We start from the raw sequence: 47,913 nt of genomic DNA, 5'->3' as shown, positions 1-47,913 counted from the left end.
GAAAGCCAACGGCATTAACATAAAAGAGCAATACCTTAAACAACTCGGGAAACCGGTAACTGTTCTCAAAGTATGCCAAACAAGTCTACAACAGCAGCGGAAATTGCTGGAGCGGCCACCGTTTGAGACGTTGGGCAATATTCCAGCGTTGAAAGGGCCGACCACTAGTCTTGCTCAGATTTTACGTGCAATCAAATCAGCCTAAAGCCCATGTGGCGGTTGGCACTCGTAACTCCTTTTCGATTTATTTCCTACAGTGACTTGACGCTATCTTTTTATTTTGATATAATGGGGTGACCAGGGTAAAATGTGACAAATGGAGGGGGTACAAAGCTGTGGAGAATAAGGAAGTTGTGGTACGGGAAGAACAGACCGGATTGGGTTCAATTCGCATTGCCGATGAAGTGGTACGGATTATTGCCGGCCTGGCCGCCACTGAGGTTCCGGGTGTGGCAGGAATGAGCGGTGGGGTGGTTGGCGGTATAGCCGAGATGCTGGGCCGGAAGAACCTGTCCAAAGGCGTCAAGGTGGAAGTGGGCGAAAAGGAAGCGGCGGTGGATCTGTACGTTATTGTCCATTACGGCACCCGCATTCCTGATGTGGCCCTGCAGATTCAGGAGAATGTCAAGAGAGCCATAGAGGCCATGACCGGCTTAACGGTAGTGGAAGTCAATGTCAACGTCCAGGGAGTGGCTTTCAGCCAGGAAGGTAAAGAGGAGGAACACCGGGTACGTTAAATTTCAATGGCTCACATCCACCCGGCTGGTCGGGGGAGGGATGTTTATGAAAGGAAGGCAGCTGGCGTATCCAGGGGTAAGCATCGGGAAGTTACGTTAATTCGGGGTAGCCGGGCAATTAGTTCCGGCAAATGAGGGAAATATAAGCGTGGGAGGTTGCGCCTTTGATGGGGCCCTTTGACCGCGGCCTGCTGGTTATCTATACTTTTGTTATAACAGTTGCCCTGGCCTGGGCTGCCGCTGTCGCAGCCGGTTTTATCCCTCCCTACCGGATCTTGAGCTGGCTGGGCACGGTCGCCGGGCGGCCGGAAGTTGCCTTCACTTTCCTGGGGCTGTCAATTTTAGCCGGTGCCCGTCTTTTCTGGGTGGGGGTGCGCCCGCGCCGCCGCCAGGCGGTGGTTCATGAGGCAGCCCTGGGACAGGTGCGCATTGCGCTGACTGCTATCCAGGACCTGGTGGAAAAGGTGGCCCTGGCACAAAATGGGATACGTGAGGCTACGGCCAGGGTTTACCCGGGTAAAGAGGGCATCCGTATCGGTATCCGGGTGGCGGTTACCCCGGATATAAATATTCCCGCCACTGCCGCCGTGGTGCAGGAAGAGGTAAAGAAACGGGTGCTGGAGGTTACCGGGGTGACGGTGCAGGATGTTGCCTTTACGGTTAAAAGTATATCCGCCCGTAAACCCCGGGTGGAATAAATGGGGTGTTACCAGATGGATGCATATGCCCTTGTGGAACTGTGGAGGAAACATAAAGGTAAGATTACGGGTATCATCCTGGGCCTTGCCTTTGGCTGGTTTGCCATTACCTATGGCCTGTTAAAGGCTGTATTTGTAAGCGCCTGTGTGGTTGCCGGGTACTATATCGGTAAACATCTGGATGAAAGGGTAAACTTTAAAGAGATATTTTCCCGGTTGTTCCAGGAGAGATAAACTTCAAATAACAGGAGGTAGTTTATGGGCAGGAGGCAGGCCAGGGAAGCAGCACTGCAGGTTCTCTACCAGGTGGACGTGGCCCGGATGGACCCTGAAGAAGCCCTTGATTACTTACAAAAGATGGCATTCCCGGTTACTGACGATACGGAGGAAAATAACAAACCGGCTTCCTTGAGCTCAAGGGATATGCTTTTTGCTCGTGAACTGGTTACCGGCACCCTGGCCCACCTGAAAGAGTTCGACCTGATTATTTCCCGTTTGAGTCAGGACTGGCCCCTGTACCGTATGGCGGCGGTGGACCGGAATATTATGCGCCTGGCGCTTTATGAAATATTTTTCCGCGAGGACATACCCGGTAGTGTGGCGGTAAATGAGGCGGTGGAACTGGCCAAAACATTTGGGGGTGCTGATTCCAGTCGTTTTGTTAACGGCATCCTGGGCCGCGTGGTAAAGGATCCGGCGGCTTTTTATCCGGTGCAAGAAGGGGGTTAAATCCCCTTTTAATTATTTTAAGATTTGTTCATAAATAACAGCAGGCAGCAGGAATTTAACGCCCCAGCGAGAATTATTAGATAATTGTTTTATAGCGTTTTTATAAAATATATGAATAGCAGAGGGAGGGGGAGGCTTATTAATGTTCAAGATTTTGGATAAACAGGTCTTTTCTCCTGTGGTCAAGCAGATGGTTATTGAGGCACCCAGAGTGGCCAGGAGATGTCAGCCGGGTCAGTTTGTTATTTTACGCATTCATGAAGAGGGTGAACGTATTCCCCTGACCATTGCGGACTTTGATCGGGAAAAGGGCACCATTACCATTGTATTCCAGGAAGTTGGCAAAACCACCAGGCAATTGGGAACACTGGAAGCGGGAGATTATATCAGGGATTTCGTAGGGCCGCTGGGAACCCCTTCCCACATTGAGAATTTCGGCACGGTCATATGTGTTGGCGGCGGTGTGGGGATAGCCCCGGTATTTCCCATTGCCCGGGCATTGAAAGAAGCGGGTAACCATGTGATCAGCATCATCGGTGCGCGGAGCAAGGATCTCCTTTTCTGGGAGGACCGTATGCGGGAAGTTTCCAGCGAGCTTTTTGTGACCACCGATGACGGTTCCTACGTGCGCAAGGGCTTTGTTACCGATGTTTTGAAAGAGGTAATTGAGGATCGGGGTAGGGATAACATCAGCCTGGTACTGGCCATCGGTCCCCAGCCCATGATGCGGGCCTGCTGCGATGTCACCAGGGACTACGGGATTAAAACCATTGTCAGCCTGAATGCGCTGATGGTGGATGGTACGGGGATGTGTGGTTGTTGCCGGGTAACCGTGGGTGGCCAGACCAGGTTTGTTTGTGTGGATGGCCCGGAATTCGATGGCCATCAGGTGGACTTTGCTGAACTGGCTCGTCGTTCGGCCACCTTCCGGGCAGAAGAACAGCGGGCACTTGAGCGCCATACATGCCAGTGCGGATGTGGAGGTGGCAAATAATGGCCGAGAAGAAGGAAATAATCCCCAAAAAGCACCCCATGCCTTCCCAGGACCCCCGTGAGCGAATCCGGAATTTCAATGAAGTGGCCCTGGGTTATGACGAGGAAACAGCGGTGGCGGAGGCCAAACGCTGCCTGCAATGTAAAAAGGAGCCCTGCCGGCAGGGCTGCCCCGTGGAAGTGGATATTCCTGCTTTTATCAGGCTGGTGGCCCAGCGGGATTTTGCGGGCGCCATTAAAAAGATTAAGGAAAAAAATGCTCTTCCCGCCGTTTGCGGCCGGGTTTGCCCGCAGGAAAACCAGTGCGAAAAATACTGCACCCTGGGCAAGAAGCACGAGCCCGTTGGTATCGGGCGGCTGGAACGTTTCTGTGCCGACTGGGAGCTGGCCCGGGGTGTACAGCCCCAGGAAGTGGCCCTGCCCACTGGTTTTAAGGTGGCGGTGGTTGGTTCCGGCCCGGCCGGCCTTACCTGTGCCGCCGACCTGGCCAAGCTCGGTCACAGGGTAACCATTTTCGAAGCCCTCCACGTTGCCGGTGGGGTGCTCATGTACGGCATTCCCGAGTTCCGTCTGCCCAAGCGGGTGGTGCAGGCGGAAATAGAAAACCTGAAAAAACTGGGGGTAGAAATTGTAACCAATGCGGTGGTGGGCAAGTTTGCCACCGTGGACGATTTGATGGAGGAAGAGGGTTTTGATGCCGTATTCATCGGTACCGGTGCCGGGCTGCCGTATTTCATGAACATTCCCGGGGAAAACTCCTGCGGTGTTTATTCCGCCAATGAATTTCTCACCAGAACAAATTTAATGAAGGCCTATCTCTTCCCCGAGTGGGATACACCCATTAAAGTGGGCAGAAAAGTAGCCGTAATTGGCGGCGGCAATGTGGCCATGGATGCGGCGCGGACCGCCCTGAGGCTGGGAGCGGAGGAATCCTGGATTGTTTACCGGCGCTCGGAAAAGGAGCTTCCCGCCCGTCACGAGGAAGTGGAGCATGCCAAGGAAGAAGGAATCAAGTTTGCCTTTTTAACAAACCCCGTACGCATCCTGGCCGACGAGAACGGGTGGGTGAAGGGCATGGAGTGCCTGCGCTACGAGTTGGGTGAACCCGACGAGTCCGGCCGGCGGCGGCCTGTGCCCATTCCCGGTTCCGAGTTTGTTATGGAAGTGGACACGGTGGTGGTGGCCATCGGCCAGGCGCCCAACCCGCTGGTACCCAGGACCACCCGGGGCCTGGAGCTGGGTAAAAAAGGCAACATTGTGGCCGACCCGCAAACCGGGGCCACTTCCAAGCCCGGCGTGTTTGCCGGCGGCGATGTGGTAACCGGTGCTGCCACCGTCATCCTGGCCATGGGAGCGGGACGAGTTGCAGCCCGTTCCATCCATGATTACCTGATGAAGAAGAAAGCCTGAATATTTGACGATAGCGGCGGGCTATCCGGCAGCCGTTGCTGACTGTGGGGTGGCCGCCGCTGCAAAAAATTAATGAGGAAGCACAGGCTGAATGCTCAGGGTATTCACTGTAAGCGAACTAAATGGTCATATCAAAAACCTCCTTGATAACGATCCGCTCTTGCTGAACCTGTGGGTAAAAGGGGAGATTTCCAACTTTAAACAGGCGGCCAGCGGACACCTGTACTTTACCCTGAAGGATGAATTCAGCACCATTAAAGCGGTGATGTTCCGTTCCCGGGGGCGTCGCCTCCTTTTTACCCCGGAAGACGGGATGTCCGTACGGGTGCGGGGTTATGTTTCCGTATATCCCCGGGACGGTACCTACCAGTTGTATGTGGAAGAAATAGAACCGGAAGGCACGGGTGCCCTTTACCTGGCCTTTGAACAGTTAAAGCACAGGCTGGAAAAGGAAGGCCTTTTTGCCCGGGAGCATAAAAAAAAGCTGCCCCTGTTACCGCGCCGCATTGGTATTATCACCTCTCCCACGGGGGCGGTACTGCGGGATATGGTCAGAATTATCCGGCGACGCTGGCCGGGGTTGCAGATCGTGTTTGTCCCCGTGCAGGTACAGGGGGAAAGCGCTCCCCGGGAGATAGCCCGGGCCCTGTACTGGCTGAACCGTATGGATGCCTGCGATGTAATTATTGTGGGCCGCGGGGGCGGATCCCTGGAAGAGTTATGGGCTTTCAACACCGAAGTGGTGGCCCGGAGCATTTTTGCTTCTACCATACCGGTGGTTTCCGCAGTCGGTCATGAAACCGATTTTACCATTGCCGACTGGGTGGCAGATGTACGGGCTCCCACTCCCTCGGCAGCGGCGGAAATGGTGGTTCCGGTCCGGGAGGAAATGGCCCGCTATCTCGGGGTTCTGGAAGGGCGCCTGCTGCGGGCCGTGCGGGAAAAATTGCAATTCTACCGGGCGAGGCTGGATAGCTGCTGCCGGAGCAGGGTGTTCCGTTTCCCGGTGGATATTCTCTGCGGCTCCCGGGGGCAGGTGGTGGATGATTTGTACCGCCGCTTGACCCGGGCCATGGAGCAGTACCGCCAGCACCAGCAAAGCCGCCTGGCCCTGCTGTCGGGCCGCCTGCAGGCCCTGAGCCCGCTGGCCACCCTTGCCCGGGGGTACAGCATCTGTACCCGGTTGGACACGGGTATGGTGGTGCGGCAGGCCGGGGAGGTTAAACCCGGGGACAGGGTAAAGGTGGAGCTGCACCGCGGCCGGCTGAGCTGTAAGGTTGAGGAAGCTGTTATGGAGCAGGAAACTGATTAAGGAGCCGGTAATTTTTGCGTCCCGGGAAGGCTCCTGAAAACAGGTTGTAAATGGCAGGTAATAACCAGGTTTCCATACCAGGTTATTTTTAACAGAGAAAATGTAAAAGGGGGAGGCCAAATATGGCAGCGACACTTATTGATGGGAAAAAGGTAGCGGCAGAAATCAGGGAAGAAGTGAAGGCTGAAGTGGCCCGGTTGAGGGAGCAGGGTATAGTTCCCAAGCTGGCCGTGGTCCTGGCCGGCGACGATCCGGCATCCGTGGTTTATGCCCGGTCAAAGGAAAAATCCTGTTCCAATGTGGGCATCGATTTCGAGCTTTTCACCCTGCCCGGCAATGTGCCCGAGGAAGAAATCCTGGCCCTCATCGACCGCTTGAACAAGGACGACAGTGTGCACGGGATTATGATTGAACTGCCCCTGCCCAAGCACATAAACAAGCAGCGGGTGCTGGAGGCTGTATCACCGAAAAAGGACGTGGACGGCGTCCATCCTATTAACCGCGGTTACATCTTAAGCGGTGGGGATGGCTTGTTCCCCGCCACCCCCCAGAGCTGCATTGAAATCATGCTCCGCAGCGGCATCGAGATCAAGGGGAAAAATGCTGTCATAGTAGGCCGTGGCGAAACGGTCGGCAAACCTCTCATCTTTATGATGCTCAACCAGAATGCCACCGTAACCGTTTGCCATACCAAAACCGCTGATCTGGCCTACCATACCCGCCAGGCCGATATCCTTATTGCTGCTGTCGGCAAGCCCAGGATGATCAAGGCCGACATGATCAAACCCGGTGCTGTAGTGGTTGACGCGGGTATCAACCAGGTGGAGGGCGGCATTTGCGGTGACGTGGACTTTGAAAACGCCAAGGAAGTAGCCGGGGCCATTACTCCTGTGCCCGGCGGTGTGGGCAGCCTGACCACGGTATTAATTCAAAAGAACGTGTTAAAGGCCATCAGGCTGCAGGGGAAAATTTAAGGAGGTGTACCGGATGAGTGAAATTTTTGATTCCTCTTTCCGCAAGATCCTGGCAGTGGCGGCATCGGATGCCCCCACTCCCGGCGGGGGCAGCGTTTCTGCCATGGTGGGTGCTCTGGGGGTAGCCATGACGGCCATGGTGGGAAACCTTACCGTGGGCAAGCCCAAGTTTGCAGACGTGGAACCCCAGGTCAAGGAAATTACCGGTGCGGCCTACTTTATCATGAATAAGCTGGAAAAACTGGTGGCAGCCGATATCGCCGCCTTCGGCAAGTTCATGGAAGTTTACCGGATGCCCAAAAATACTGAGGAGGAGAAAGCCAGGCGGGACGAACTGATGCAGAAGGCCTTGAAAACGGCCACTGACACTCCTATGGAGGTGGCCCGTACCCTCCTGGAGGCCCTGCAGATTACCGAGCGACTGGCCAGGATTGGTAATAAAATGGCCATCAGTGACGCGGGCGTGGCTGCCTATGTGTGTGAAGCAGCCATCAATGCAGTCCTTTTGAGTGCCGACATCAATATTCCCATGATTAAAGACGGGGATTACGTCAGGAGTATCCTGGAGGAAAAAGAAAGGATTGTTTCCGAGGCCAGACGGTTGAAGGATTCTGCCGTCGCCGTTGTCCAGGAAAGAATGAAATAAAGAACATTCTTCCGCATTTCAGGACAGGCGGGTCCGCCGGTAACAGGCGGGCCCGCTGGCTATTAGATGCTGCTGGATGCTGCCGCTTTCTGTTTTATAATTTTACGACCGCATCTGCCGGGCTAAAAAAACGTCACCTCATTTAGCTTGATCCAGCCCAGCAGGTCCAGCAGATCCGCCAGTTGATCAAATAATTGCTTTTGTTCTTCCAGGGAAAGCTCTTCAATTGCCCGTACCAGTTCCTCTACCCGGGACATATTTTCACCCTCCTTACTCATACGATAACCAGGGGCCGTTTAGCCTGTCAATTGGCCTGCAGGCGCACAGGTCTTTGCGCTGCCGTATGTTTGTGGTAAGATAAGGGCCAGGAGGTATGAACCATGCCCGCAACCCGGCCCCGTTACCGGGTCTATTCGGATTTTTTGAAGGAAAAATTCGGGGGTAAGGTTTACAAATTGCCCATTAACCTCCCCGGGACCTGTCCCAACCGGGACGGCACCATCGGTACCGGCGGCTGCATTTTCTGCGACGAAGAGGGAGCGGGTTTTGAATGCCTGCCCAGCAGCCTTTCGGTGGAAGAACAGCTGGCCGCCAACCGGGATTTTTTCCGCAGGCGCTACAAGGCCGATAAATTCATTGCTTACTTTCAATCTTTTACCAACACTTACCTGCCCTTTGACAATTTCCAGAAATATGTGCTGGCTGCTGCCGCAGGGGAAGATATGGTGGGCATTTCTATTTCCACACGTCCGGACTGTATTACCGACCGGTACCTGGACTTTCTGGATGAGATAGGGCAGGAGAAAAACCTGGTCATGGACATCGAGCTGGGACTGCAAACAGTTAACTACCATTCGCTGTTGCGGGTGAACCGCGGTCATACCCTGGCCGAATTTATCGACGCGGTACAGCGCATCAAGAAGAGGAAGCTGGAAATATGCGTTCACCTGATTCTCAACCTGCCCTGGGATGATATGGTTGATGTGATTGAAAACGCCAAGATTCTTTCCGCCCTGCAGGTCCAGTATGTAAAATTGCATTCCCTCTATGTTGTCCGGGATACGGTACTGGGAGAAATGTACCAGCGCGGGGAGTTTAGCATCATTCCCCTGGAGGAATATGTGGACCGGGTGGTAACGTTTCTGGAATACCTGCACCCCGATATTGTCATTCAGCGCCTGGTGGGCCGCGGACCCTACGACCGGGTGCTCTTCTCCAACTGGGGAGTGAGCTGGTGGCAGGTGAAACAGAGGATCGAGGCCCGGCTGGAGGAACTGGATACCTGGCAGGGGCGGTTATGCGACTATTTGAATGGCCCGGCACTGCGGAAAAGGTTTCCCTGCGAGCCATAGTCCGGCAAAGCGGGAAGTACCGCATGCCGGCTGCAAAAGTGAGGTATGGCCATGAAAAAACTGACCTTTGAAGAAGCGCTGGCCAGGCTGGAAGCAGTGGTGCGGGAGCTGGAAGAAGGACAATTACCCCTGGAAAAATCCCTGGCCCTATTTGGGGAGGGGATTACCCTGACGCGCTTTTGCCATCAGGAGCTGGAGAAAGCGGAGGAACGAATTTCCATCCTTACCGCCGGTGATAAAGGCGAGCCGGTGTTGAGAGATTACGATCCCAGTCTGGTTGATCTGCTAAATTCCGAGAGGAAGGAGTAATATTTTGGATTTTCTAGCCGAACTGAAAGCCAGGGCAGCCCTGGTGGACCGGGCACTGGATGAATTCTTACCTCCGGAGGATGCGTACCCGCCGGTAATTCACCGGGCTATGCGCTACAGCCTTTTTGCCGGGGGTAAACGGCTCAGACCGGTACTGGTCCTGGCGGCGGCTGAAACGGTGGGTGGAGACCCGGTAAAAGTGTTGCCCGCGGCCTGTGCCCTGGAGCTGATCCACACCTATTCTTTAATCCATGATGACCTGCCGGCTATGGACAACGATGATTTCCGGCGGGGAAAGCCCACCTGTCATCGTGTTTTCGGCGAGGCAATAGCCATCCTGGCCGGAGATGCCCTGCTCACCCACGCCTTTGCCCTTCTTGCCCGGAATGCCCGGGAACAGCTGGCCCCGGTGGAGAGGGTGATACAGGTTATCGGGGAAGTAGCGGTAGCCGCCGGCACTCCCGGCCTCATCGGCGGGCAGGTGGTGGATACCCTGGCTACCGATGATACTGTAGATGCCGCCACCCTGGAATACATCCACCGCCATAAAACCGGTGCGCTGTACCGGGTATCCGTACGGGCAGGAGCCATTCTGGCCGGTGCGGGGGAAAAGCAGCTGGAGGCCCTGACTGCTTATGCTGAAAATCTGGGCCTGGCTTTTCAAATCCAGGACGATATCCTGGATGTGGAGGGTGATCCGGCCAGGCTGGGCAAACCCGTGGGCAGCGATAAAAGAAATAAAAAGGCCACCTACCCTGCTTTGTTCGGGCTGGATATGGCCAGGGCCAGGGCGAAGGAAGCGGTGGAGGAAGCCCTTGCCGCCCTTGAGCTGTTTGACGAACGGGCCGGTTTTTTACGGGAGCTGGCCCGGTTTGTAGCTACGCGGGATTTTTAGAGTTTTATGGAGATTTCAAGTGCTTAAGTGACCTTTGGACGTTTTATATGTTGGTGGCAGGCAATTGTTAACCGGGGATCCTCCTGGGGGTTAGCAGTTCCATTTGCTTTCGATTCCGGGCTTATGTTATAATGCAATTCCAGAAACAAAAATGGGATAGGTGACGCAGTATCCTAGTCAGGTATGCCTTTTTTGAAGACGGGCCTAAAAATCCGTCGCGGGCACATCGATGAAGTTCCTGGTGCTGGCTGCTGACGCCCAGTCGGGGGCTGGTACTGGGAGTTAAGGAGTAAGGGCGAGCCGCAAAGGCATGCGGGCGTGGACCCTTACTCCGCGGAGACCCAAGTGCGTGGGAAAGCAGAAATGCCGTACTATGGCTTGGGGTGTGAACCTGCACGTGGTGAAAGCTGCGTGCAGTGTAGCCTGCCTTGAGTGGCAGCGGTGGATGTCACCGGTAGCCGTTACCTTATAACCCCATGGGCCCAGGGAGAGGTAGCGGCGGACTGAAACCGTTGCTGCAAAAGAGGCTAGAAAAAGGCCATCCTGTCGAGGAAAACTCCTAGGCTGTCCGGTGAATACCGGGGCAGTACGGGGATTGCAGTGTGGTCTAAGTGGTAATCCAGCCCCGGTTACGGCAACGTCCCGGAGGCAGCCCGAAGGGGGAACCGCCGGCCTGGCGACAGCCGGTGGCTGCCTGGGAAAACCTGCTGGACCTCAAGCCACAACATTTACCCGTATTGCTGTCACTTGTCCCGGGGTACCTTTTCTCTTCTCCATTACCGTATGAGGTGACTGTATTTGGGAAACAATAAATCTACCGTTTCAGGCCGGTACGTACTGGGTGTAAGTACGGCCTCTTTTTTACTGGCCATATTGTTTTTTTGGCTTTCCGAGTTGTTATCGGGTAAAGTTAAAAGTCTTTTTTTATCTTTTCTATTTTTAGTTATAATTATACTGATCGGTATAATAGCTGATATAGTGGGTACGGCAGTAGCTGCCGCTGAAGAATCCCCTTTCCACGCCCGGGCGGCCAAACGGGTCCGGGGGGCGAGGGAAGGGGTTTACCTGATCCGGAATGCGGACAGGGTGGCCAATATATGCAATGATGTTATAGGTGATATTGCCGGGACGGTAAGCGGTGCCCTGGGCATTGCCCTGGTTCTGCAAATCCTGCTTTACTGGAAGGGTATCAACCAGATCTTGTTGAATATGCTAGTTACCGCCTTTATCGCGGCTTTTACGGTGGGTGGCAAGGCAGCGGGAAAGCGCATAGCCATTTCCCGGGCCAATGATGTAATTTTCCTGGCTGGCAAAGTGCTGGCAGCATTCGAGCAACTGACGAAAATTAGCCTGACCGGAAAAAAGGGGCGTGCAACACGTAAATAGGCCGGTTTGATGAGGAAAGGTGAAAGATGAAAAAGTTGCTTGCCAAAATTAATTCTCCAGCGGATTTGCGTGCACTGGATATTAATGATTTACAGCAGCTTGCTGTTGAAATCCGGCAGGAGATTATTGAAACCGTGGCCAGAAATGGTGGCCACCTGGCTCCCAATCTGGGCGTGGTGGAACTCACCCTGGCTTTACACCGGGTTTTCCAAACCCCCCGGGATAAAATTATCTGGGATGTTGGCCACCAGTCCTATGTGCACAAACTGATTACCGGTCGCCGGCCGGTTTTCCATACCCTGCGCCAGTTTGGAGGTATCAGCGGCTTTCCCAGACCCCAGGAGAGCGAACATGATGCCTTCGGTACCGGGCATAGCAGTACCTCCATTTCCGCAGCTTTAGGCCTGGCGCTGGCCCGGGATCTGAAGGGGGACAATTACTCTGTAGTGGCGGTGATTGGCGACGGGGCAATGACCGGAGGTATGGCTTTTGAAGCCTTAAATCATGCCGGTCACCATAAGACAGGCCTGATCGTGGTGTTAAATGATAACGAGATGTCCATTGCCCCCAACGTGGGAGGGCTGGCCCGGTACTTGAGCCGCCTCCGTACCGATCCCATGTATTCCAGGGGTAAGGAGGAACTGGAACAACTATTAAAACGCATCCCGGCCATCGGGCCGCGGGTAGTTAAAGTGGTAGACAGGATAAAGGATTCCCTGAAATACCTGGTAGTACCGGGCATGTTTTTTGAGGAACTCGGTTTTATCTATCTGGGGCCCATTGATGGTCACGATATTCAGACCATGATCAGTGTCTTCCAGCAGGCTAAAGCCACCCGGGGCCCCGTGCTGGTGCATGTGCTTACCCGCAAAGGGCGGGGATACCGGCCGGCGGAAGAGAATGCCGATAAGTTTCACGGTATTGGTCCCTTTGAAATTAAAACGGGCCGGATAATTAAAAAACCGGGGCAGCCCCCTTCCTACACCGAGGTATTTGGACGCTCACTGGTGGAACTGGCACGGCAGGATGAGCGTATAGTGGCCATTACTGCGGCCATGCCGTCGGGTACCGGCCTGGATCAGTTTGCCGCTGCTTTTCCGGAAAGGTTCTTTGATGTTGGTATTGCCGAGCAGCACGCCGTTACCCTGGGGGCAGGCCTGGCTGCAGGTGGGTTGAAACCCGTGGTGGCTATATATTCCACCTTTTTGCAGAGGGCCTACGACCAGGTACTTCATGATGTTTGCCTGCAAAACCTGCCTGTTACCTTTGCCCTGGACCGGGCAGGCCTGGTCGGCGAGGATGGAGCCACCCACCACGGCGTATTTGATTTTGCTTACCTGCGTTCCATTCCCAACCTGGTGCTTATGGCCCCCGGGGATGAAAACGAGCTTCGCCGCATGTTAAAGACAGCCCTGGAATATCCCGGACCGGCGGCAGTGCGCTACCCGCGGAGTGCCGGTACGGGATGCCCCCTGGACGAAGAAATCCTCCCCCTGCCTGTGGGAAAGGCTCAGGTGCTGCGGGAAGGGGACGACGTAACCCTGCTGGCAGCAGGCAGTATGGTTTCCGTGGCCGGTGAGGCTGCCATGCTTTTAGAACAGCAGGGTATCCAGGCTGCGGTAATTAACGCCCGGTTTATCAAGCCCCTGGATGAAGAGTGTATCAGCCGTTATGCCCTGCGTACCAGGCGGGTGGTGACCATTGAAGAGCACGTTTTGCAGGGCGGGTTTGGCAGCGCTGTACTGGAACTGCTTGGAGACAGGGGATTGCGTAACGTCCAGGTGGTTCGCCTGGGTATACCGGATGAGTTTATCCAGCACGGTAGCCGGGAAATACTGCTGGCCCGCTGCGGCCTGACCGTAGAAGTGCTGGTTAATACCGTTATCAAGATGCTGGGAGCACACAGGAAAAAAACCAGGATTAAAATTGGAGTGCAGTGACCATGACCATTGCCAGGCAGCGCCTGGATATGCTGCTGGTGGAACGGGGGCTTTTCCCCAGCAGGGAAAAGGCCAGGGCAGCCATAATGGCCGGACAGGTGCGGGTTGATGGACAAACGGTGGATAAGCCGGGGCGAATGGTAAATCCTGCGAGCTGGATTGAGGTCACCGGGCGGATGCCTTACGTCAGCCGGGGCGGTTTGAAGTTGGAAAAAGCCATTCACAGTTTTCAGCTTGATTTTACCGGCCGGGTGGTTCTGGATGTGGGGGCTTCCCATGGGGGATTTACCGATTGTGCCCTGCAGCATGGTGCACGCCTGGTTATTGCCGTGGATGTTGGCTACGGCCAGATGGCCTGGAAACTGCGAAATGACCCCAGGGTGGTTCTCTTCGAGCGTACCAACATTCGCCACCTCAAAAAAAGCGACCTGCCCTGCCTGGCGGATATTGCCGTGGTGGACGTTTCTTTTATTTCTTTAGAAAAGGTTTTACCTGTGCTGCAGGAGCTGACCACCGGTAGCGCCCTGGGTGTAGCACTCATCAAACCACAGTTTGAAGCCGGCCGGGAGAAGGTGGGGAAAAAAGGAGTGGTACGCGATCCGGGGGTGCATCAGGAGGTTATCTCGGCTGTTTGTCGTGTCATAAATAACCTGGGCTGGGGCGTTCGCGGCCTGGATTATTCACCAATTAAAGGGCCGGAAGGAAATATAGAGTTCCTGGTATGTTTTGATAAGAACGGTCCGGACCGGGTAGATATTCCCTTGACTATTCCGCTGGTGGTGGCCAGGGCCCACGCAGAATTGAACGGGGGCAGTTGAACAAACATCCTCTGCCTTCCTGTCCTGGCAAAGGAGTGAGCCAATGAGAAACATCGGCTTGGTGGTTAACCTGGGCAAGCAGGAGGTTGCTCCCCTGGTAGAACAAATTATTGACTGGCTGACTGCACGGGGGTGCCGGGTGGTTATGGCCCATGATACGGCCAGTGCCCTCGGCCACCCTGAAATGGGCCTTCCCCGGGAACAGCTTGTGCAGATTGCTGAAGTCATGCTGGTGCTTGGCGGTGATGGTACCCTGCTGCGCTGCGCCCGGGAAGCCGCTCCCCGGGGGATACCGCTTCTGGGAATTAATTTTGGTCACCTTGGTTTCTTAACGGAAATCGATGCTCCAGAACTCTGGCCGGGCCTGGAAAAGTTGCTGGCCGGCCGGTACAGCGTTGAAGAGCGGATGATGCTGGAGGCCAGGGTTTTACGGGGAGGCCAGATGGTTCAACAGGTTACCGGTTTAAACGATGCGGTTATTACCAAGGGAGCCTTTGCCAGGCTTATTTTCCTGGAAACATATGTGGATGAGCAACTTGTGACGACCTACCCCGCCGATGGTTTAATTGTGGCCACTCCTACCGGTTCCACGGCTTATTCCCTGTCTGCAGGTGGCCCCCTGGTTACGCCGGAGCTGGATCTGATGGTGGTTACCCCCATCTGCCCCCATTCCCTCTGGGCCAGGCCCCTGGTCATCAAAGCCACCAGCCAGGTTAAAGTGATTATCCGTTCAAAACTGGGAGAGGTCATGTTGACGGTAGATGGCCAGCAGGGTTATAAACTGGAATTCAATGATATGGTGCTCATCCGGCAGTCGGCTCACCGGGCCCGTTTAATACGGCTGAAAAAACGCAGCTTTTTCTACCTCCTGCGTCAGAAATTGAGTGAAGGTGAACGCCTGAATGATTTTTAAATGCGATAGTGCCGTGCAATGGGCGCAGAGTTTTATCAGTCCCGTGCTGGTACCGGGTTGTCTGGCGGTGGATGCCACTGCGGGTAACGGCCAGGATACTCTTTTTTTAGCCCGGGGTGTGGGGGAGCAGGGAAGGGTTTTTGCCTTTGATATTCAGGCCCGGGCTCTGGAGAAGACCAGGGAACAGCTGGCCGGGGCGGGCCTGCTGGACCGGGTGACTCTACTGGCTGTGGATCACCGGGAAATGTCCGCCTACGTTCCCGGCGGGGTGAAAGCGGTAATGTTTAACCTGGGATACTTGCCCGGTGGCGACCACCGGATCATTACGCGGCCCGATTCCACCCTGGAAGCCCTGGAGGCGGCACTCTCCCTGCTGGCTGCGGGGGGCCGCATTTCCCTGGTCGTGTATACCGGACATCCGGGGGCAATGGAGGAACTGAAGGCTGTGGAGGATTTCACCCGGGATCTCTCCCCCCACCAGTATGCGGTGGTGAGGCTGTCCTTCTGGAACCGGTCTTCCAGGGCACCGGTGGTAATTCTCCTGGAGAAGGCAGGTGCTGGAAAGTGAAAGCCCGGCGGCAGAGGTTAATCCTGGAGATTATCCGCCAGCAGGTTATCGAAACCCAGGAAGAGCTGGCGGAGGCCCTGCGGGCAGCCGGGTTTCCCGTTACCCAGGCCACAGTGTCCCGGGATATCCGGGAGCTGGGGCTGATCAAGGTTCCCGCCGAGGGTGGCATTTTTCGTTATGCCGCTCCGGGTGAAGCACCTCCTTTAAAACGGGATGAACGGCTCAAAAGGCTCCTGCGTACTTCGGTACAGCTCATCGATTACAGTGAAAATCTGGTGGTGATTAAAACCCTGCCGGGTGAGGCGCAGGGTGTGGCTTCGGCCATCGATCAGGCGGCCTGGCCGGAAATCATCGGTACCGTGGCTGGCGATGATACCATTTTAGTTATAGTCAAACCCAAAAGAAAGGTTTCGGCAGTGCTGCAGCGTTTAAATGAGCTGGCCGGGGGGTGAGGACGTGCTGGTATCCCTGGATATTCAGGATTTCGGCCTTATTGACCGGCAGAGCATAGAATTCACTGCCGGGTTGAACGTACTTACCGGGGAAACGGGTGCGGGCAAGTCAATTATTGTGGAAGCACTGCAGGTGGCGCTGGGTGGCAGGGCCTGGACGGAATTTATCCGCACCGGAAAAGAGAAGGCCAGGATTACCGCAGTTTTTGAAATTCAACCGCTGGCAGCGCTTAAGGAGAAGCTGGGGGCGTGGGGAATTTCGCTGGAAGAAGACGGGATGCTGGTCATGACGCGGGAATTGAGCCGTAATGGCCGCCACACCTGCCGGTTGAACGGGCAGCTGGTTCCCCTGAGCATCTTCCGGGAAGCAGGGCAGTATCTTGTGGATATCCACGGGCAGCATGAGAGCCAGTCCCTTTTTAACCCCGACCGGCACAGGGATCTCCTGGACCGGTTTGCCGGGTTATGGCCCCTGCGGCAGGAAGTGGCGGAAATTTATCACCGGTGGCGTGAGCTGTCATCCCGGCTGGAAGAACTCCGCAATAACACCAGGGACCGGCTCCACCGCCAGGACTTGCTGGCCTATCAGGTGCAGGAGATTGATAACGCTCACCTTTCTGCCGGGGAAGAAGAAGCGCTGCTCCAGGAACGGACACGCCTGGCCAATGCCGAAAAGATGACCGTCCTGGCCGGTCGTTGTTATCAGGCCCTGCACGGTGGTGAGGAAGGTTTGCCGGCGGCAATGGATCTGCTGGGTCATGCCTGCCGGGACCTGGAAGAATTGTCCCGGTTCGATCCGGGGCTTACGTCGTTGAGCTCAGTTTTGCGGAACGTTTTATATCAGGTGGAGGATGTGGTGCGGGAGCTGGCCCGGTACCGGGAGGAGCTGGAATTCAACCCCGGACGCCTGCAGGAGGTGGAGGGGAGGCTTTCCCGCATCGGCGAGCTCAAGCGGAAATACGGTAACAGCGTGGAGGAGATCCTGCGTTATCGGGAACAGGCAGCAGCCGAACTGGAAACACTCACCCTGGCCGGGGAAAACATGGCGGCCCTGGAGGAGGAGGTTGAAAGGTGGGCGGAGCGCTGGCAAAGTAAAGCGCAGGAACTTTCCCTGGCCCGCCGGGAGCAGGCCCGGTTGCTGGAAGAAGCGGTAATGCGGGAGCTGGCCGATCTGGAAATGAATAAAGTTGCCTTCCAGGTGCAATTCGAGGAGCTGAAGGAGGCCTCCGCAGCCGGGCGTGAGCGGGTGGAGTTTCTTATTTCCCCCAACCCCGGGGAACCCCTGCGCCCGCTGGCCAGAATTGCTTCCGGTGGTGAGCTGTCCCGGGTAATGCTGGCCCTGCGTGCCATCCTGGCCGGGGTGGATGAATTGCCAACCCTGGTTTTTGATGAGGTGGATGCAGGTATTGGCGGAAGGACCCTGGTGTCCGTAGCTGAAAAGCTGTCCGGCCTTGCCGGTCATCGCCAGGTGATCTGCGTTACCCATGCTCCCCAGATAGCCAGCTTTGCCCTTACCCATTTCAGCATTTTCAAAGAAGTCCTGGCCGGGAAAACCACAACCCGGGTAAAGAAACTGGATGGGGAGGAGCGCCTGGGGGAACTGGCCCGCATGCTCGGGGGACATGAGGCGGATACCCTGGCCAGGGACCATGCCCGTCACCTGCTGGAACAGGCCAGATTAAAAAGTGCCCGTAAAAAAATTTGTTAACTATTTGTATTTAAAATTGCAAAGCCAGAACGACATCCCAAGCCCATTTACGGGCTTTTTTGTTTTTTAAAAGCAAATAAACCATTGTCGGCACATTTAGTCAGAATAAATGACATTATCTCGGGCTATCTTAAAAATGCACATTATTATTTAAAATTTTATGCCTTATCTGGAATGGGGGTGAGGCAAAATTATCGGGGAGGCGATAAATTCTGAGCAAAAAAAGACTTGTCCTTCTCATGGCTGTTTTACTTCTGATAGCGGGTTTTCTGGGTTTAAATATGACCGTTAAGGCTTTATTTATGTCCTTTGGGACAAATGTGGCCATAGGCGACCCCCTCTTACCCCGGGGATTACCCGTAAAATTCTTTAAAGTTAAAATTTTATCCGGGCAGCCCCGGATCACCTGGAATCCCGCCCAGGGTATCGTACCGGTAGCCACCGTTCCCGGAAGGGTGGATATGCAGATTAAACTTCTGGGACTTATTCCCCTGAACCATATGGTGGTCAATGTGGTGCCTGCCGTGAGGGTTGTTCCCGGCGGGCATTCCATAGGCGTCCTGCTTCATTCCCGGGGAGTTATGGTCGTAGGGCATGCCGTTATAACCGACCCGCAGGGTAACAAGCATAATCCTGCTCTGGAAGCAGGGATTTTAAATGGAGATGTAATCCTGAAAATAAACGGCCGCCGGGTACAGAGCGAACAGCAGGTGCGCAGTGAAATAACCCGGTGTGGTCAGACGGGCAGCCCGGTTACCCTGGAAATAAAACGGGGCCAGCGCATCTTTACCACGCGGTTGAACCCGGTATTCTGTGCGGAAACCAAAAGGTACCGCATAGGGCTTTATGTGAGGGATAGTGCGGCCGGTATTGGCACCCTGACATTTTACGAACCAAAAAGTAAAAAATATGGAGCTCTCGGTCACGTGATTACCGATTTTGAAACAAACCGCCGGATCGATCTTGAAGACGGCCAGATCGTGGAGGCGGTGGTGCAGGGGATCCGTCCCGGTCGCCGGGGCCAGCCCGGTGAAAAAATCGGGTTATTTACCGGCGACGGATTGACAGGGAATATAGAAAAAAATACATCCTATGGAATTTTTGGTTCACTGCGCCAGCCCCTGGCCAACCCCCTCTACCCGCAGCCAATTCCCGTGGCCCTGGTTTACCAGGTGAAGAGGGGCCCCGCTGAGATTCTCACCGTTTTACGGGGAAATCGAATTGGTAGATATTCTGTTGAAATATTACAGGTAATGCCTCAGAACAGGTGGGAAGGTAAGGGTCTGGTGATAAAAGTTATTGATCCCGAGTTATTGCGCCAGACCGGTGGAATTATTCAGGGAATGAGTGGCAGTCCCATCATCCAGAACGGCAGGATTGTAGGTGCCGTAACCCATGTTTTTGTAAACGATCCTACCCGTGGTTATGGTGTGCTTGCCGAATGGATGATCTATGAGGCAAACTTGCTACCAAAAGATAAAAAAGTTGCTTGATTTACAACTTTTTTCGACTAAGAACCATATTATGTTCCTAGGTAGTCATTTAGTGTCATATATTAACAAAAATAGTAAATAAATTATTTCCTTCGTTAGGAAGGAGATTTTTTTTATGCGTCGAAATTGCCTATAAATACCATTATAGAGAAAATTATTTTATTTGTTCAGGAGGCGGGATTTAATGGTGAAAAAGACCGTTAAAGTGTTAATTGCTGATGATAATCGAGAGTTTTGCGAATTACTCAAAGAATTTATCCATCAACAAGAGGATTTTGAATTAACAGGTATAGCATATAATGGATTAGAGGCCCTGGAGTTAATAAAGCAGCAAAAACCCGATATTGTTGTCCTTGATATCATTATGCCTCACCTGGATGGTATTGGTGTGCTGGAGAAGCTGGGAAATACTTCGCCCCGCCCCAAGGTAATAATGCTTACTGCTTTTGGACAGGAAAGCGTAACCCAGCGGGCAGTGGAGCTGGGAGCTGATTATTATATATTAAAACCCTTTGATTTCAGTGTTCTGGCAACGCGTATCCGGCAGCTTGCCGATGGCGTTAATGTTTCCCAGTACATATCTCCAAATAAAACTAAAAATCTCGATGTGGCGGTTACGAATATCATTCATGAGATGGGCGTTCCGGCCCATATAAAGGGATATCACTACTTGCGGGATGCCATCCTGGCAGTAATTAACGAGGTCAACCTGCTGGGGGCAGTGACCAAAGAACTTTACCCCATGATTGCCCAGAAATACCAGACCACACCCAGCCGGGTGGAAAGGGCCATTCGCCATGCCATAGAGCTGGCCTGGGATAGAGGGAACGTGGAAATGATGACCAAGTTTTTCGGCTATACAATAAATTTACAGAGAGGCAAGCCTACCAATTCTGAATTTATAGCCATGGTAGCGGACAAGCTTAGACTGGAGGCTAAAGTAAGTTAAAGTAGCCGGGAACCTGACCTACGGTCAGGTTTTTTTGCGAAACAGGGCCTTTTCTTGACTGGCTGTCACAAAAACTGTAAAATGTTAGAGAAATATTAAGGCGGTGAGATTATATGCACGTCAGGGGTATTGCCCGGGTGGACAAGCGGACGAAACACCTGGTCAAGCGCCTGGGGCCTCATGAAATAGCTGTTATCAACCATCCTGAGCTGGATGATGTGGCTGCCCGTTCCCTGGTGGAAGCCCGGGTGCGGGCGGTAATTAATGCTGCTCCCTCTTTGAGCGATAAATATCCCAATCATGGTCCCCTGACCCTGGTCCAGGCAGGTATAATCCTGGTGGATAATGCCGGGGAGGAGATTATGGAACTGGTGGCGGAAGGGCAGGAAGTGGAGATTGTTGACGGCCTGATTTTCTGCCAGGGGCGCCAGGTGGCCTCCGGTCATATTCTCACTGCCGAGGAAATCAAACAAAAAATGGCACTGGCCCAGAAAAATATGGGCAATGTCCTTTCCCGTTTTGTGGAAAATACCCTGGAACATGCCCGGCATGAAATGAGCCTGATCAAGGGCGAGTACCAGCGGCCCTCTTTGCGTACTTCCTTCAAGGGAAGGCACGTGCTAATTGTGGTGCGGGGGCATAACTATAAGGAAGATCTCAGGGCTATTAAGTCTTACATTGATGAAATGCACCCGGTGCTGGTGGGCGTGGATGGGGGCGCCGACGCGCTGATCGAGTTTGGCTACCAGCCCGACGTCATCGTGGGGGATATGGACAGCGTTTCGGATAAAACCCTTTGTTCAGGGGCGGAGCTGGTGGTGCATGCCTATCCTGACGGTCGCGCTCCCGGGTTGCAGCGGATACACCAACTGGGATTAAAGGCGGCAATTTTTGCTGCTCCCGGGACCAGCGAGGATATAGCCATGCTCCTGGCGTATGACGGGGGAGCGGAATTAATAGTGGCGGTAGGTACCCATTTTTGTGTGGAGGACTTTTTGGAAAAAGGACGGCAGGGCATGGGGAGCACTTTTCTGGTGCGCCTGAAGGTGGGTTCGGTACTGGTTGATGCCAAAGGAGTGAGCAAGCTTTACCGCAATCGCCTCAAAGCCAGGTACCTGGCCCAGATTGTTCTCGCGGCCCTTTTACCCGCCGGCGTGGTCATTATTATTTCCCCGGCGACCAGGGAACTTTTGCGCCTTTTATATATTCAGTTCCGCCTGTTGCTGGGGATATAGGTTGGTGGGATGATGATTATAGATTTAAAATATCATATTGCTTCCCTGGTGGCCGTTTTTCTTGCCCTGGGGATTGGCATACTGGTGGGCAGTACCCTGCTCGGGAATGATGCTTTAACCCGCCAGCAAAAACAACTGGCGGATAAACTCATGTTACAAATGGAGCAGCTCCGGGAAAAAAACGAAGCGGTGGAAGCGCGGGCCAATGCCCTGGAGATGGACAACGAAAGGCAAAAACAGTTTGAAAAACAGGTGCTGCCGGTTCTGGTGCGCGAGCGTTTGAGCGGTTACCGGCTGGCCATTATCGAAACGAACAGTTATGGATTTCCCGATGATCTTATTGCCACCCTGCGCCTGGCCGGGGCAGAGGTGCAGTCCATTACCACGGTGTTGAATGGTTTTTATATAGATGGCAACAGACAGGCACTGGAGAAAAAACTGGGCTGGAGTAACCTGACTGACGAGCAACTGACCGCCCGCCTGGCTGCGGAAATTGCCCGGGGACTGGTTAAAGGCAAGAATAAAGCAATGGATGTCCTGGTGGAGGAGGATCTGCTTAAAATCAGCGGGAATTATGGAGTGCCCCTGGATGGTGTAATTATCATCGGCGGCAGCCAGGATCGCAAAATGGTCAGGGTTCAGGCCCTGGATTTGCCCCTGATCGATACTCTCCTGCAATACAAGGTGCCTGTCTACGGCGTGGAAGAAACCAGTGTCCTTTACTCCTACATGCAGGACTACCAGAAAAAACGCATTACTACTGTGGATAATATTGATACCATTCCCGGTCAGGTGGCGCTGGTATATGCTCTTACGGGCAAACCGGGGCATTACGGGGTTAAACCTACCGCCCAGAAGTTTCTGCCCGAACTGGACGAAGGGGGACAACCTGCTGATGGAAAAGGAACCAGCGGTATCGGTACTGATTCCCGCCTATAATGAGGCTGGACGGATCGGGGATACGTTGGAGGCTGTTTTATCCATTCCCGAGGTGGCGGAGGTGGTGGTGGTTGATGATGGTTCCACCGATGCCACGGCCGAGATAGCCCGGGCCTGCGGTGCCCGGGTAATCAGTCTTGAGCGCAACAGGGGCAAAGGTGAAGCTTTAAACCGGGGAGTGCCCCTCTGCACCCGGGATGTTATCCTGCTTATAGATGCCGACCTGGGAGCCAGTGCCGTGCAGGCCAGGCAGTTGCTGCTCCCCATCCTGGAAGACGAGGCCGATATGACGGTGGCCCGCTTCCCGGCAGCCAGGCGCAGGGGTGGATTCGGCCTGGTCAAGGGCCTGGCCCGGGCCGGGATCCGGTGGTATACGGGCCTGGTTATGGATGCCCCTTTGTCCGGGCAGCGGGCCCTGAAGCGGGAAGTGCTACAGCATTTGCTGCCCTTTGCTTCCGGCTTCGGGGTGGAAGTGGGTATGACCATTAAAGCAGCCCGCCTGGGTTTCCGGGTCCGGGAAATTCCCGTGGTTATGACCCACCGGGAAACCGGGAGAGATTTAAAAGGATTTATCCACCGGGGAAAGCAATTCTGGCATGTGGCCAGGGTTCTCTGGCAGGCCAGAGGTTAGTTATAATAATGTCGTTGTAATATACCCTGGTTCATGGCGCGAGGTGTTTTTATGCCCTTGCAGATCACGGCTTTTTCATTTCCGGCTGCCCTGGTTATTACCATTTTTCTGGGAGCCATGTTCACCCGTCTTTTCCTGCCGGGGCTGATGGGGATGATTGTGGAAGCGGGTTTTGTACGCCCGAATTTCAGGGGTGAGGTTATTCCCCTGGGTGTGGGCCTGGTTTTTTCCCTGGCCACCGTGGCTTGTATAGTGATTCTCTACCCGTTTTTGCCGGGTCAGCTCCAGTTTTCCGCCCTGGCTTTTTCCCTGGCCCTGGCTGCCTTCACCTGCCTGGGGCTGGTGGATGATGTGTGGGGCTCCCGCAGGGACAGCGGTTTGAAAGGACACCTGCGCAACCTCCTGCAGGGAAGGCTGACCACCGGAGCCCTCAAGGCCCTGGCCGGTGGAGGGGTAAGCCTTTTTCTGGCCACAGCAACCGGTCCCCTGGCCTGGGTACCGGTTAATGCTTTAACCCTGGCCCTGTCCGTAAATACCATCAACCTGCTGGATTTGCGTCCCGGCCGGGCGGGAAAGGGTTTTCTTCTGGGTTCCATCCTCCTGTTTGCCGCTGGCTGGGGACAGTGGTCACTGGCATTCCTGGGCGCACTGGCGGGCAGCGTAATGGCCTATCTCACCGTGGATTTGAAGGCCAGGGCAATGATGGGGGATACGGGAGCAAACGCCCTGGGTGCCGCTCTGGGGCTTACGGCAATATGGGTATTGCCGGACGGTGTTAAGCTGGTTTATCTGGGGCTGCTCATTGTACTGCATGTGGTGGCCGAAAAATATTCTCTCACCGCCCTCATAGCCCGCAGCCCGCTGCTGGATCGCCTGGACCGGTGGGGCAGTGACCGGGAGTAAGCGGGGGTGAGCATTTTTTGTTACAGGGGGTAGGAGAAACGTTATTGCTGTCGAATTGTTTTGCATGGGGTGGTCCCTGATGGGCGCGGAGATGAAGAGAATAACCATTTTCACCGGCCACCTGGGGAGCGGAAAGACCGAACTGGCCATTAATTTTGCCCTTTCCCTGAAGGAACGGGGTTTACCCGCATCCATAGTCGACCTTGATGTGGTAAACCCTTATTTTCGTACCCGTCTGATAAAGGAAAAACTGGAGCAACTGGGTTTAACTGTAATTTGCCCCCGGGGTGAGTGGATGAGGGCAGATTTACCGGCTCTACCTCCGGACATCCTTGGGGTACTGGAGGATCCGGCCCGGTACGGGGTTTTTGACGTGGGTGGTGATGATGTGGGGGCAACTGTTCTGGGGAGATTCGGGCCCCTGCTGCCTCCCGATGATTACCACCTGTGGCTGGTGGTTAACGCCTGCCGCCCTTTTACCAGGAGTAAGGACGATATTATCAAAATGCTGAAAAGTATCGAAAAAGCCTGCCGCCTGCAGGTGACGGGGCTGGTGAGTAATACCAATCTGGGGGCAGCTACTGGCTGGCAGACCATCCTGGAAGGGCACCAGGTGGTGCAGGATGCGGCCCGCCTTTTAAACCTGCCGGTGGTTATGGTGGCGGCGCGCCGGGATTTGGTGGAGAAGCTGCGGGCTCACCTTCCACCCGGATTTCCTGTGTTTGCATTAAATCTTTTCATGCAGGCTCCGTGGCAGGAGATGTAAGGCATTAGGAGGGAGATCTTTGGCTAGCGCACGGGTTACATTTAGGGAAGAACGCTGTAAGGGATGCGGACTTTGTGTTATTTTTTGCCCGAAGGGTATCATAGCCCTGGCCGAACATATCAACGGCATGGGGTTTCACCCGGCTACTGTTAAGGATCAGAGCAAATGCACCGGGTGTGCCACCTGCGCTCGCATGTGCCCTGATCTGGTGATTGAGGTGGAAAGGGAGGTGGCCCGCGTTGGCTAAGGTTCTGATGAAAGGAAACGAAGCTATCGGGGAGGGTGCGGTCAGGGCAGGCTGCCGCTATTTTTTCGGTTATCCCATTACACCCCAGAGTGAACTGCCCCATTATCTGGCCAAACGCCTGCCGGAGGTGGGTGGGGTTTACCTGCAGTCGGAAAGTGAAACGGCTGCCATTAATATGGTCTATGGGGCTGCCGGGGCGGGTGCCCGGGTAATGACCTCTTCATCCGGCCCCGGTATCAGCTTGATGCAGGAAGGCATTTCCTACCTGGCCGGGGCAGAATTGCCCTGTGTTATTGTAAACATGATCCGGGGTGGCCCGGGCCTGGGCAATATTGCTCCTGCCCAATCGGATTACTTTCAGGCCACCAGGGGCGGTGGTCACGGGGATTACCGGGTGATAGTTCTGGCCCCCGCTTCGGTGCAGGAGATCATTGATTTGATGCGACTGGCCTTTGACCTGGCGGACCGGTACCGCAATCCGGTGATGGTAGCAGGTGACGGCATCCTGGGACAGATGATGGAGCCGGTGGAGCTGGGAGAGGAAGAAGATGTTCAAATTCCCCCCCGGCCATGGGCGGCCACCGGGCGGATGGGAGGAGAAAAAAAATTAATTAATTCCCTGTATATTGTTCCTGAAGAGCTGGAGCAGCATAACCTGAAACTGGCCCGGAAATACGCCTTGATTGCCAGTAAGGAACAGCGCTGGGAGGAATACCGTCTGGATGGGGCAAGACTGGTGCTGGTGGCCTTTGGAACTGTTGCCCGCATCTGTAAAGCGGTGGTGGACCGTTGCCGGGAAGAGGGTCTGGCGGTCGGGCTCATCCGGCCCATTACCCTGTGGCCCTATCCCCAGAAGGCATTCGAACCGCTGATGGGGAAAGTGGACAGCTTCCTGGTTGTGGAAATGAGCCTGGGGCAGATGGTGGAGGATGTGCGCCTGGCCGTAAATGGCCGTCACCCGGTACATTTCTACGGTCGCTGCGGCGGTATGCTTCCCGTGGCGGCAGATGTGGTTCAGGAAGTGAAAAAACTGTATGGGGGGGAAGGCAATTGATGAAAAAAGTTTTTACCAGGCCCCGGTCGTTGAAGGATATCCCCACCCATTACTGTCCCGGATGCACCCATGGTATTGTCCACCGCCTGGTGGCCGAGGTAATTGATGAGCTGGAGATTTTTGACCGTACCATAGGTGTGGCTCCGGTGGGATGTTCGGTCTTTGCTTATAATTACTTTGATTGCGATATGTTCCAGGCTTCCCACGGCCGTGCCCCGGCCGTAGCCACGGGAATCAAGCGGGTCCTGCCCGACCGGGTGGTCTTCACCTATCAGGGAGATGGTGACCTGGCGGCTATCGGAACGGGGGAGATCGTTCATGCTGCGGCCCGGGGAGAGAAATTTACAGTAATTTTTATTAATAACGCCATTTATGCCATGACGGGGGGCCAGATGGCTCCCACCACATTGCTGGGCCAGAAGACCACCACCACTCCTTACGGCCGGGATAAGGATATCAACGGCTACCCGGTAAAGATATCGGAAATGCTCAGCGTGCTGGATGGTACGGCCTACGTGGCCAGGGTTTCCGTCCATGATCCGGCCCATGTGATCAAGGCCAGAAAGGCCATCAAACGGGCCTTCGAAGTGCAACTGGCCGGCCTTGGCTTTTCCCTGGTCGAGGTTCTCTCTGCATGCCCCACTAACTGGGGATTATCCCCGGCGGAGGCCTTGAAATGGCTGGCTGAAAATATGATTCCCTACTATCCCCTGGGAGAATACAAGAAACCTGCGGAGGTTGGTTAAAATGTATGAGGCGATTTTAATTGCCGGCTTCGGAGGACAGGGGGTCCTATCTACAGGACAGCTCCTGGCTTATGCCGGCATGCTGGAAGGTAAGCACGTATCCTGGATACCCTCCTACGGTCCTGAGATGCGGGGCGGGACGGCCAATTGCGGCGTGACCATTTCCGATTCACCCATCAGTTCTCCGGTGGTTAGCGAACCCACTTCTCTAATTGTGATGAACCGCCCTTCCCTGGAGAAATTTGAGGAAAGTGTGGTTCCCGGGGGATTGCTTCTGGTCAACAGCTCCCTTATTGATATCAAGGCTACCCGTAAGGATATCCGGGTATATTATATACCGGCCAATGAACTGGCCGAAGAGCTGGGCGATGCCAGGGTTGCCGGCAACGTTATTCTGGGAGCATTGCTGGAACTGACGGGAGTTGTTTCCCTGGACGCGGTGGAAAAATCGCTGCGGGAAGTTCTACCCGCGCACCGGCACAAGCTTATTCCCCTCAACCGCCGGGCGCTGGAAACGGGTGCCGCCCTGGTCCGGCGTTCAACCGCCGTCCGGGCGGGGTAAGTGGCTGCTGGCGAAATCAATTATGGAGGGGTACTGATGGTTAATCGGGACAGGATCCTGGCCGAGTTCCTCGAACTGGTTCAGGTGGACAGTGTCAGCGGGCAGGAAAGGGCAATGGCGGACCTGCTGGCGGCCCGTTTGCAAGAACTGGGGCTGGAAGTAGAAGAGGACCGGGCCGGGGCCGAAACGGGAGGAGAAGCCGGTAACCTGATTGCCACCCTGCCGGCCCGGGGTCCGGAACGCCCCCTTTTGCTGGTAGCGCACATGGATACTGTGGAACCGGGCCGGGGCATTAAGCCGGTGGTGGAGAACGGGATTGTCCGTTCGGCCGGGAATACCATCCTGGGGGGCGATGACAAGGCCGGCATAGCGGCCATTTTAGAGGTGCTCCGGGTTATCGTGGAGCAAGAGCTTGCCCACGGCGGGCTGGAAGTGGTGTTTACCATCGGGGAAGAGGTGGGCCTTTTAGGGGCCAAACACCTGGATACCGGCCGGTTGCGTTCCTCGATGGGCTATGTTCTGGATTCCAGCGGACCGGCGGGAACCATAGTGGTGCAGGCTCCCACCCAGGATAAGATCGAGGCGGTTATCCATGGCCGGGCAGCCCATGCGGGGATTAATCCGGAGGATGGAATTAACGCTATTGCGGTGGCCGCCCATGCCGTGTCTCGCATGCAACTGGGGCGTATAGATGAAGAAACCACGGCCAACATCGGGGTAATCTCCGGGGGCAAGGCCACCAACATTGTTCCCGCTTACTGCCGCCTGGAAGGGGAAACCAGGAGCCTGGACGGGGGCAAGTGCCGTGCCCAAACGGCGGCCATGGTGGAGGTCCTCGAAAAAACAGCGGCCCAATTTCATGCCCGGGTGGAGATAACCACCACCACCCTTTACCCCGAGTTCAAACTGGATGAATCCCATCCTGCCGTTGTGCTGGCGAAAAAAGCGGCGGAAAGGCTGGGCCTGGTCCCGCAGCTTATTAAGACCGGCGGGGGCAGTGACGCCAACATTTTGAATTCCCGGGGCATAACCTGTGTCAACCTGGGAATTGCCATGCAAAAGGTTCATACCACCGAGGAATTCATCCGGGTGGAGGATCTGGCTACCAATGCCCGTTATCTCCTGGAAATCATCCGGATGATGACGGCATAGCTACAGGGGCGGGAGGAAAATGATCCGCATACGTACGGGGGAAGTTTTAGCAATTCAGGACAGGCGGCCGGGTCTGACGGAAATCCTGGTCAGGGTGGAAGGTAAGGAAGAGCGGGCCATCAATTATGACCTCCTCACCGGTCCGGTAAAACCGGGGGATATGGTGGTGCTTAATACCACCGCTGTCTATAAAAAGCTGGGTACCGGAGGTACCCATTTTGTTATGGCCAACCTGACCAGCCCGGTACGTGATGTTTCCCCGCGGGGACATATTATGAAAGCCCGCTATACCCCCTCCCAGGTTAAAGTGCTGGCTGTGGAAGAGGAAGATCATCCCGGAAGCAGCAGCTTCAGGGCGGCCGATTCCCTGGACGGTATTCCGGTGGTTATAGCTTCCCTGCACAGCATGATTGCTCCGGCAGCGGCGGTAATTCACTGGCTCACCCGTGGCAGGGCCCGGGTGGTCTATGTAATGACCGATGGAGGTGCCCTGCCCCTTCCTTTGAGCCGCCTGGTATTTCAACTGAAGGAAAAACAGCTCCTGGCGGCTACTGTGACCTGCGGCCACGCTTTTGGCGGCGATTATGAAGCCGTTACGGTATACAGCGGTTTGCTGGCTGCCCGGAGTGTAGCCCGGGCGGATATTATTATTGCGGCCATGGGTCCCGGTATTACCGGCACATCTTCCACTTTTGGCTTTACCGGGCTGGAACAGGGGGAGCTGGTCAATGCCGTACATATCCTGAAAGGACAGCCGGTAGCGGCGCCACGCCTCAGTTTTGCCGACAGCCGTGAACGCCACCGGGGATTGAGCCACCATACCAGGACCGCCCTGGGCCGGGTGGCCCTCGTTCCCTGTACCGTTCCCCTGCCTGTCCTGGGGGATGAAAAGCGCGCCCTGGTGTGGCGGCAGCTCCGGGAGAGCGGTATCCTGGACAGGCACCGGGTGGTCGTTGTGGAAGAAAACCCCACCCGGGAAGCCCTGCGGAGTTACGGGATCAACGTTACCACCATGGGACGGGATATGGATAAGGACCCGGAATTCTTCCTTGCCGCGGGGGCAGCGGGGGCTTATGCCGCCGGACTGTTTTTAAAAAATGCCGCCTCAATGCAGGGAAGCCCTGAGGAAGTCCCGTAAGCTGGTGTGGTGTGCGGCGTATTCCCGGAGTATGGCAGTAATCATTCTTACCTTACCCACCAGCACAAAACCCTGTTTGCTGAAAAAAATTTGCACCGGCTTTGCCTCCTTCTGACTGCCTCGGGGCGGCTTCCCTTCATCGTTCTGTGCCGGGGCCGGCTGAACTGCGGCGTTGCGGTTTCACGTCCGGCCCGGCGGGACAGCCGCCCTTCTGGTTTTCTGGCCCGGCAACAGTATCCTGTAACAGGGTACTGTTGAGTTTAAATATATGCCCGGGTATTTAATGGTATAACACAGCTCGAGGTGAGATCTTGGTACCCGTAGTAATCCTTACCGCTAACGCCAGTGGAGCTGCCTGGGCCGGAAAACAGGGCCTGGTGGTCCTGGTGGTGGATGTTATTGACATGTCCACCAGCCTGGAAGCAGCGCTGGATGAGGGTGCGGCGGCGGTTCTGGGAGCCAGCCCGGATGCAGCTGTCCCCCCGGTTCCCGTTGATCCCCTGGGGGTAGGCCGGCTGGCAGGAGAGAAGGCCCGGGAGCTGAATACCGGTGTGGTGGTGATAGCCGAGCCGCGCACCGGGCCCGAGGAGCGCCGCCGGGGGGCCGTTAAAAAGGTTCTCGGTGGCATTGCTGCCGCCGGTGCCAGGCTTGAGGCTGTAATACCCAATCTGGGTGCCGCTGTTGCTGAACTGGCTGACTTCAAAGGAAAGGTGGTGGTGGCAGCCACCGGCTCGGGGGGAGTAGCCTTTGACGCTGCATTAACGGCCGGGGCGCCGGCTGTAATGGCGGGAACGGTGGCCCGGACACGTCACAAGAAAGGCAGGGATCCGGCGATGGCAGCTGCCAGGCGCACCGTAGCAGCCGCCAGAAGCCTGGGTCGGGGTGTTGCCGTGGTTGCCGCCAGCAGCAATTCAGTGGAGGACCTGCTTGCTGCCCGCTACATTTATGACCTTATCCTCGAGCTTTTTTAATTTTCCCCTTCCCCAATCATATACTCCCTTTTCCTGCCATATATATGAGCATGGACAGGTTTGAAGGGAGGGGGAGTTTTGTTCGATGTTTTCCGCCATTCCCTGCGCAGCAACTGGCCCCTTTGCCTGCTGGTATTAATTTTTTTTCTTCTGGGTCTGGTTTGTGGTGCCCTGAACCTCAACTTCCTTTCCCCGGAACAGCTCCAGGAACTTCACGATTACATAGATACATTTATTAAAGAGGCCCGGAATCTAAATCTGGAAGCGGGCCGGGTAGCCTGGGAGGCCATGTACGGCAAGATGCTCGCCGTGGCCGTTCTGTATCTTTTGGGCTTGACGTTTATCGGCATTCCGGTTATTCTTGCTCTTATTTTTTTAAAAGGTTTTGCCCTGGGTTTTACCATCGCCTATCTCAATTATCACCTGGCCTGGAGCGGGTTGCTCCTGGTTCTGGCCTGTATAATCCCGCAGCACGTGCTTTACCTGCCCGCCCTGTTTGTGGCTACGGTAGCTTCTCTTTCTTTTGCCGTTGTGCTCTTTCCCCGTCCCACCAGTACCTGGAGCAGGATCTGGGGTTCCTTCGCCCGTTATACGGCCGTGATGATGGTGGCTCTTGCCGTGGCGGTAGGAGCGGGACTGGTAGAAGCTTTTCTAACCCCCTGGCTGGCCAGGATGGTTGCCGGGATCCTGAATTAAAGAAGGCGAGGGAGGGGAACCGGAAAGATGATGGTTATTATATTTCTAAAATCGTTGAAGCGCAAAATTATGTTCTGCCTGCGTATGCTGGTAGTCCTGGCCATCCTTGCCGTACTCTGCGGGCATATTTACAGCCTGATAAGGTCGGGGGGTGCGCTGGACCAGCCCCGGTCCACTTCCCCCGGTACTTCCGTTTACAATCCCACATTCGGTCCCATTGATGCAGGCCGGGGCACGTTTATGGACCGGCTGTTTGATTATCTGCAGGAATATTACCGGGGAAAACATGGTCGTTGATACCTGCTTAAAATTTTAAAAAATAGAAGAAAGGAATTGGTTTTCTTTTGGAGAAAAGTATTTTATGCGACGGCGGTGTTTTGCCCGAGTTCCAGAAAGTGCCGCTGGATTTTATTAACAAATTGTTCTAGTGGAGGGATTTATTTTTGCCAGCCAAGGTTTTCTTTGCCGATATGCGGGCCAAACAGAAGGAAAATCTCCTGGACAAGGTGGAGAAGCTTTTCCGGCAGGCAGGCATGGAAAAGCTTATTGCCCCCAGGGATCTGGTGGCCTTTAAAATTCATTTCGGTGAGCGGGGCAATACGGGATATATACGGCCCCAGTTTATCCGCCGCCTGGTGGACAGGGTTAAAGAGCTGGGGGGGAAGCCCTTTCTTACCGATGCCAACACCCTGTATGTGGGCAGCCGTTCAAATGCGGTGGATCACCTGCAAACAGCCATTGAGAACGGTTTTGCCTATGCCGTGGTCGGAGCCCCCCTGGTCATTGCCGATGGGTTGACGGGTAAGGATTACATTAACGTGCCGGTTAATTTAAAGCATTTTAAAGAAGTAAAAATTGGCAGTGCCCTTGTTCATGCGGATGCCCTTCTGGTGGTGAGTCATTTCAAGTGTCATGAACTGACCGGTTTCGGCGGTGCTCTCAAAAATATCGGGATGGGGTCGGGTGCGCGCAGCGGAAAGCAGATGATGCATTCAGATGTCCTGCCCGATGTGAACCCTGAAAAGTGTGAGGGTTGTGCCAGGTGTACCCGCTGGTGTCCGGCAGGGGCCATTACCCTGTCCGGGAAAACTAAAAAGGCGGTTATCGATCATGAAAAGTGTATTGGCTGCGGGGAATGTACGGTTACCTGCCCTGTAGAAGCCATAGACATTAACTGGAAGACGGAGCCGGAGGCAATCCAGGAAAAAATTGTGGAATATGCTGCCGGGGTGCTGCAAAATAAAAAGGGGAAAGCCGGCTTCATCAACTTCGTAACCAATGTATCGCCTGAATGTGACTGCGTAAGCTGGACCGATGCACCCATTGTGCGGGATATCGGTATCCTGGCTTCACTGGATCCGGTGGCCCTGGATCAGGCCTGTGCCGATCTGGTTAACGGGGAGAAGATTTTGCCCGGCTCCCGTTTGGAGGGGCGGGAGGTGCAGGATGTTTTCCGTGCCCTGTGGCCCCGGGCAGCCTGGGAGCGCCAGCTAACCTACGGGGAAGAAATTGGTCTGGGAACCCGTGAATACGAACTGATAAAAATTTAATGCTTTTAAATATTCCGGGAACCTTCCCCCTTCCGTAAACGTCTATAGGGATGTGAACGAACTTTTTAGAACCGGTGCGGGGGAAGGGATCATTTATGGATCAAAAAATCTCTCTGGGCCTGCTGGCAGTGCTGCTCCTGATTATGCTCTTCATTCTGGCTTTAATGCACTCACCGTACCCACCTTTAGAGAATTCCGCGGCCGGTGGGCTGGTGCAGGGTATGCTTACCTTCATGCTCGTGATGTGCTGATGTTTGGATACCGTCCACAGGAACTCTGGTTTTAAGCCAGAGTCCTTTTTGTTTGGGAAACAAGAAGGATTAAAGGACCAGTCGTGGAAATAACAAGGAATAAAAGTTTATACGGGAGCGATAGGCTTTGGAAGATCTGGTTGGTGCCTTCATCCATTATCTGGCGGTGGAAAAGGGGCTGGCTCGCAACACTACCAGTTCTTACCGGTTCGATTTAAACCAGTACTGGTTGTTCTGCCAGGCCCAGCAGCTGGATCCCCTGAAGGAAGGTCGCGGTGCCGTGATGGCATACCTGCTCAAGTTGAAAAAAGACGGGCGGGCTCCCTCAACTGTATCCCGGCACCTGGCGGCCTTAAAGTCATTTTACCGTTTTCTGGTGCAGGAAGGGGTGATATCCGCCGATCCTACCGCCAATCTGGAATCGCCCCGCCTGGCCCAGCGGCTGCCGAGGGTTTTAACTCCGGAAGAGGTAGACAGGCTCCTGGCGCAGCCCCGTACCTCCTCGGCTGCCGGTCTGAGGGATAAGGCCATGCTGGAATTGCTCTATGCCACCGGCCTGCGGGTAAGCGAGCTGATCTCCCTGGATCTGGCCGATGTTAATCTGGAGCATGGTTTCGTGCGCTGTTTTGGCAAGGGTTCCAAAGAACGCATAATACCCCTGGGTTCCGTAGCTGCCTTTTATGTATCCGAATACCTCAAACGGGCCAGGGCAAAACTAACCAGGGGCCGCAGTACCCCGGCCCTTTTTATCAACCAGCAGGGGCACCGCCTCACCCGTCAGGGTTTCTGGAAAATAATCAAGAAGTATGCCCGCCAGGGACGCATCACCAAGGTTATCACTCCCCATACTTTACGACATTCCTTTGCCACCCATCTGCTGGAAAACGGTGCCGATCTGCGGTCGGTTCAGGAACTTCTCGGTCACGCTGATATTGCCACCACGCAAATATACACCCATTTAACCCGTACCAGGTTGCGGGAGATTTACGATCGCGCCCATCCCCGGGCGCAACGGCAGCAGAAATAAAAGGAGCTGGTTCATTTGCAGGCCATCATCAACCGGCTTACCCTCATTGTTCTTGATAGTGTGGGTATCGGAGAACTTCCCGATGCCGAAAAATATGGAGATAAAGGAAGCAACACTCTGGCCAATACTGCCCGGGCGGTAGGTGGGCTCAACCTGCCCAACCTGGGCCGCCTGGGCCTGGGAAATATCCTGGCAATTGAAGGAGTTCCGCCGGTGAAGCAGCCCCTGGCTGCTTACGGGCGGATGGCCGAGGCTTCGGCGGGCAAGGATACCACTACCGGTCACTGGGAAATTGCCGGCTTATTGTTGGAGCGGCCCTTTCCCGTTTATCCCCACGGCTTTCCCCCGGAAATAATTGAGCCCTTCGAGAAACGCATTGGCCGGCCCGTTCTGGGCAACAGGGCGGCTTCGGGTACAGCCATCATTGAAGAACTGGGAGAGGAGCATATCAAAACCGGGTATCCCATAGTTTATACTTCTGCCGACAGTGTCTTTCAGATTGCCGCCCACGAGGAAGTTATTCCGGTGAATGAATTATACGGGATGTGCCGGGTGGCCAGGGAGTTGCTCACCGGTCCCCATGCCGTGGGCCGGGTTATAGCCCGGCCCTTTGTGGGAAAACCCGGTGCTTTTAAACGGACCGACAGGCGGCGGGATTTTTCCCTTCCCCCGCCGGCACCAACCGTTCTCGATTTGCTTACCCAAAATGGCTTTTCCGTCCTGGCCGTGGGCAAAATTGAGGATATCTTTGCGGGCCGGGGCATTACCGAAGCAATACATACTAAAGATAATATGGACGGGGTTGACCGGACCATTGCCTGTATGCGGCGCCTGGAACGAGGGCTGATTTTTACCAACCTGGTAGATTTTGATATGTTGTACGGTCACCGCAACAATCCCCGGGGGTATGCCGCGGCCCTGGAGGCCTTTGACCGGCGGCTTCCGGAAATTTTAAGTGCGGTCAGGCCCGATGAAGTTTTGATTATTACCGCCGATCACGGCTGCGATCCCACCACCAGCAGTACGGATCACAGCCGGGAATATGTACCCCTTCTGGTTTACGGCCCCCTGGTTGAACCGGGAGTGAATCTGGGAACCCGGAGCACTTTCAGCGACGTGGCGGCCTCCGTGGCCGAGTTTTTCGGGCTTTCCTATCCCCGGGGAACCAGTTTCGTCCGGGAAGTGGTTATCCGGTAGCACCGGCACCGTCAGGAAAATTATTCTGAGGTGAAAATCATGCGCATGTACGATATAATCCTGAAAAAACGCCAGGGATTGGAATTATCCACGGAAGAAATCAATTTTTTTATCCGGGGGTATACAGCCGGGGAGATACCCGATTACCAGGCTGCGGCGTTGTTAATGGCTATTTTCTTTCAGGGTCTGAATTTCCGGGAGACGGCTGACCTTACCGTGGCCATGGCCGGGTCGGGCGATCAGGTAGACCTCTCAGGAATTCCCGGTTGCAAGGTGGATAAACACAGTACCGGCGGTGTAGGGGATAAAACTACCCTGGTGCTGGCTCCGCTGGTAGCCGCTGCGGGGGTGCCCGTGGCCAAAATGTCCGGCCGGGGGCTGGGTCATACGGGGGGAACCGTGGATAAGCTGGAATCTATTCCCGGGTTTAAGGTGAATCTTTCCCCGGATGATTTCATACGCCAGGTGAGGGAGATTGGCGTGGCCATAGTGGCTCAAACGGGCAACCTGGTGCCGGCAGACAAGAAGCTATACGCTTTGCGGGATGTGACGGCAACGGTGGACAGTATTCCCCTGATTGCCTCCAGCGTGATGAGTAAAAAAATTGCGGCCGGGGCAGATGCTATCGTCCTGGATGTGAAGACGGGAAACGGGGCTTTTATGCGGTCTGTGGAGGACGCTTCAGCCCTGGCCCGGACCATGGTAGCCATCGGTCGCCTGGCGGGTAAAAAGGTAGTGGCTCTAATAAGCGATATGGAGCAGCCCCTTGGTTTTGCTGCCGGCAATGCACTGGAAGTGCGGGAAGCCATTGAAACCCTGTCCGGCCGGGGACCATCCGATTTACGGGAGCTGTGTCTTTTACTGGGGAGCCACATGCTCGTTCTGGCCGGTGTGACATCCCGGGTCGAGGATGGCATAAAGCTGCTGACCGGTTTGCTCGAGCGAGGGCATGCTCTGGCTAAATTCCGGGAAATGGTGCAGGCTCAGGGAGGCGATCCGCGGGTGGTGGATGAACCGGATCGTTTACCGGAAGCCTTGCAAAAGGAGCAGGTAGCCGCACAGGAAAATGGGTTTGTGGAGGCCATCCATGCCGAAATGATTGGCCGGGCTGCCATGCTCCTGGGGGCAGGTCGCAAAACCAGGGAAGACACCATCGATCCGGCTGTGGGGGTGGTAGTGCATAAAAAGGTAGGGGACCGGGTTGGCAGGGGGGATGCCCTGGCTACCCTGCATATTAACAGCCGGGAGAATCTGGCCCTGGTCCGGCAGCTGGTTGCCGGGGCTTTTCATCTCAGTACCGTTGCCCCTCCGGCAAGGGAACTGGTTTACAGTGTAATTGGCTATGGGGATAATGATACGGATATCAACCAGTAGTTTGCAAAAAGGAGTGGAGATTCCTTGAAGGATCAGTGGAGGGGCTTTTTTTTCGTGGTTATGGCCGCTTTTTTATGGGGCCTTTCCGGTAATGTGGCCAAATATTTATTTAACCAGCAGGTTGATCCCCTGGATGTAGTGCAGATGCGGCTGTTCTTATCTTTTGTATTTCTTCTTTTTTACCTGGTCGTGGTCCACCGTTCTCTTATTCTGATCAGGAAAGAGGACGTAGCTTACATGATCATTTTCGGTACCTTCGGCGTAACTGCCGTCCAGTCCACCTATCTCCTGGCCATCAGCCAGACCAATGTGGCCACGGCTATTTTCCTGCAGTACCTGGCTCCGGTACTGGTTTTGGGTTACGGGCTTATACGGGGTCAGGAAAAATTAACTTTACCCAGCGGTTCTGCTCTCTTTTTTTCTGTCCTGGGTGGTTTTCTGATGGTTAAGGGCAATCCCGGTGCCGGGCTGGCAGTAAATATTCCCGGCCTTACTGCCGGGCTTGCTTCCGCCGCCACTTTTGCTTTTTATACCCTTTACGGTAAAAAGGGCCTGGCCAGTTATTCCCCCTGGACGTTATTGCTCTACGGTTTTGGCGTGGGCAGCGTGGTATTCAGCTTTTACCGCCTACCATGGCTTACCCTGGCTCACTACTCCTGGCGGGAATGGCTCTTTTTTATTTACATTGCCCTTTTTGCTTCTATCCTGCCCTTTGGCTTTTATTTTAAAGGGTTGAGTTACTTGAGCCCCATCAAGACAAACCTGACCAGCACCCTCGAACCGGTAATTGCCGGTATACTGGCCTACCTGCTGCTCGGCGAGAAATTAACTCCCTGGCAGGTCCTGGGCTGTGTCTTTATCCTGGCTGGAGTAATCTTGATTCAGCTTTCCGGCCTCAGGCAGGTACGAAGCAACTTAAATGATGCTATCGCTAAAACCAGAACCGGTTAGCGGTTATCCCCAGGAAGTCGCATTATTAAATCCCCGGCCTTCCTATATGGATGCCGGGGATATTTTTTAAATCGTAGTTGACATTTGTCTATAACAGGAATAGAATAGTTATGGACTATAGTTCATAAGGAGGGAGCCCATGAAAGTAGCTGTTTGTGCCCGGGAAAGCCATATAAATTCCCCGGTGGATCAGCGCTTTGGCCGCTGTCCGTATTTTGTCGTGGTGGACGTGGACAGCGGGGATTGGGAAGGGCTGCCGAATACGGGGTGCCATTCCGGGGGTGGCGCCGGTATTCAGACGGCTCAGTTGCTGGTCAACGCCGGGGTCAAAGCAGTTCTCGTAGACCGGATCGGTCCCAATGCCATGGAAGTGCTGGCCAGGGCTGGCATCCAGGTCTACGAAGGAATTAGCGGTACGGTAAGCCAGAGCGTTGAGGCTTACCGGCAGGGACATTTGAAGCTCCTTAGCCAGCCGAACTCTCCCCGTCATAGTCGTAGAGGAAGGAGCTAGTGTTATGCTTGTTGCCGTAGCCAGCGGTAAAGGGGGTACGGGTAAAACTACTTTGGCCAGCAGCCTGGCCCTGGTAGCCGCGGAAAAAGGGAAGGTCATATTTCTCGACTGCGATGTGGAAGAACCCAACGGTCATATTATGCTCAAGCCGCGCTGGGAAAAAAAAGAAGCCGTACGGGTTCCGGTACCGGAAATTAACCAGGAGAAATGCACTTTCTGCGGCAGGTGTGCCGAAATTTGTGCCTTTCATGCCCTGGTGGTTCTTCCGCAGGAGGTTCTGCTTTTCCCCACCATGTGTCACGGTTGCGGGGGGTGCTGGCATCTCTGTCCGGCCGGGGCTATTTCCCCCGGGTGGCGGGAAATAGGACTGGTAGAGGAAGGTTCAAGTGAGGGGATCGGCTTTGTCCGGGGCCGGTTGAATGTGGGCGAGGCAATCAGCCCTCCCCTTATCGAAGCAGTTAAGGAGCGGTGCCGGCCGGGGGAGCTGAATATACTTGACGCGCCGCCGGGAACTTCATGTCCGGTGATCCGGACAGTAAAAGGTGCCGATTTTTGCCTGCTGGTTACCGAGCCTACGCCTTTTGGACTTCACGATCTGGAGCTGGCCTGTGAGATGGTGGCCAGCCTGGGAGTGCCCTGTGGGGTTGTGGTTAACCGTTCGGATGGCGACGATCGTCTCATACGCCAGTTCTGCCAGCAGAATAACCTCCCTTTACTGCTCCAGCTACCCCATGACCGGGAGGTGGCCAGGGGTTATGCCCGGGGCATTCCTGCGGTCAAGGTGCGCCCGGAGTGGAAAGAATACTTTGCAGCGCTGCTTTCTTTTATAGAGGAAGGGGGGTGCACCGGTGCGCGAACTGGTGGTGCTCAGCGGGAAGGGAGGCACGGGCAAGACTACCGTCTGCGGGAGTCTGGCCGTACTGGCTCCCGGTAAGGTGCTGGCCGACTGTGATGTGGATGCGGCAAACCTGTACCTGCTGCTGGATCCCGTGGTCAAATCCGCTTCCCCTTTTTATGGCTTGAAGAAAGCTACCATCAACAAGGAAAAGTGCCTGGGTTGCAACCTTTGCCTGCATTTGTGCCGGTATGATGCCATAAGGCCAGGGTTTGTGGTGGACCCCGTTCTCTGTGAAGGGTGTGCCCTTTGTTACCACGCCTGCCCCTGCGGGGCCGTAGAGATGGTGGATCACGTGGCCGGGCATTTATTTCATTCCGAGACCAGATATGGCCCCCTGGTGCATGCCCGGCTGGGTATAGCCGAGGATAACTCGGGAAAACTGGTGGCGGCGGTACGTAAAGAAGCCCGCCGCCTGGCTGAGGAAGAAAAAAAAGAATTAATTATAACCGATGGTCCGCCCGGTATAGGCTGCCCGGTAATTTCCTGCCTCTCGGGAACGGATCTGGTGCTGGTGGTAACTGAACCTACTTTTTCCGGAAAGCACGACCTGGAACGGGTTCTGGATCTGGCTGAGCATTTTGGATGCCGGGCCGCTGTATGCGTAAATAAGTGGGACCTGGAGCCGGAGAATACCCGGGCGGTGGAATCGCTCTGCAACCGGCGCCGGGTTCCCGTGGTGGGGCACCTGCCCTACGATGAAAGTGCAGTGGAAGCAGTTAAAAGAGGCCGGCCGGTTATCCTGGAATGTTCCAGAACCATGGAAAAGGGAATTCTGGCCTTATGGGATCAGCTTAAAGTTCTACTGAATTGAGGTGATAGTTATGCCTGAAAATGATGAAAAATGCAGTACCTGTAAGGACAGGGATACCGGACAATGCAACCCGGAAAAATGTGCGGGGCCTTCCGTACTGCCCCTCAACGAGGCCAGCGATATTAAACGGGTTGTTGCGGTTGTAAGCGGTAAAGGCGGCGTGGGCAAGTCTTCGGTCAGCGCCCTTCTGGCTGTTGCCCTTGCCCGGCAGGGTAACCGGGTAGGTATCCTGGATGCGGATATTACCGGCCCGAGTATACCCAAGCTTTTCGGGGTAATCGACCGCCCGGAACAATTCAATAAATTTATTTTGCCGGCAAGGACAATAACGGGTATCCGGCTGATGTCGTTGAACCTTCTGCTGCCCCAGGAAGACGACCCGGTAATCTGGCGGGGTCCAATCCTGTCCAGCGCCGTCAAACAGTTCTGGACCGACGTGGCCTGGGGCGAGCTGGATTACCTCATTGTGGACATGCCTCCGGGTACGGGGGATGTACCGCTGACAGTAATGCAATCCCTGCCGCTGGACGGGCTGCTGATTGTTTCTTCTCCCCAGGATCTGGCCATGATGGTGGTAAAAAAGGCTATAAAAATGGCGCGTCTTATTAACGTACCCATTCTGGGGCTGGTGGAGAATATGAGTTACCTGCTCTGCCCCCACTGTGGCGAGAAAATTCAACTTTTTGGTTCGAGCCACGTGGAAGAGGCGGCGCGGAAAAACGACCTGCCGATACTGGCCGTCCTTCCCGTAGATCCAAAATTAACGGAGCTTGGGGATGCCGGGCTTATTGAAAACTACAACGGACCTTCCATGCAGGGCTTTGAGAACCTGGTTGATTTTCTGGACAAAACACTGGATAAAAAAACTAAGGAGCGTGAAAGAGCATGAAAATTGCCCTCCCCAACGATCGTGGTCGGGTAAATCAGCATTTTGGCAGGAGTGAAGAATTTGTTATTTTCGAGATGTCGGGTCAGGAAATTAAAGGCCGGGAAACGATCTCAACTATTACCCTGCAGCATAATCATGAGGGCCTGGCCGAGTTGTTTAAAAGCAAGGGGGTTGAAGTATTAATCCTCGGCGGTGTGGGCCCCCGTGCCATCCAGGCGCTGCAGCAGTATGGCCTTCGGGTTATTACCGGTGCGAGCGGCGATGTGGAAGAAGTAGCCCGGGCTTATGCCCGGGGAGAACTGGTCAGCCAGGGGATTATATGCAACCATGGTCACGGTCACGGCAGTCACTGTCACCACGGTCCGGGGTGCAGCTAAGGACGGTAGAAATAAAGGAGGCTTTTAAACCCCTCCCCAGATTGTTGACAAAGTACTTTGGGGATGTGCCCTGGTTTTACTCGTCGCTCCCGGTCGTTTCGCTGGCCGGGCCATAAGGCCTCAGCTCCGGTCTTCGGCGGGTACAGGCCACATTCACACATCCTGTGTTCAGGTGGCCTCCGCGGACGTCCTGTCCGCGGCCCCGCCTCATCCCGTCGCTTCGGCCTGGCCCGGCAGCGCTCACTCCAGGTCGCTCCTCTGTAAAACCAGGGCACATAAAAAGATTGCCAGCAATCTGAGCAAGGCTTTATAGCCCTCCTCATACTTTAATCGATGCCATGGTAAAGCCATTAAAACGGATGACAGCGGTCGCCCGCGTGGGCGACCGCTGTTCCGGTAACTTTGCCGCAAGTATTCAGCCAAGAAACATCCCGGGAGGTTTTGTAAATGGACTTTGAACTGGATAAACTGGCTGCTGAACTTCAGAAAGAAGTATGGTCGCAATTCAGCGAAGTGGTAATTGATCATGCAAATAATCCCAGAAACGTCGGCTGCATCGAGGAAGCAGATGGATACGCCAGTGTTACCGGTGTCTGCGGCGATACAATTCAGATCTGGCTGAAGGTTAAAGACGATTCAATCAGCGAAATAAAATTCTGGACTGATGGCTGCGGGACCACCATTGCCGCTGGAAGCATGGTTACCGAACTGGCCAGGGATAAGACTGTGGCCGAAGCCTTGCAGATTACCCCCCGTGATGTGCTGGACGCTCTGGGAGGGCTGCCTGATGAAAGCGCCCATTGTGCTTTCCTGGCGGCAAACGCCCTGCATGAAGCCATAAAAGACTACCGGAAATCTCAGGGCAGGGGTTCAGCGCGGGATTAGAAAACCTTTTTCCGCGTCAGTTCCTCCTGAACATCAACCAGTGCTTCACCGAAACGCTGGAAATGCACCACTTCCCTTTCCCGCAGGAAGCGCAGGGTATCCTTTACGCCGGGATCATCGGTCAGGCGGATCAAATGCTCATAGGTGGTCCGGGCCTTTTGTTCCGCTGCCATATTCTCATGCAGGTCGGTTACCGGATCGCCGGTGGCCTGAACGTAGGCAGCCGTCCACGGAACTCCACTGGCATCCACCGGGTAAACTGCACGGTCATGTTCGGCAAAATAGGCGCCCAGATCTTCCCGGCGCAGCTGTTCCGGTGTGGCACCTTTTAACAGGCGGTAAATCATGGTGCCCACGATTTCCCAGTGGGCCATCTCTTCGGTACCTATATCTGTGAGGAGGCCGCGGGCCTTTCGGGTAGGCATGGTATAGCGCTGGGTTAAGTATCGAACGGCAGCGGATAGCTCGCTGTCAGGGCCACCGTACTGGGCCATTAGATATTTGGCCATGCGCAGGTCGGTTTTATAAACCCTTACCGGATATTCCAGCTTTTTTTCGTAAATCCACATCCTCTCCAGTCCTTTCTAAAATTGAATTTCCCAGGGCCACGGCTCTTCAATCCATCGCCATGGGTATTCACTGGGCGAGAACCCATAGGATACCAGGGGACCATACAGGTGCTCGTAATGGGCCTTTAACTGGTTGAGGCGCTCGGTAACCTGGTTGTAATCGTTTAAAGGTTCCTGTTCTTCGGGATGGGTGTCCAGGTAAAGATTGAGCTCTATAGCCGTGAATTCCAGGGCCATAATTTCGTGCAGCAGTTGCAGTTGCCTCGAATCCACTTATTGTCCTCCTTTCCATTTGACTTCAATAAGGATAGGGGCTGTAAAGTTCCGGGAATAGAGTCCCTTTTTCTAGAGCTTCGGCTGGGGAATAGGTTCTGCCGTACCTCTGGGGAGGTACATAGGCCTGGGCCAGCCTGAGCGGGGGATAAAAGCCGGATGTATGGGTTATTGTAGTGGCATCAGCGGCCGTTACTTTTAGTTCCTGCCCCGTTTCTTTTTCTGTGCCCGACATATCCAGCATCCTCCTTATATGGAAAACATTGCATTTTTATTAGATAGAGTATGTAACACCCTTTGAGAATGATACTTTAAAACCGGGGCACGTCCCGGAAGCCGCCTTTTCAGGGCGGCCTTAATTTTTTTAAAGCCACCTTTTTGTCAGAAACTAGATCCCGGGGCGACTTATAAATTTCACTTGAACTGTAAACCTTAAGTGAGAACAAAGGCCGGGTGGCTATAAATAACCGGGAAAGCGTTGAGGTGGAATAACGTGCTGCACTTTACCCTGTGCCATTGTGCCCGCATCGTGCTGGCCGCAGTTGTTTTAACTGTGGCCATGCAGGCAGCCTTCCCCGCGGCGGCGTCTCCACCAACCGGAGAACTGGCCGGGAAGATAATCGTTGTTGATCCGGGACATGGTGGAGACGATCCGGGTGCAGTGGGATGTCACGGTATTGTGGAAAAAGATGTGGCCATGGAAATCGGCCAGCGGGTGGCGAAGATTTTCCGGCAGGCCGGGGCCCGGGTGGTATTGACCCGGGAGGGAGATAAAGGGCCGGTACCCGGAGAAAAGGGGCTGAAAGCAATTCAAACCCACGACCTGGCCCGGCGGGTGGAGCTGGCCAACCGGTGCGGTGCGCATCTATTTCTCAGCATCCATTTGAATCATTTCTCCGAGGCCGATGAATACGGTGCCCAGGTATTTTACCAAACAGGTTCCCGGGAAGGACAAAAACTGGCTGAGGCCATCCAGGTGGAGTTAAACAGGGGCCTGGTGGATTCAGGACGCCAGGCCCTTGCCGGAGACTTTTACGTTTGCCGTAACTCCCGCATGCCGGCGGTAATTGTGGAGGTCGGATTTTTAAGCCATGAGCATGAATCACGGCAACTGACCGATCCCGGTTACCAGGAGCGGGCTGCCCGGGCAATTCTGAAGGGTGTGATTAATTACTTCCGGGGTGACGAGGGGGAGGTGAAACAGCGTGATTAGAATGAGCCGTCTCTTAATGGTGGTGTTCCTTTTATGCCTGCTGGCCGGTGCCGTCGCTGTCGGTGCGGGTTACCCGGAAACCAGGGATTTTTCCCGGCAGAAGTTGCAGGATAAGGATTATATACCTTTGCAAAGGCAGATGGAAAAGTTTATTCAAACGAGAAAATCCACCTTTGCCATTTACTTTGAAGACCTTGCTTCCGGGGCCAGTTTCGGTATAAATGCTGATAAACCCATGGTGGCAGCCAGCACGGTTAAACTGCCCATGGCTCTTTACATAAATGAGCAGGTTGTCCGGGGCAAAATGCACTGGTACGACCGGGTAACTTATCGTAAAGTCACCGACTACGAAAACGGCTCGGGGGTGTTGCGCTACGAGGCCAGGGACGGGGATACCTATTCCCTCCGCCTCTTGACCAACCTGGCCATTACCATCAGTGACAATGTGGCTTTTCGCATGCTGGCCAGGCATGTGGGCAGGCCGAATTTTTATGCCTACATGAAAGAACTGGGCGGCCGGACGGTTTATCCGGGAGGGAAAAATTTAACCACCGCCCGGGACCTGGCCGCCTATGTCAGGGCCACCCTGGATTTTGCCCGGCGCCATCCGCGGGAGGGCCAGCGCCTGCTGGATGACCTGGCTCACCCCTCCTTTCACGTCGGCTTACCCGGGCTTCTTCCCCATCATGTTATGGTGGCCCATAAGGAAGGAGACCTGGACAATGTGGCCAACGACTGCGGGGTAGTCTTTTGCCAGCGGCCATATATTCTGGTGGTATTATCCAGCGGGGTAAAGGATGTCCGGGAGGGTTTTGCCGATATAGCCCGGCTGAGCAGGATGGCCTATGATTTTCAGGAGTCCCTCCCGGCAGCTGAAATATTCCCTGATTACCAGCCGAAACTAAAGAAGTAGGGAGGTTTAAATTGAAATGTTTGCCCGGAGGATATTCTGCACCTTGCTGGCCTGCTTGTTTTTCATGGTTCTCGCCCTGCCAGCCTGGGCGGTAAAGGAGAAGGAAGAGGGAACCAGTGGCGGGCTGGAAACCACTGCTGAATCTGCGGTGCTCATGGAGGCTCACTCGGGAAGGGTTTTATGGTCCAGGAATCCGGATAAAGAATTGCCCATGGCCAGCGTAACCAAAATTATGACCCTTCTTCTGGCCGTAGAAGCGGTGGAGCAGGGTCAGGTGAGCCTCAAGGATCGGGTGGTGGCCAGTGAAAATGCGTGGGAAATGGGCGGCTCGCAAATTTACCTTGAGCCCGGAGAGGAATTCAGCCTGGAGGAAATGCTCATTGCGGTGGCTGTGGGGTCCGCCAATGATGCCAGTGTGGCTGTAGCCGAACACATCCTGGGTAGCGAAGAGGCTTTTGTGGAAGCCATGAACCGGCGGGCGAAAGAACTGGGCTTAAAACATACTCATTTTGTCAATTGTACGGGTCTGCCTGCCCCGGGACATTATACGTCGGCCTATGATATGGCGGTTATTTTGCGGGAGTGCCTGAAATATCCCCTTTTCCGCCGGATATCCTCCATATACGAATATGACCTGCGGGGCGGGAAGTTCAAGCTGTGGAACACAAACAAGCTTCTCAAGTGGTATGAAGGTGTGGATGCCGGTAAAACAGGCTGGACCAATGAAGCCAAATACTGCCTGGCCTCATCGGCGGTACGGGACGGCCTGCGGTTGATCGTAGTGGTTCTGGGCACACCCGAGCCCAAAAGTCATTTCCGGGAATCCATCAAGCTTTATAAATATGGTTTTGCCCGTTACAAGGCGGTGAATATTTACCCTGCAGGCGCCAGGGTAAAGTCCATCCCGGTGAGCAAGGGCGTGGTGGACAGGGTGGATGTGGTGGCCAGAGAGCAGGTAACGGTAGTAACGCCAAAAGGGGAGGACCGTGGTCTCAGCACCCACCTGGAACTTCCTGCTTCTGTAACCGCTCCCGTTAAAAAGGGACAGCAGCTTGGTTTCTGTATCGTGAAAAAGAATGGCCAGGAATTGTTGCGCGTGCCCCTGGTGGCCCGTTACGAAGTTAAAAAGGCCAGCCTGATGCAGCAAATTAAAAAAGTATTTTTCCGCCAGCACAGCATTGGTTGACAGGTGCCCCGGCAGCAGGGGCACCTTAAAATTTGCATTTCCGAAGAATATATGGTAACATTTAACACGAAAATAACCCAACCAAACGATCTTCATCAAGTAAATAAGCCTGCCAGGTAGGGCGTAAAAAGGCAATAATAAACTAGCAGATGCATGAACCTACATCAGCCAGGTTAATCCTTCTTGAGGGTGTAACTGTTAACCGACCTGGGCGACTTCCCTTACCTCGAGCCCCAGCTTCCGGGCCTCAGCAATAATTTTTTTGATCCGAAATCTTTCTTGTTTTTGTTTGGCTTTCTCAAATGCAGTTTCGTCGTAGTCTGTACCGTTTTTTAATAAGTTGTAAATAATCACCAGAAGCTTTCTGGCCAGAGCGATAAGGGCTTTCTTGGCTCCGCGGCGTTGCTTGACCTTCCAGTACCAGGACGATAAATAGCTGTCGCGTACCCGGGTGATGGACCAGGCAACTTCGCAAAGAATCCGCTTTAGATAGGTGTTGCCTTGGGTGGTACGAGTGGACTTTTTTTTCCTGCACTTTCATTATTGCCGGGGCTTAAGCCCGCCCAGGAACAGACATGTTCCGCAGTTTTAAAGCGGCTCATATCGATGCCGATTTCCGCCAGAATAGCGGCGGCAGCGGTTTTGTCAATACCCGGGATACCGTCCAGTTGCTCCAGTTGTCTTTGGTATTGATTAAGCTTTTCCTCCAGCTTTTGTTCTACCTGGCGAAGATGCTCGTAGTGCTGATCCAGCCAGCCCAGCAAAAGTTTGAGGAACTCCCTTTGGTGAACATCCATTTTACCATTGACAACCTGCTTGATTTCCGGGAGCTTGCACTTGGCACGACCCTTTACCAAAGTCTCTACTTCCCGGGCGGTTATCTTCCCGTAACGGCAAAGGTGATCCATAATCGCCCGGCCTGATACCCCGAAGATATCGGTGAGAAAGGTGGAGAGCTTGAAACCGCAGCTTTGTAAGTGCTTTTCGATGCGGTTCTTTTGCGAGGCAATCTCTTCGATAATACTTTTGCGGTACCGGGTTAGATTACGGAGTTCCCGGATAGGTTTGGAGGGAATAAAACTTCCTTCCAACAATCCGGCGCGTAAGAGGTTGGCTATCCATTCAGCGTCCTTCATATCGGTCTTCTTACCGGGAACGTTTTTCATGTGCCGGGCGTTGGCTACAATCAAAACCATACTGCCATCAAAGGCTTCTTCCAGGACGTTATATACAGGCTGCCAATAAATCCCGGTGCTTTCCATGGCCACATGGCGGCAGTTCTCCGCTTCCAGCCAGGCTTTCAGTTCATCAAGTCCGGCAAGAAGGGTGGAAAAGGTACGAATGGTTTTTGTCGGTTCCTCGCCAATATTGCCTTTTAATAGGCAGGCAACCACAGTATCTTTATGGACGTCCAGACCACAACAGGTTTCTAAAATGTCTTGCATGAGCTTCCTCCTGCTTCATTGGATTTCAGGGATGATTGCCCGAGAAAGAAAGAAGTTTAACACCCGTGCTGTTCCCAGGTCCTTAAGAACGAGGGGCGACAATTGGCTGTGCTCAAAGGCAATCAGGTTAGGTTAGCACTCGAGGTTATACCATCAAAATGTACTCAACCTTTGTCCCTGATAATTCCAATGTAGCAGAAAATCAGGCTGTTGTAATCACTTCTTTCTATTTTCATGATTGGTTGTGCCTTCAAGGCATGGCCGGTTAGCA

Annotated in this window: 55 protein-coding genes and 1 pseudogene; 51 read left to right on the top strand and 5 right to left on the bottom strand. The window is 54.5% G+C overall.

All coding sequences use genetic code 11. From position 1 onward, the window contains the following. The 10 genes from BUB44_RS15565 to BUB44_RS09315 all read left to right on the top strand — a co-directional run. Positions 1-205 (top strand): hypothetical protein (locus BUB44_RS15565; protein WP_207545642.1); only part of this gene is annotated, 205 nt, incomplete at its 5' end. A 130-nt stretch (positions 206-335) separates the two neighbouring features. After that, positions 336-737 (top strand): Asp23/Gls24 family envelope stress response protein, encoded by a 402-nt coding sequence (locus tag BUB44_RS09355; protein ID WP_114362148.1) that lies wholly within the window; start codon positions 336-338, stop codon positions 735-737. Between the two features lie 167 nt (positions 738-904). Then, on the top strand, positions 905-1,435 hold the full coding sequence (amaP, locus tag BUB44_RS09350) for an alkaline shock response membrane anchor protein AmaP (RefSeq protein WP_073165544.1): 531 nt from the start codon (positions 905-907) through the stop codon (positions 1,433-1,435). Positions 1,436-1,450: 15 nt separating this feature from the next. Next, a complete protein-coding gene (locus BUB44_RS09345) occupies positions 1,451-1,669 on the top strand; it encodes a DUF2273 domain-containing protein (RefSeq protein WP_027356052.1) in 219 nt (72 codons plus the stop codon). Positions 1,670-1,693: 24 nt separating this feature from the next. Beyond that, a complete protein-coding gene (gene nusB, locus BUB44_RS09340) occupies positions 1,694-2,164 on the top strand; it encodes a transcription antitermination factor NusB (protein ID WP_073165533.1) in 471 nt (156 codons plus the stop codon). Between the two features lie 142 nt (positions 2,165-2,306). Continuing rightward, entirely contained in the window at positions 2,307-3,158 is an 852-nt protein-coding gene (locus tag BUB44_RS09335) for a sulfide/dihydroorotate dehydrogenase-like FAD/NAD-binding protein (RefSeq protein WP_073165530.1), read from the top strand. Next, a complete protein-coding gene (gltA, locus tag BUB44_RS09330) occupies positions 3,158-4,567 on the top strand; it encodes an NADPH-dependent glutamate synthase (protein ID WP_073165528.1) in 1,410 nt (469 codons plus the stop codon). Before BUB44_RS09335 ends, gltA begins: the two co-directional genes overlap by 1 nt. 91 nt (positions 4,568-4,658) lie before the next feature. After that, on the top strand, positions 4,659-5,879 hold the full coding sequence (xseA, locus tag BUB44_RS09325; RefSeq protein ID WP_073165525.1) for an exodeoxyribonuclease VII large subunit: 1,221 nt from the start codon (positions 4,659-4,661) through the stop codon (positions 5,877-5,879). A gap of 122 nt (positions 5,880-6,001) precedes the next feature. After that, positions 6,002-6,853, top strand: a complete 852-nt coding sequence (locus tag BUB44_RS09320; protein WP_027356047.1) for a bifunctional 5,10-methylenetetrahydrofolate dehydrogenase/5,10-methenyltetrahydrofolate cyclohydrolase — start codon at positions 6,002-6,004, stop codon at positions 6,851-6,853. Between the two features lie 13 nt (positions 6,854-6,866). Continuing rightward, positions 6,867-7,499 (top strand): cyclodeaminase/cyclohydrolase family protein, encoded by a 633-nt coding sequence (locus tag BUB44_RS09315; protein WP_027356046.1) that lies wholly within the window; start codon positions 6,867-6,869, stop codon positions 7,497-7,499. 122 nt (positions 7,500-7,621) lie between these two features. Here the strand turns inward: BUB44_RS09315 and BUB44_RS15990 are convergent, their stop codons facing one another. Next, complete coding sequence (locus BUB44_RS15990) at positions 7,622-7,756, bottom strand: hypothetical protein (protein WP_259497953.1); 135 nt, start codon at positions 7,754-7,756, stop codon at positions 7,622-7,624. 123 nt (positions 7,757-7,879) lie between these two features. Between BUB44_RS15990 and mnmL the strand changes: the two genes are divergently transcribed. From mnmL to BUB44_RS09130, 38 genes are all read left to right on the top strand, one after another. Next, positions 7,880-8,851 (top strand): tRNA modification radical SAM protein MnmL/YtqA, encoded by a 972-nt coding sequence (gene mnmL / locus BUB44_RS09310; RefSeq protein WP_073165522.1) that lies wholly within the window; start codon positions 7,880-7,882, stop codon positions 8,849-8,851. Positions 8,852-8,896: 45 nt separating this feature from the next. Further along, positions 8,897-9,160: an exodeoxyribonuclease VII small subunit gene (gene xseB / locus BUB44_RS09305; RefSeq protein WP_073165519.1), complete on the top strand. Its 264-nt coding sequence runs from the start codon at positions 8,897-8,899 to the stop codon at positions 9,158-9,160. Between the two features lie 4 nt (positions 9,161-9,164). Continuing rightward, the gene (locus BUB44_RS09300; protein ID WP_073165516.1) at positions 9,165-10,055 is read left to right on the top strand and encodes a polyprenyl synthetase family protein; all 891 of its coding nucleotides are present in this window, start codon (positions 9,165-9,167) and stop codon (positions 10,053-10,055) included. 798 nt (positions 10,056-10,853) lie between these two features. Next, positions 10,854-11,441, top strand: coding sequence for a hypothetical protein (locus BUB44_RS09295; RefSeq protein ID WP_073165514.1), 588 nt, complete (start codon positions 10,854-10,856; stop codon positions 11,439-11,441). 26 nt (positions 11,442-11,467) lie between these two features. Next, positions 11,468-13,381 carry a 1-deoxy-D-xylulose-5-phosphate synthase gene (gene dxs, locus BUB44_RS09290; RefSeq protein WP_073165511.1) on the top strand — a complete coding sequence of 638 codons (1,914 nt, stop codon included), beginning with the start codon at positions 11,468-11,470 and terminating at the stop codon, positions 13,379-13,381. A gap of 2 nt (positions 13,382-13,383) precedes the next feature. Then, positions 13,384-14,199: a TlyA family RNA methyltransferase gene (locus BUB44_RS09285; protein ID WP_073165508.1), complete on the top strand. Its 816-nt coding sequence runs from the start codon at positions 13,384-13,386 to the stop codon at positions 14,197-14,199. A 43-nt stretch (positions 14,200-14,242) separates the two neighbouring features. Next, complete coding sequence (locus tag BUB44_RS09280) at positions 14,243-15,112, top strand: NAD(+)/NADH kinase (RefSeq protein ID WP_073165506.1); 870 nt, start codon at positions 14,243-14,245, stop codon at positions 15,110-15,112. Beyond that, the gene (mnmM, locus tag BUB44_RS09275; RefSeq protein WP_073165503.1) at positions 15,102-15,680 is read left to right on the top strand and encodes a tRNA 5-(aminomethyl)-2-thiouridylate-methyltransferase MnmM; all 579 of its coding nucleotides are present in this window, start codon (positions 15,102-15,104) and stop codon (positions 15,678-15,680) included. Before BUB44_RS09280 ends, mnmM begins: the two co-directional genes overlap by 11 nt. Beyond that, a complete protein-coding gene (gene argR / locus BUB44_RS09270) occupies positions 15,677-16,132 on the top strand; it encodes an arginine repressor (RefSeq protein ID WP_073165500.1) in 456 nt (151 codons plus the stop codon). The genes mnmM and argR overlap by 4 nt, the downstream gene beginning before the upstream one ends. A gap of 4 nt (positions 16,133-16,136) precedes the next feature. Further along, positions 16,137-17,840, top strand: a complete 1,704-nt coding sequence (recN, locus tag BUB44_RS09265; RefSeq protein ID WP_073165497.1) for a DNA repair protein RecN — start codon at positions 16,137-16,139, stop codon at positions 17,838-17,840. A 302-nt stretch (positions 17,841-18,142) separates the two neighbouring features. After that, entirely contained in the window at positions 18,143-19,333 is a 1,191-nt protein-coding gene (gene spoIVB / locus BUB44_RS09260; protein ID WP_242655926.1) for a SpoIVB peptidase, read from the top strand. A gap of 184 nt (positions 19,334-19,517) precedes the next feature. Beyond that, on the top strand, positions 19,518-20,282 hold the full coding sequence (gene spo0A / locus BUB44_RS09255; protein WP_027356034.1) for a sporulation transcription factor Spo0A: 765 nt from the start codon (positions 19,518-19,520) through the stop codon (positions 20,280-20,282). A 113-nt stretch (positions 20,283-20,395) separates the two neighbouring features. Beyond that, a complete protein-coding gene (steA, locus tag BUB44_RS09250; protein ID WP_073165490.1) occupies positions 20,396-21,517 on the top strand; it encodes a putative cytokinetic ring protein SteA in 1,122 nt (373 codons plus the stop codon). Between the two features lie 12 nt (positions 21,518-21,529). Next, positions 21,530-22,456 (top strand): copper transporter, encoded by a 927-nt coding sequence (locus BUB44_RS09245; protein ID WP_073165488.1) that lies wholly within the window; start codon positions 21,530-21,532, stop codon positions 22,454-22,456. Beyond that, complete coding sequence (locus BUB44_RS09240; protein WP_073165486.1) at positions 22,413-23,087, top strand: glycosyltransferase family 2 protein; 675 nt, start codon at positions 22,413-22,415, stop codon at positions 23,085-23,087. The genes BUB44_RS09245 and BUB44_RS09240 overlap by 44 nt, the downstream gene beginning before the upstream one ends. Positions 23,088-23,138: 51 nt before the next feature. Continuing rightward, on the top strand, positions 23,139-23,990 hold the full coding sequence (locus tag BUB44_RS09235; RefSeq protein WP_073165483.1) for an MraY family glycosyltransferase: 852 nt from the start codon (positions 23,139-23,141) through the stop codon (positions 23,988-23,990). Between the two features lie 79 nt (positions 23,991-24,069). Further along, positions 24,070-24,756 carry a hypothetical protein gene (locus BUB44_RS09230; protein WP_073165541.1) on the top strand — a complete coding sequence of 229 codons (687 nt, stop codon included), beginning with the start codon at positions 24,070-24,072 and terminating at the stop codon, positions 24,754-24,756. 19 nt (positions 24,757-24,775) lie between these two features. After that, a complete protein-coding gene (locus tag BUB44_RS09225; protein ID WP_073165480.1) occupies positions 24,776-25,003 on the top strand; it encodes a 4Fe-4S binding protein in 228 nt (75 codons plus the stop codon). Further along, on the top strand, positions 24,996-26,057 hold the full coding sequence (locus BUB44_RS09220; protein WP_073165477.1) for a 3-methyl-2-oxobutanoate dehydrogenase subunit VorB: 1,062 nt from the start codon (positions 24,996-24,998) through the stop codon (positions 26,055-26,057). Before BUB44_RS09225 ends, BUB44_RS09220 begins: the two co-directional genes overlap by 8 nt. After that, the gene (locus BUB44_RS09215; protein WP_027356026.1) at positions 26,057-26,803 is read left to right on the top strand and encodes a thiamine pyrophosphate-dependent enzyme; all 747 of its coding nucleotides are present in this window, start codon (positions 26,057-26,059) and stop codon (positions 26,801-26,803) included. The genes BUB44_RS09220 and BUB44_RS09215 overlap by 1 nt, the downstream gene beginning before the upstream one ends. A 1-nt stretch (position 26,804) precedes the next feature. Beyond that, positions 26,805-27,365 (top strand): 2-oxoacid:acceptor oxidoreductase family protein, encoded by a 561-nt coding sequence (locus tag BUB44_RS09210; RefSeq protein WP_027356025.1) that lies wholly within the window; start codon positions 26,805-26,807, stop codon positions 27,363-27,365. Positions 27,366-27,401: 36 nt separating this feature from the next. Next, positions 27,402-28,517: a M20/M25/M40 family metallo-hydrolase gene (locus BUB44_RS09205; protein WP_027356024.1), complete on the top strand. Its 1,116-nt coding sequence runs from the start codon at positions 27,402-27,404 to the stop codon at positions 28,515-28,517. Positions 28,518-28,536: 19 nt separating this feature from the next. Continuing rightward, positions 28,537-29,655 (top strand): DUF3866 family protein, encoded by a 1,119-nt coding sequence (locus tag BUB44_RS09200; protein ID WP_073165474.1) that lies wholly within the window; start codon positions 28,537-28,539, stop codon positions 29,653-29,655. Positions 29,656-29,966: 311 nt separating this feature from the next. After that, on the top strand, positions 29,967-30,626 hold the full coding sequence (locus BUB44_RS09195; RefSeq protein ID WP_034634493.1) for a hypothetical protein: 660 nt from the start codon (positions 29,967-29,969) through the stop codon (positions 30,624-30,626). Between the two features lie 78 nt (positions 30,627-30,704). Further along, positions 30,705-31,322 (top strand): stage II sporulation protein M, encoded by a 618-nt coding sequence (gene spoIIM, locus BUB44_RS09190; RefSeq protein WP_027356021.1) that lies wholly within the window; start codon positions 30,705-30,707, stop codon positions 31,320-31,322. Between the two features lie 27 nt (positions 31,323-31,349). Next, positions 31,350-31,619, top strand: coding sequence for a hypothetical protein (locus BUB44_RS09185; RefSeq protein WP_073165472.1), 270 nt, complete (start codon positions 31,350-31,352; stop codon positions 31,617-31,619). A gap of 146 nt (positions 31,620-31,765) precedes the next feature. Then, on the top strand, positions 31,766-32,872 hold the full coding sequence (locus tag BUB44_RS09180) for a DUF362 domain-containing protein (RefSeq protein ID WP_073165469.1): 1,107 nt from the start codon (positions 31,766-31,768) through the stop codon (positions 32,870-32,872). A gap of 95 nt (positions 32,873-32,967) precedes the next feature. Beyond that, positions 32,968-33,123, top strand: a complete 156-nt coding sequence (locus BUB44_RS15405; protein WP_165611032.1) for a hypothetical protein — start codon at positions 32,968-32,970, stop codon at positions 33,121-33,123. Positions 33,124-33,250: 127 nt separating this feature from the next. Beyond that, positions 33,251-34,150 (top strand): site-specific tyrosine recombinase XerD, encoded by a 900-nt coding sequence (xerD, locus tag BUB44_RS09175; RefSeq protein ID WP_073165466.1) that lies wholly within the window; start codon positions 33,251-33,253, stop codon positions 34,148-34,150. Positions 34,151-34,165: 15 nt separating this feature from the next. Further along, entirely contained in the window at positions 34,166-35,347 is a 1,182-nt protein-coding gene (locus BUB44_RS09170) for a phosphopentomutase (protein WP_073165463.1), read from the top strand. A gap of 39 nt (positions 35,348-35,386) precedes the next feature. Beyond that, the gene (locus BUB44_RS09165) at positions 35,387-36,721 is read left to right on the top strand and encodes a pyrimidine-nucleoside phosphorylase (RefSeq protein WP_073165460.1); all 1,335 of its coding nucleotides are present in this window, start codon (positions 35,387-35,389) and stop codon (positions 36,719-36,721) included. Between the two features lie 24 nt (positions 36,722-36,745). After that, the gene (locus BUB44_RS09160; RefSeq protein ID WP_073165457.1) at positions 36,746-37,672 is read left to right on the top strand and encodes a DMT family transporter; all 927 of its coding nucleotides are present in this window, start codon (positions 36,746-36,748) and stop codon (positions 37,670-37,672) included. Between the two features lie 139 nt (positions 37,673-37,811). Next, positions 37,812-38,183 carry a NifB/NifX family molybdenum-iron cluster-binding protein gene (locus BUB44_RS09155; RefSeq protein WP_027356014.1) on the top strand — a complete coding sequence of 124 codons (372 nt, stop codon included), beginning with the start codon at positions 37,812-37,814 and terminating at the stop codon, positions 38,181-38,183. 4 nt (positions 38,184-38,187) lie between these two features. Continuing rightward, positions 38,188-39,117 carry a nucleotide-binding protein gene (locus BUB44_RS09150; RefSeq protein WP_083543179.1) on the top strand — a complete coding sequence of 310 codons (930 nt, stop codon included), beginning with the start codon at positions 38,188-38,190 and terminating at the stop codon, positions 39,115-39,117. Then, positions 39,032-39,892 carry an ATP-binding protein gene (locus tag BUB44_RS09145; RefSeq protein ID WP_073165454.1) on the top strand — a complete coding sequence of 287 codons (861 nt, stop codon included), beginning with the start codon at positions 39,032-39,034 and terminating at the stop codon, positions 39,890-39,892. The genes BUB44_RS09150 and BUB44_RS09145 overlap by 86 nt, the downstream gene beginning before the upstream one ends. 10 nt (positions 39,893-39,902) lie before the next feature. Beyond that, positions 39,903-40,781, top strand: a complete 879-nt coding sequence (locus BUB44_RS09140; protein ID WP_073165452.1) for an Mrp/NBP35 family ATP-binding protein — start codon at positions 39,903-39,905, stop codon at positions 40,779-40,781. After that, positions 40,778-41,158, top strand: coding sequence for a NifB/NifX family molybdenum-iron cluster-binding protein (locus BUB44_RS09135; protein WP_073165449.1), 381 nt, complete (start codon positions 40,778-40,780; stop codon positions 41,156-41,158). Before BUB44_RS09140 ends, BUB44_RS09135 begins: the two co-directional genes overlap by 4 nt. Before the next feature lie 447 nt (positions 41,159-41,605). Then, complete coding sequence (locus tag BUB44_RS09130) at positions 41,606-42,043, top strand: iron-sulfur cluster assembly scaffold protein (RefSeq protein ID WP_027356010.1); 438 nt, start codon at positions 41,606-41,608, stop codon at positions 42,041-42,043. Here BUB44_RS09130 and BUB44_RS09125 read toward each other — a convergent pair. Genes BUB44_RS09125 through BUB44_RS09115 form a run of 3 tightly spaced genes read right to left on the bottom strand, consistent with a single transcriptional unit; the run spans position 42,040 to position 43,120 of the window. Then, positions 42,040-42,612 carry a manganese catalase family protein gene (locus tag BUB44_RS09125; RefSeq protein WP_027356009.1) on the bottom strand — a complete coding sequence of 191 codons (573 nt, stop codon included), beginning with the start codon at positions 42,610-42,612 and terminating at the stop codon, positions 42,040-42,042. The genes BUB44_RS09130 and BUB44_RS09125 overlap by 4 nt on opposite strands. A gap of 15 nt (positions 42,613-42,627) precedes the next feature. Next, positions 42,628-42,885, bottom strand: coding sequence for a spore coat protein CotJB (locus BUB44_RS09120; RefSeq protein WP_073165446.1), 258 nt, complete (start codon positions 42,883-42,885; stop codon positions 42,628-42,630). A gap of 25 nt (positions 42,886-42,910) precedes the next feature. Beyond that, entirely contained in the window at positions 42,911-43,120 is a 210-nt protein-coding gene (locus BUB44_RS09115) for a spore coat associated protein CotJA (protein WP_083543178.1), read from the bottom strand. 258 nt (positions 43,121-43,378) lie between these two features. Here BUB44_RS09115 and BUB44_RS09110 point away from each other — a divergent pair, with 258 nt between their 5' ends. Genes BUB44_RS09110 through BUB44_RS09100 form a run of 3 tightly spaced genes read left to right on the top strand, consistent with a single transcriptional unit; the run spans position 43,379 to position 46,197 of the window. Continuing rightward, on the top strand, positions 43,379-44,098 hold the full coding sequence (locus BUB44_RS09110) for an N-acetylmuramoyl-L-alanine amidase family protein (RefSeq protein ID WP_083543177.1): 720 nt from the start codon (positions 43,379-43,381) through the stop codon (positions 44,096-44,098). A gap of 1 nt (position 44,099) precedes the next feature. After that, positions 44,100-45,011, top strand: a complete 912-nt coding sequence (locus BUB44_RS09105) for a serine hydrolase (RefSeq protein WP_242655927.1) — start codon at positions 44,100-44,102, stop codon at positions 45,009-45,011. A 16-nt stretch (positions 45,012-45,027) separates the two neighbouring features. Beyond that, the gene (locus BUB44_RS09100) at positions 45,028-46,197 is read left to right on the top strand and encodes a D-alanyl-D-alanine carboxypeptidase family protein (RefSeq protein ID WP_073165437.1); all 1,170 of its coding nucleotides are present in this window, start codon (positions 45,028-45,030) and stop codon (positions 46,195-46,197) included. A 198-nt stretch (positions 46,198-46,395) separates the two neighbouring features. On the opposite strand, the pseudogene BUB44_RS09090 reads toward BUB44_RS09100, so the two are convergent. Next, positions 46,396-47,642, bottom strand: a pseudogene (locus BUB44_RS09090) (IS110 family RNA-guided transposase). Between the last annotated feature and the right edge of the window lie 271 nt (positions 47,643-47,913).

Origin of the sequence: Desulfofundulus australicus DSM 11792 (genome assembly GCF_900129285.1) — a bacterium.
Taxonomy (GTDB): domain Bacteria; phylum Bacillota; class Desulfotomaculia; order Desulfotomaculales; family Desulfovirgulaceae; genus Desulfofundulus; species Desulfofundulus australicus.
This window is presented reverse-complemented; position numbering and strand designations above follow the sequence as displayed.

What these genes read in the sequence shown, in the direction of transcription:
- amaP (WP_073165544.1), top strand. Translation starts at nt 905, where the DNA reads ATGGGGCCCTTTGACCGCGGCCTGCTGGTTATCTATACTTTTGTTATA.
- BUB44_RS09345 (WP_027356052.1), top strand. Translation starts at nt 1,451, where the DNA reads ATGGATGCATATGCCCTTGTGGAACTGTGGAGGAAACATAAAGGTAAG.
- nusB (WP_073165533.1), top strand. Translation starts at nt 1,694, where the DNA reads ATGGGCAGGAGGCAGGCCAGGGAAGCAGCACTGCAGGTTCTCTACCAG.
- BUB44_RS09335 (WP_073165530.1), top strand. Translation starts at nt 2,307, where the DNA reads ATGTTCAAGATTTTGGATAAACAGGTCTTTTCTCCTGTGGTCAAGCAG.
- gltA (WP_073165528.1), top strand. Translation starts at nt 3,158, where the DNA reads ATGGCCGAGAAGAAGGAAATAATCCCCAAAAAGCACCCCATGCCTTCC.
- xseA (WP_073165525.1), top strand. Translation starts at nt 4,659, where the DNA reads ATGCTCAGGGTATTCACTGTAAGCGAACTAAATGGTCATATCAAAAAC.
- BUB44_RS09320 (WP_027356047.1), top strand. Translation starts at nt 6,002, where the DNA reads ATGGCAGCGACACTTATTGATGGGAAAAAGGTAGCGGCAGAAATCAGG.
- BUB44_RS09315 (WP_027356046.1), top strand. Translation starts at nt 6,867, where the DNA reads ATGAGTGAAATTTTTGATTCCTCTTTCCGCAAGATCCTGGCAGTGGCG.
- BUB44_RS15990 (WP_259497953.1), bottom strand. Translation starts at nt 7,756, where the DNA reads ATGTCCCGGGTAGAGGAACTGGTACGGGCAATTGAAGAGCTTTCCCTG.
- mnmL (WP_073165522.1), top strand. Translation starts at nt 7,880, where the DNA reads ATGCCCGCAACCCGGCCCCGTTACCGGGTCTATTCGGATTTTTTGAAG.
- xseB (WP_073165519.1), top strand. Translation starts at nt 8,897, where the DNA reads ATGGCCATGAAAAAACTGACCTTTGAAGAAGCGCTGGCCAGGCTGGAA.
- dxs (WP_073165511.1), top strand. Translation starts at nt 11,468, where the DNA reads ATGAAAAAGTTGCTTGCCAAAATTAATTCTCCAGCGGATTTGCGTGCA.
- BUB44_RS09285 (WP_073165508.1), top strand. Translation starts at nt 13,384, where the DNA reads ATGACCATTGCCAGGCAGCGCCTGGATATGCTGCTGGTGGAACGGGGG.
- BUB44_RS09280 (WP_073165506.1), top strand. Translation starts at nt 14,243, where the DNA reads ATGAGAAACATCGGCTTGGTGGTTAACCTGGGCAAGCAGGAGGTTGCT.
- mnmM (WP_073165503.1), top strand. Translation starts at nt 15,102, where the DNA reads ATGATTTTTAAATGCGATAGTGCCGTGCAATGGGCGCAGAGTTTTATC.
- spoIVB (WP_242655926.1), top strand. Translation starts at nt 18,143, where the DNA reads ATGTCCTTTGGGACAAATGTGGCCATAGGCGACCCCCTCTTACCCCGG.
- spo0A (WP_027356034.1), top strand. Translation starts at nt 19,518, where the DNA reads ATGGTGAAAAAGACCGTTAAAGTGTTAATTGCTGATGATAATCGAGAG.
- steA (WP_073165490.1), top strand. Translation starts at nt 20,396, where the DNA reads ATGCACGTCAGGGGTATTGCCCGGGTGGACAAGCGGACGAAACACCTG.
- BUB44_RS09245 (WP_073165488.1), top strand. Translation starts at nt 21,530, where the DNA reads ATGATTATAGATTTAAAATATCATATTGCTTCCCTGGTGGCCGTTTTT.
- BUB44_RS09240 (WP_073165486.1), top strand. Translation starts at nt 22,413, where the DNA reads ATGGAAAAGGAACCAGCGGTATCGGTACTGATTCCCGCCTATAATGAG.
- BUB44_RS09235 (WP_073165483.1), top strand. Translation starts at nt 23,139, where the DNA reads ATGCCCTTGCAGATCACGGCTTTTTCATTTCCGGCTGCCCTGGTTATT.
- BUB44_RS09230 (WP_073165541.1), top strand. Translation starts at nt 24,070, where the DNA reads ATGGGCGCGGAGATGAAGAGAATAACCATTTTCACCGGCCACCTGGGG.
- BUB44_RS09215 (WP_027356026.1), top strand. Translation starts at nt 26,057, where the DNA reads ATGAAAAAAGTTTTTACCAGGCCCCGGTCGTTGAAGGATATCCCCACC.
- BUB44_RS09210 (WP_027356025.1), top strand. Translation starts at nt 26,805, where the DNA reads ATGTATGAGGCGATTTTAATTGCCGGCTTCGGAGGACAGGGGGTCCTA.
- BUB44_RS09205 (WP_027356024.1), top strand. Translation starts at nt 27,402, where the DNA reads ATGGTTAATCGGGACAGGATCCTGGCCGAGTTCCTCGAACTGGTTCAG.
- BUB44_RS09200 (WP_073165474.1), top strand. Translation starts at nt 28,537, where the DNA reads ATGATCCGCATACGTACGGGGGAAGTTTTAGCAATTCAGGACAGGCGG.
- BUB44_RS09185 (WP_073165472.1), top strand. Translation starts at nt 31,350, where the DNA reads ATGATGGTTATTATATTTCTAAAATCGTTGAAGCGCAAAATTATGTTC.
- BUB44_RS15405 (WP_165611032.1), top strand. Translation starts at nt 32,968, where the DNA reads ATGGATCAAAAAATCTCTCTGGGCCTGCTGGCAGTGCTGCTCCTGATT.
- BUB44_RS09165 (WP_073165460.1), top strand. Translation starts at nt 35,387, where the DNA reads ATGCGCATGTACGATATAATCCTGAAAAAACGCCAGGGATTGGAATTA.
- BUB44_RS09155 (WP_027356014.1), top strand. Translation starts at nt 37,812, where the DNA reads ATGAAAGTAGCTGTTTGTGCCCGGGAAAGCCATATAAATTCCCCGGTG.
- BUB44_RS09150 (WP_083543179.1), top strand. Translation starts at nt 38,188, where the DNA reads ATGCTTGTTGCCGTAGCCAGCGGTAAAGGGGGTACGGGTAAAACTACT.
- BUB44_RS09140 (WP_073165452.1), top strand. Translation starts at nt 39,903, where the DNA reads ATGCCTGAAAATGATGAAAAATGCAGTACCTGTAAGGACAGGGATACC.
- BUB44_RS09135 (WP_073165449.1), top strand. Translation starts at nt 40,778, where the DNA reads ATGAAAATTGCCCTCCCCAACGATCGTGGTCGGGTAAATCAGCATTTT.
- BUB44_RS09130 (WP_027356010.1), top strand. Translation starts at nt 41,606, where the DNA reads ATGGACTTTGAACTGGATAAACTGGCTGCTGAACTTCAGAAAGAAGTA.
- BUB44_RS09125 (WP_027356009.1), bottom strand. Translation starts at nt 42,612, where the DNA reads ATGTGGATTTACGAAAAAAAGCTGGAATATCCGGTAAGGGTTTATAAA.
- BUB44_RS09115 (WP_083543178.1), bottom strand. Translation starts at nt 43,120, where the DNA reads ATGTCGGGCACAGAAAAAGAAACGGGGCAGGAACTAAAAGTAACGGCC.
- BUB44_RS09105 (WP_242655927.1), top strand. Translation starts at nt 44,100, where the DNA reads ATGAGCCGTCTCTTAATGGTGGTGTTCCTTTTATGCCTGCTGGCCGGT.
- BUB44_RS09100 (WP_073165437.1), top strand. Translation starts at nt 45,028, where the DNA reads ATGTTTGCCCGGAGGATATTCTGCACCTTGCTGGCCTGCTTGTTTTTC.